Source organism: Acidithiobacillus caldus ATCC 51756, assembly GCF_000175575.2.
GTDB lineage: Bacteria > Pseudomonadota > Gammaproteobacteria > Acidithiobacillales > Acidithiobacillaceae > Acidithiobacillus_A > Acidithiobacillus_A caldus.
On sequence record NZ_CP005986.1, the window covers coordinates 956,394 to 1,012,324 of the forward strand.

Here is a 55,931-nt window from a genome sequence, read left to right on the forward strand (position 1 = left end):
GTGTGCGTTTGCTGCGATACAGGGCTAGCGTGTTGTGGTTGGCGCTGCTCTTGTTGGCCTTTTCGGCGCAGGCTCTGGGGGTAGACGAGGGGAATCTGCAGGTTGAGGTACAGCGGGTTGCCGATGGCTTCGCGGTATATGCGGTATTCCCGGTAGCGGTGACGCCAGCTCGAGCCTTTGCGGTGATGACGGATTACGGGCATATGGCGCAGTTCATCCCGCAGATGCACAAAAGCCAGGTGCTGTGGCGTGACGGAGCGCACGAGTCGGTACTCCAGGAAGGGTCCATCAAACTCCTGTGGTTACGTATCCCCACCTTTGTGGTGATGTCCGTGCATCGGCTGTCGGATCGAGCGGTGCGCTTTCACAGTACCGGAGGGAGCATGGCGATCCGCGGGCAGGCCGAGGTCCGCGCGTCGGCCGACGGCAGCGTGGTGGAGTATCGCGCCACACTGGAACCCCAGACCCTGGTGCCCATGGGTCTTGCCCAGAATCTCGTGGCTCGCTACATCCGCGGGCAGATGGAGGCCTTACGCGCGGAAATGCTGCGGTTTGGGTGACGGGCGCCTACATCCAAAAGTCTGCCGCTGTCGTAGTGTGGGTGGGCAGCATGCGATTGCCCACGTTTCCTTCCTTCCTGATCGTGGAGTGTGTTATGTCGAAAGAGAGTCGTTATCCTAACTTGAAGCCGTATCTCGCTTTTGCTGTTGCCTCGGTCTTTGCCCTGAATGTCGGCGTTGCCGCTGCGGCGGACAGCCACGCCACCCCCGAGTCCATCCAGAAAGCCGACATCAAACTGCCCATAAAGAACTACATCGCTGAATTCGGCGGCGTGGAAGGAGTCAAGGCCCTCATCGATACCTTCGTGAGCAAGGTGGCCGCCGATCCGCATATCAATGTCTACTTTGCCAAGACCAATATTCCGCACCTCAAGTACGAGCTGACCCAGCAGGTCTGTGAGATTGTGGGCGGCCCCTGCACCTACACGGGGCAGAGCATGGATCAGTCGCATCGCGGTTTGCAGGTTACCACGGCCGCCTTCAACTATCTCGCGCAGGATATGATCGACGCGATGGACGAGCGAGGTATCCCCATCGCCGCCCAGAACTACCTGCTGCGGCAGTTGGCTGCCATGGAGCCCCAGATCGTCACGGCCAAAGGGCCTTTGGGCTAAGACGTCGCGCCGTTACGGTAGCGGCGGGTGACAGGGAATCCGGCTGTCCCTATCCTAGGGGCGCCCCTGTCCCTGTCGCCATGCGAGGATTCCATGACCGATGTTCTGGCCTTACTGCAGTCTCACCGATCTATCCGCCGTTTCCGGCCCGACCCACTTCCCGATGGTCTGCTGGAGACCATCGTCCGTTGTGGTCAGCAGGCTGCGAGTTCCAGCAATATCCAGGCCTACCGCATCATCAACGTCACCGACGCCAGCCTGCGCGATACCCTGGCTGAGCTTGCGGGGCAACAGGAGTACGTGCGCCTTGCGCCGGTTTTTCTGGTGTTCTGTGCGGATCTGCGCCGGGCCCAGAAGGTCTGCGATCGCATCGGCCCGCCCTTCGTCCCCGGAATGACGGAGCACTTCATCATTGCTACCGTCGATACGGCGCTGTGCGGACAGAACTGCGTCGTTGCCGCAGAGTCCCAGGGACTCGGCTGTTGCTATATCGGCGCGGTTCGTAATCATCCGGCGGAAATCTCCGCACTGCTGGCGCTGCCGGAGCAGGTGTATCCCCTTTTTGGTTTGTGCATCGGTTATCCCGACCAGACCGTGGAGGTCAAGCCGAGATTGCCCCTGGGCGCGGTACTCCAGGAAAATCGCTACAGCGAGGAGCACGACGCGGAGCTCATCGCCGAGTACGATGCGACCATGCAGGCCTACTATGGATCGCGCTCGGACCACCGCAAGGACAGCAGCTGGAGTCGCGAGATTGCGGCACTCGCCGGTCGCGAGGCGCGCCCACACATGGCTGCCTTCTTGAAGGAGCGTGGATTCCTGCTGCGATGATACCACCTCATGGATGAATCGCCGGTCTTTCGGCGAAGACGGCGCTGGTGGCCGCCGCTGTTTTCTGTTTATGCGTTGCTCCTCGCGGCGTGCTCGCCCGTGGGTGCCCTCAACGCACTGACGCCGCAGCGGAGTTTCGTTCTCGATGCGGCGGTGGCCTATGGTTCGGGTGAGCGGGAGCGACTGGACATCTACCAGCCAAGTGGCCCCGCCATGGCCGGTGAGCCCGTGGTGGTTTTTCTGTATGGTGGCTCCTGGAACAGCGGCCGGCGCGAGGAGTACCGTTTCCTGGGCGAAGCCCTGGCGTCCGCAGGTGTGCTCACGGTAATCCCCGATTACCGCCTCTACCCCGAGGTGACCTATCCGAGCTTTCTCGAAGATAATGCGCGGGCCGTAGCCTGGGTGTTCCAGCACATCCACCGTTACGGGGGAAATCCGCAGAACGTCTTTCTCATGGGCCACAGTGCCGGTGCTTACAATGCCGCTATGCTGGCCTTGGACCCGCGCTGGCTCGGCGCGCGTGGACTATCTCCCGCCAGCTTGCGCGGCTGGATTGGTCTTGCCGGTCCTTACGATTTCTACCCCATCACCTATCGGAATGTCCGCCCGATTTTCCACCACCCGGACTATCCCGCCCGCAGTCAGCCCGTGGACTTTGTCGGCGACGACTCGCAGGTCCCCGTCTTCCTCGGCGCTGCCCGCCACGATCACCTGGTAGACCCAAAGCGCAATACCGAGGGTCTTGCCACCCTTTTGCGAGGGGCGGGGACTCCGGGGGTGGAGCGTATCTACACCGGGGTGGGGCACCAAACCCTCATCGGCGCTTTTGCCCGAACCCTGCGCTGGATGGCCCCGGTGCGTCAGGATGTGCTGCGGTTCATCGCCCAGGAGTCGCAGTCGTCTGGGGTCCGGACGGCGACAGCAGCTGCGCCAGTGGCATCCAGGTCCCGCGATTCCGGCTCAGGGCGTTGAAGCAGATACGGTAGATATCCATGTCGAACTCGCCCTCGCGCCTCTCCCAAAGGGTTGCCAGATCCGCGGGGTCGGCACGGTAACCGCAATGGATCCACTGCCAGAGTAGGTGGTAAAGGCGTTGTCCACCTCCCTCCTCCACCAGGACCATGGGGCCATCCCATGGCCAATGCTCGATGCGCAGATGGCGCAGGGCCGCAGACAGACGCAGGTCGTGGAGCAGGCGGCTCTCCGCGCCACAGCAGGCCCCCCGGCACTGCTTGAGCTGGTGGGCGAAGCAAGGCCCGCTCGTGGGTTTTTCCAGTCCCAGGGCCTTCAGGCATAGGCCGTGGCGCCGAGCCAGGCGGCGCAGACTCTGGCGCGCCCGGTAGGCGTTGGCAAAACTGCCGTAGAGTTCGCCACCATCGCAATCGCGGAGGGGGACGATCCGCGGCGAACCACGTTCGATACCCTCCCAGGCGATGGTGAAGAGGTTTTCCCGCCGACGCAGGCGGCGATTGAGGATGGGCTGCCGTTCCTTGATGAGGCGCGCCTCCAACAGCAGGGCCGAGAGTTCCGTCGGCGTCTCGATCCACTCCAGACGTCGGATCTGCTGCACGAGACGCATTTCCCGCTGCTGGCTAGTAGCCGCATAGAAGTGATCCCAGACCCGTTCACGCAGACGGATACTCTTGCCCACGTAGAGCAGGCTGTCGGCCTCGTCGTAGCAGAGGTAGACGCCAGGGCGGTCGGGCAGGGCATCCAGCGTTTGCGCATCGAGACTGCCGGGCAGGGCTGGGCGTTGCCACTGCTGGCGACAGGCCTCGAGGAGCCGCGCGGGTTGTTCCGAATAGAGCCGGGCCAGAAAAATCGCCACAGTGCGGGCATCGGTCAGGGCCCGGTGGCGCCCAGCGCTGTGCAGTTGCAGACGCTCGATGATGGCATCCAAACCGTGGCGCTTTTCGTCGGGAAAGAGGCTACGCGAAAGCCGAAGGGTGCAGAGGACATCCGCGGTGAAGACCTGTCCCAGACGACGCCATTCCTGACGCAGGAAAGCGAGATCGGTGCGGGCGTCGTGGGCGATAAGCAACCGACCCGCAAGCTTTTCCCGCAGAGGCTCGGCTACCTGCGCGAAGGTCGGCGCATGGGCGAGGTCGGCTGGGTCGATGCCCGTCAGCGTCGATATCGCGGGGCTGAGGCGTATTTCTGGGTTGATCAGAGTGGACCAGACCTCGGGTTCACCGGCCGGCGCCACGAGGATTATGCCCACCTCGATGATGCGGTCGCGCTCCAGGTGACCGCCGGTATTCTCGAGATCGATGAAGGCGAGGGTGGTGTCGAGTTCTTGCGCCAAATCCCTCAGTGCCGTCGCGGTCGCGCTTGAGAGCGGTGAGGGCAGGGTGCCCTCGGCAACGGAGTTACTGGCGTGCTGCCCAGGCATGGGCGAGCAGGTCGTCGCGATTCAGTACCTTCAGACAAACGGCATCCGTCGCCTCCAGCACGACGGGAGGGGCGCAGCCCGCCAGGAGGGCTTCCTTCCAGCGCAGGGCGCACAGACACCAGTGGTCGCCCGGTTGCAGGCCCGGGAAGTCCCACTGTGGCCGGGGTGTGATGAGGTCGTTGCCGCGGTCTCGAGAAAAGGTCAGGAATGCCTCGGTGACTACGGCACAGACGCCGTGCATACCGCCGTCCTCGCGCCCGGCGCGGCAAAAACCATCGCGGTAGAAGCCAGTCTTCGGCGCAAAACCGCAGGCGAGCAGGGCGGTGCCCAGAACATTCTCGCTCATGGTCGTGGCCGCCAAAGACTACGGAGGATGAGCACGGCGGCCCCCAAGGCGAGAATGGGGGCTCCACGGATCTCCCAGTCGGTCTTGTTGATCATGAAACTGCTGCGCGGATACGGAAACATCCCGGAACCCTGCAGAAAAAAGAGCAGACCGGCAAATATCAGAAAGAGACCGAGGAGCAACAGGAGGGCACGAAGGAATTTCTTCACGGGGTCAGGCACTCCCATCGGACGACGGAAAGCTCCAGCCTAACCCCAAGACGCATCGGGCTCAAGGGCTGGCGCGGGCCGCAGCAGCACCACCAGGCACGACGCCACAGCGCCCGTCAATGTCCGCGCACATCCTCCGGCCCGATCCACTCATAACGCATCGTAACCGAGTGGGCTTGCTGCGCCTGCGGCAGCAGTTTCAGCAGCTCCGCACCGCCGGCGCCAACGAGGGCAGCATTTTCCCGCAGATCGGCGGCGATGGCCTCGGCTTCTTCCACACTGAGTTCCAGCACGACGGAGGATTTTTTCTCTTCCAGAATTTTCATGCTCGTACTCCTCAATTGAACACATTCTTGGGTTGACGAAAATTATCGTCCATACGATAGTCCTGTTCCGCAAGAAGGTAGGCCATATCCAAGGTCGCCTTGCCAAATTGGTCGGCTTTCTTGACTATGGGTTCCACAATCTTCGCGAGATCCTTTTTGTCGAGTTCCAAGCGGATTACGTATTGATTGCTGAATACCTTGTTCATATCGGCCTCCCAAAGTTTCTCACTGAATTTTTTGACCATGAAAAATCCATTGGGTTCCACCGCTGGATATATCCCCCGCGCTGGCTGGGTTCAAGGCTTTTGTATCGATGTCTTTAATTGCGTCGGGATACCAGATAATAGGCGATACCCACGACCAGGACGGCGGCGATGATCATCCAGTAAAAACCGAGACCCTGCCAGGCTCCGCTGTGCCCGGTATCTCCTTCCACGGGGATGAGGATGAGTTGACGCAGGAGCGTGATGAGCGCCACTTCGACGAACACGGTCAGTGGAATGGTGCCATCGCGCAGGTAGGTCGTTTCTGCGCCGATGAGGGAGGATAGTACCCACAGAATGAAGAGCGTCCCCAGGGCATGAAGAAAGGCCAGGGTGAGGTTGTGCGCGTGCAGGCCGTGCCATACATCCTTGCCAAACTGAACGATGACCAGAATGCTTGCTCCTGCCAAAGCCAGGGCAATGAAAAGGTGGATGAGATCGTTCAGCTTTTGCAGCAGACGACTGAACCAGGGGCGATACACGTGCCGTGCCTGTGCTTATTCGGCGATGACTTCCAGTGCTCCGGCATCCAGGAATGCCGCTTCCGCCATGGCGGCCCGAGTCTCGTCCAGACCGCGAATGGTGCAGGCCACCACATCCTTTTCGGCATAGATGGCGTGCTCCAACGGGCATCCTTCGGCGAGGATCTGTTCCAGGACCTCATAATACTCGGCAGGCCCGGATCGCGGCGCTTCCAGAGCGCTGCGCAGGCGTGCCAAGGCGTCACGGGCAGCATCCCTGTCGGGAAAGAGCACTTTGAGAGCAAACATGAGTTGTCCTTGGGATATCAGAGGGGTTTGGATGGCGGTAGGGCGCGGCGGAGCATCAGCAGCACGATACCGTCGAATATGAGATTCACGCCGACGAAAATACCCACCAGAATCAAGGATCCCTGTGGCCAGGTGACGATGAAGAGGAAGGCGATGGCAATATCTACCACGCCACTGAAATAGAACCAGCCACGCCCAAGACCGTCGAGCGAGCGCGGACGGTTGAAATTTCGGTAGGCATCGATGAGAAAATACAGGATGAACAACAAACCGATACTGGCGATACCGGCGTGGGGCAGTGCCACCATGATGGCTCCGGTAGCCAGCAGCAGCAGAGGCCGCAGCCAGTCGCCCAAATTCTGGGAGCGCAGCTCGAAACTGTGCGCGAGCCAGGCAGCGCCGCCAAGAATCAGTACGGCGGCAATGAGTCCGTCCGTGAGGGCAGACAGGAAGAGGGGGCTGACGATACCCAAAAAGCCGAGCAGGATGAGAAAGATGGCTACGGGTGTCAAAAACTTACCAAGCATCTTTTGCTCCGTCTCGATGACGGTTTTGAAGTCCGGTGGCGTTTTCCAATCCATGACGGGATCCTTATGCAGTGGCCCTTGTGACAGTCTAGCACAGGCGCCCTGGACGTCCGCCAGATCACTGCGCCTCAAGTCGCTTTGACCGAATCCTTGCTCTGGCGAAGGATGCGTTGCTGACCTGCTTCCAGGGCCTCCCAATAGCGTTCCTCGGGTTGCATTTTCTGGATCTGCTCGCGCAGCACCGCAGCGCCCACGGGATGGGGTCGGCCCTGATCTCGCCGAATCAATTCCACCAGAGGTTCCGATGCAAAATACTGGATGGCCATGTCGCGCACCCCAAGACTGGCAAGCCAAGCGGATTCTTCTTCGAGTCTTTTGGGGTCGAGGTGCGTGTCGGCAAGAATCAGCACATCCTGGTCCAGAGCCTGGCGCAGGGCCTCTTCCCAGAGCCGCTGTACCTGTTCCTCTTTGGCAGGATCCCACTGGCTCCAGGAAAAATCCGCACGGTTATCCGCCGCGAAAACCTCCTGGCGCAGGCGATCCCTTTCAATGATGCGGATTTTGAGTTCAGGGTAACGTGTGCACTGGGTCTGTGCCCAGGACGACTTTCCGGAAGCACTGGTGCCTACGGTAAAAATAGCCAAGACATCCGCATTCATTGCCTGCATCTACCCGTTTCGCGGACTTGCCGCAACCTGAAGTCTGGGGAGGGCACCTCATCGTGGAGCACGTTTTCCGCAGTGCCGCCGTCCGGGGCCGTTACTGCGGGCCATGGACAAAAACTGCCGCATCCCGCAAGATACCGCCAGTTGAAGCGAGGGAAGAGACCCTGATGCTACCGCGAGAACTGTCCCACAAGGGAGTGTGGTACCGAGGACTGGATTCGAACCAGCACAGGCTTTCGCCCACTAGGACCTGAACCTAGCGCGTCTACCAATTCCGCCACCTCGGCGTGGACGGAATCATCTTTTATCGAGGAGCTTTTGTCAATGCCGGAGTCTGAAACCGACACGCCGCTCGCTGCACGCGATCCCATGTATGAGCGGGAAAAGGAAAAATACGAACGTCCCATCGTCAGTCGGGAATTCATTCTGAGCTACCTCGAGAATCTTGGGCAGCCAGCGCGCCTGGAAGACCTCATCGACGAATTGGAGATCGCCGAGGAGGATCAGGAGGCTTTCCGCCGCCGCCTGCGGGCCATGGAGCGGGATGGTCAGCTGGTGCGCAACCGCCGGGGTGCCTACGGCATAGTCGAGTCCATGGAGCTCATCCGTGGTACCGTCAGTGCCCATCCCGATGGATTCGGATTCCTGGTGCCCGATAACGGCGACAAGGACCTTTTCCTGTCGCCGCGGGAGATGCGCAAGGTCTTTCACGGCGACGTCGTCTTGGGGCGGATCGTGGGCGAAGATCGGCGGGGACGCCTGGAAGGCGCGGTGGTGCGCATCCTCGAACGCGCCCTGACCCAGGTGGTGGGCCGGTATTTTGCCGATACCTCGGTGCACTATGTGATTCCCGAAGATCGCCGCATTCCTCAGGAATTCGCCGTGGTGCCCAGTGAGGAATTGCAGCCCGTACATGGGCAGATCGTCATCCTCGAGATTACCAAATATCCCGACGGTCGGAACCTGCCCGAGGGGCGTGTGGTGGAGATCCTGGGCGAACACATGGCCCCCGGCATGGAAGTGGAAATTGCCGTGCGCAGCTACGGGCTGCCCTTCCAGTGGCCAGCGGCCGTGGAGGCGGAAAGTGCCGGGTTTCAGCCACAGGTACCGGAATCCATGAAGGAAGGACGACGCGACCTGCGCCATCTGCCGCTGGTGACCATCGATGGCGCCGATGCCAAGGATTTCGATGACGCCGTCTATGCCGAAACCCGCGAGGAAGGCGGTTTTCGCCTGTTTGTCGCCATCGCCGATGTGGCGACCTATGTCCGCCCCGGCAGTGCCCTAGACGAGGAGGCGCGCAAGCGCGGGAATTCGGTCTATTTTCCGCGGCGGGTGATTCCCATGTTGCCGGAGGTGCTCTCCAACGGCCTGTGTTCTCTGAACCCCCAGGTGGATCGCCTGTGCATGGTCTGCGAGATGGAGCTGGACGCCCAGGGTAATCTGGAGCAGTTCCGTTTCGCCCGGGCCGTGATGCGCTCCCAGCGCCGCTTCACCTACGACGAGGTCGCTGCCATCCTGGGTGGCGACTCGGACCTGCGGGAGCGGGAGGCAGAGCTCGTACCGCATCTGGAAACCCTGCAACGTCTCTACGAGGCGCTGGCCAGGGCGCGGGAGGCGCGGGGTACCATCGAGTTCGATACCCAGGAAACGCGCATCGTCTACAACGAGCAGGGCCGGATCGAAAACATCGTGCCGCTGCAGCGCAATGTCGCCCATCGCATGATCGAGGAGTGCATGCTGGCCGCCAACGTCTGTGCGGCGCAGTTCTTCCGCATCCACGAACTCCCCATGCTCTATCGGGTACACCCGGAGCCCAACGTCGACAAGATCGAGGATCTGCGGCGATTCCTGGGCGAACTGGGCGTGCCGGTGCGTATTCCGGCCCGACCACGCAGTGCCGATCTTGCCCGGGTCATCGAGGAGACCCGCGATCGGGCCGATGCCAGCCTCATCCAGACGGTGATCCTGCGCAGTCTTTCTCAGGCCTTCTACACCGTCGATACCAGCATGCACTTCGGTCTGGCCTTCCCGGCCTACACCCACTTCACCTCCCCCATCCGCCGCTATCCGGACCTCATCGTCCACCGTGGGATCCAGGAGCTTTTGGACAGCGCCGCAGAGGGGCGCGAACCCCGTTGGCTCAGCGTGGCCGAATTGAAGGAACTGGGGCAACACTGCTCGATGACGGAGCGCCGCGCCGATGAAGCCAGCCGGGAAGCGGTGCAGTGGCTCAAGTGCGAGTTCATGCTGGATAAGGTGGGGCAGACCTTCACGGGGATCATCACCGGGGTTACGGGCTTTGGGCTCTTCGTTGCCCTGCGGGAAGTGTATGTCGAGGGCCTGGTACACATCAGCACCCTGGGCGAGGACTACTATCACTTCGACGCCCAGCACTACCGCATCGTCGGCGACCGCAGTAAGGAGAGCTTTCAGCTGGGCGGGGAGATCCCCGTGCGCCTGGTGCAGGTCAACCTCGACGAGCGCAAGATCGAGTTCGAGCGTGTCCCCCCCGAGGGGGAGGGTGGGCGCAAGCGGCGCCGGCGGCATTGAGTCCTGTCAGGGGGCGATCATGTCATTCTTGAGGTAGGCCGGGTCGTAGTCAAAGACGACCTCACGATCTGGCGCAAGAAGATCGATATCCTTGTCCGCATACTCAAGACGACTCAAAAAATCCTTGATCAGTTGTATCCGGGCCGTTTTCTTTTCGTCGCTGTGGACGATAGTCCATGGGCACAGATGGGTGTGACTGCGGGCGAACATGACGTTGCGGGCCTCGCTGTAGTCCTTCCAGTGCTTTAGGGCCTGTTCATCGATGGGGCTGATTTTCCATTGCTTCAGGGGATCGTCACGACGCGCCGCCAGTCGAGCTTTTTGCTCTTTTTTGGTGATGTCCAGATAGTATTTGCGCAGAAGGATACCCGAGCGGGTGAGCATGGACTCGAAATCGTTCACTTCCGCAAAGAATTCCTCGTAATCGCGGTCGCTACAAAAACCCATGACCTTTTCTACACCGGCACGGTTGTACCAGCTGCGATTGAAGATCACGAATTCCGCCGCTGCCGGCAAATGCGCGACGTAACGCTGGAAATACCACTCCGTCTGCTCGCGGTCCGAGGGTTTGGGGAGGGCCACCACGCGCGTTTCCCGGGGGCTCAGGTGGGCGATGATGCGTTTGATGGTGCTGTCCTTGCCGGCCCCGTCGCGCCCCTCCAGGATCAACAGGATGCGCTCGCCACGCTTGATGATGTGCCGTTGCAGTTTGACCAGCTCGATCTGGAGGAGGTGTAGGGTTGCCTTGTACTGGTTCTGGGCCTTGTCGACAGAGTGGTTCATGGGCAGATCCTTTCAGAAGAGACTGCGGGCGGCCTTGCCGATACCCTCGGCACTCATGGGGTGCTGATCGGCAAAGCGCGCCAGGTCATAAGCGCTGAGCCCGCCCTGGATGGCCATGCCGATCTCCCCGATCAAGTGGCCGGCGTCTATGCCCACGACCCAGGCTCCCACCAGACGCAAACTGCCGGGCTCAAAGAACAGGCGGATCTCTCCGTCCATGCGCTCCAGGATCTGGGCGCGGGAGTCCTCGGCAAAGGCGTAGTGACCGGTCACGAGCTCGATATTGGCGGCCTTGGCCCGGGCCGGTGTGATGCCGATACTGGCCGCCGCCGGAAGGGTGAAGATGGTGGTGGGGACGTTGACGAAATCGGCATAGTCCATGGGGACGTCGCCGCCGAGTATGTTATGTGCCGCCACCAGCGACTGGCGCACCGCGGCATGAAAGAGCGGCACGCGACCGTTGACATCGCCGCAGGCGTAGATGTGAGGATGCTGCGTGCGCAGGTCAGGACCCACGGATATTCCGTGCCGGTCCACAACGATTCCGAGACCGTCCAGCCCCTCCGGCAGCACCGGGCGCCGGCCCACGGCCAGGACCACCACGTCGGCATGGATCTGGGCACTCATGCCATCACGCCGGTAGTGAACTATGCGCTTGCCAGCGGCCGTTGCCTCCAGGGATTCCACCTCGACTCCCATCATCAGATGGATACGCGGATGCAGGAGGGGAACCAATTGGTCCACCATCCCCGGGTCCATGCCCTGGAGCACCTGACCGCCTTTTTGCAGCAGGGTGACCTGGCTGCCCAGGGCGGCGAAAAAGCTGGCCGTCTCCAGGCCAATATAGCCACCGCCGATGATGACCAGGTGGGCGGGCAGATTTTTCAGTGTCGGGTCGGGCTTGTAGAGGTCGTGGCTGGTCAGGGCCAGTTCGGCGCCGGGCAGAGGCGGCACGAAGACCTCGGAGCCGCTGGCGATGATGATGTGGCGGCAGTGAAAGCGCTCATCTCCCCGTTCGCCGTGCACCTGCACGGTGTGCGCATCGATGAAGCGCGCCACACCCTGAATGAGGCGGAGATCGGGTACGGCAGCCAATTCGGCGGCATGCTGCGCGTAGCGGCGGTTCTGTACCGCGTCTTTGTGGGCAACGACGGCGGCGTAATCCGGGCAGATCCTCCCCGGCAGACCCAGGTGCTGGAACTTTTCCTGATCGAGGTAAAGTGCCGCCGTCTCCCGGACGGCCTTGGAGGGCACGCAGCCCTCATACAGACAGTTTCCACTCATGACGCCCTTGGGGTCGACCATCACCACCCGGGCGCCCGCCCTGGCCAGGCGAAAGGCCGCAGGATAGGCGCCGCCGCCGGCGCCAATGGTCAGGAGATCTACCTCGGTGTCTGCCATGCCAGTCCTCCTTTGTCGTGCCTCGACTGAGTATAGCAAGTTTGAGATCTGGCGCTCTTTTTATGATGGCTCGTGTGACCCCCCGAGCGCAGAACGGCGGTTTCCCGATGGCCGCTGTGCCGATGGTGGCGCAAAAACGTGCCAGGGGAATGAAATGTGTTAGCATCCCATGCAGATATCTGGCGCGGCGTACGGGGGGAGCCATGGAAAGAACGGTAGGAGCCATCCTGGGTGCCCTGATTGGCGATGCCCTGGCTACGGGTTGTCATTGGTACTACGACCTTCCCACCATGCGTCGGGTCTGCGGCGATTGGGTGAGGGATTATCGCCGCCCGGCCCCGGGTCACTACCACGACGGTCTCGAAGCCGGCGAGTGTTCCCAAAGCGGCTGGTTGCTGGTGCTGCTCATGGAATCCGTACTTGCGCAAAAGGGCTACGACGAGGCAGACTTCACTCGCCGTCTCGACGAGCTGCTTTTCCCCGAGTTGGATGGGAGCCCGCGGCAGGGGCCTGGCGGCTACACCAGCCAGTCCATTCGTGAGGCCTGGCGCAAACGCGTCGTCGAGGGGCGCCCCTGGGGCGAGTGTGCGGGCTTTGCCGACACCACTGAGGGCGTCGAGCGGGTCATCCCTCTGGTGGCGCTGCTGCACCGGGATCTTTCCGAAATGGCCAAGGCTGTGCTTGCACACATCGCCCTGACCCAGAAAGACGTTACGGTGCTTGCCATGAGTCTCGCCTACGCCAGTGTCCTCGCCTTGCTTCTGCGTGGCGAGCCCTTTGATGCGCGGATCTCCCAGCGACTCATGGCGGCGGTGCAGGCTGGCGAGCTGCCTTTCCATACGGTCACGGGCGGAGATCTGGCGGCCTTGCCGCAGGACGAGCGCCCGTTGCGGCCCGGTGAACTGCCCTCTCCCGACGCACTGCTGACCCCCGGCACCATTGCCCTTGCGGCCGCTGATCCCGCCATCGTCATCGAACCCGCCTGGAAGGCAAGCCTCGTCTACGGTATGCCCTGCGCCATCTACCACCAGCTGCCCGCGGTGTACTACCTGACGGCACGTTTCCCCGGTGACTTCGAGGGAGCGGTACTGCATGCCGTCAACGGCGGCGGCCAGAACCTTTCCCGCGCCATGCTTACCGGGGCGCTCATGGGGGCGCAGGTTGGTCTTGCCGGGATCCCTGAGCGCTTCGTGCGCGGATTGCGCGGGAGCGAACGCTACCTGGCGATGGCGCGCGAGCTGGCGGCGCTCGCCAGCTAGGGCCTGCGCGGGGCGAGAAGAATCTCCAGTTTCAAGCCACGCCCGCGCAGTGCCTCCAGCAGTGTGGGCCAGGCCGGTTCCAGGGCCGCGGCGGGTCCGCGGATGCCAAGTTCGATACGGCTGTGGCCATCGCGGAAGCTCGGCAGGCTGGAGAATTCGAGGTCGGGATGGGCGCGGCAGAAGTCCTCCATCCAGAGGACGAGATCGCTTTCGCGAACGGCGTCCAGCAGCACCCGTCCCTCCGCCTGCGTCGCCCGAGGTGGAAAGTAGCGTTCCAGAACCCACTGGCTCATGGGTTCGGCCATTTGCGGGAAGCCGGGGAAAAAGTATCCGCCGGCCACGGAAAACCCCGGGATCTCGTTGATGGGGTTGGGAATGAGGGCTGCTCCCTCGGGTAGGTCGGCCATGCGGATGCGGATGGGCTCCGCTTCGGCACCGAAGCGCCGGCGGATGATGGCATCGGCTTCAGGGTGGCGGCTCAGGCTGCGCCCCGTGGCTGCGGCGGCACAGGCGCGGGTCAGATCGTCGGGAGTGGCGCCCAGCCCGCCAAAGGAGAAAAAGGGGATCTCCGCAGCAAAGGCCCAGCACAACTGGCTCAGGAGCAGTTCCCAGCGATCTGGAACGATGAGGCAGTAGGCGACATCGTAACCGCGCTCCAACAGTTGCTCGCGGCTGCGTGGGAAGTGCCGGTCCTGGCGCTTGCCCAGCAGGATCTCACTGCCGATGATGAGCAGACCTATCTCGGCGCGCATGCGCTGTCCTCCGAGTGGGTTGCCAAAAGACATCGCTCACGCATGGGTGGGAACTCCCGCCAGCGCAGGCTTTCGCCATCCAGAACCAGCTGCCCTCGGCAGAGCCAGGCAAGAGCCTGGGGATACAGGCGATGTTCTGCCGCCAGCACCTTGCCGGCAAGCGTTGCCTCGTCGTCTTCGGGGGCTACGGGTACTGCCGCCTGGGCGATGATGGGCCCACCGTCCAGTTCGGCGGTGACGAAATGCACGGTAGCCCCGTGCCAGCACACGCCCGCCTGCAGGGCACGACGGTGGGTGTGCAGACCGGTGAAGGCGGGCAGCAGGGAAGGGTGGATATTGACGAGACGCCCACGATGCCGGTCGACGAAGCCTGGGGTGAAGGCACGCATGAAGCCGGCCAGCACGATCCAGTCGCTGGACCACTTGGCAATGGCCTCGCTCAATGCGATCTCGAAGTCTTCTCGGCTGGAGAACAGGCGGTGATCCACCACCTGGGTGGTGAGTCCAGCACGACGGGCAATTTCCAATCCTGCGGCTTCGGGTCGATTGCTGATGACCCCGACTATACGGCCCGGGATCTGGCCACGGGCGCAGGCGTCCTGAATTGCCTGAAGATTGCTGCCGCGCCCAGAAATCAGTACGACCAGGCGGTCAGTCAAGATAGACCACCCCGGCCGACTCCCCGCGCTCCTGCAGGCGTCCGATGACCCAAGCCTGTTCGCCTGCCGCCGCCAGACAGGCCAGGGCGCGCTCGCGTTCCGCCCAGGGGACGATGGCTACCATGCCGATGCCGAGATTGAAGACGCGCCGCATCTCGTGCAGTTCTACCTGCCCCTGCTCCTGCAACCAATGGAAGATCGCCGGCCACGGCCGGGCCCTCGGATCGATGACTGCCGCAAGGCCTGCTGGAAGCGATCGTGGCAGGTTTTCGTCCAGGCCGCCGCCGGTGATGTGGGCCAGGGCGTGTACCGGAACTTCCCGGCGTAGGGCTTGGACGCTGCGCACATAAATGCGGGTGGGCCGGAGCAGGAGATCCAGTAGGTTCTCTCCCTCGATCTGCAGGTGGCGGTGCGCCCCGGCCCGCACCAGGATCTCCCGGATAAGGGAGAAACCATTGCTGTGCGGGCCGGATGAAGCGATACCGATGACGGCATCGCCCAGGCCGCAACGGCTGCCGTCCAGAATCGCGCTGCGCTCGACGATTCCCACGGCAAAACCGGCGAGATCGTAATGTTCATTGGGATACATGCCCGGCATTTCCGCCGTCTCGCCCCCCAGGAGGGCACAGCCGGCCTGACGACAGCCCTCGGCGATGCCGGTGATGACCGTCGCTGCAACCTGCGGATCCAGCTTGCTGCAGGCGTAGTAATCCAGGAACCAGAGCGGCTCGGCGCCACTGACCAGGATGTCGTTGACGCACATGGCGACGAGATCGATACCGATGCCCTCGTGCCGCTGCGCCTCCAGTGCCAGGAGAAGTTTGGTGCCGACTCCATCGGTGCCGGAAACCAGTACCGGTTCGCGGTAGCCTTGGGGCAGCGCGAAGAGCCCACCAAAGCCGCCAATGCCGCCGATGACCTCAGGCCTGTGGGTGGCGACCGCCAGACCTTTGATCCGATCCACCAGGGCATTGGCGGCCTCGATATCGACTCCGGCGTCTTTATAGGAAAGGGGGGTTGGCTGGTCCACGGCTGCGTCCTCGATGATTAGCCGGGATGGTAAGCAGCGCCGCCGTGGCTGTCAAAAACCCAATGCGCAAAGAGACGGCCGAAGCGGCGGTTTCCAAAAAAAGAGGCGGCAGTCGCCGCCTCTTGCCGTGTCTTGGCCATTCCGGACCGGGTGCTGCCGGTCCGAGCCCTCAGAACCGCTTGAAGATCTGTCCGCTCTTGGCCGCCTGGTAGCGCGCCTCGACCACGGGCCAGTTGATGTTCTTGTGCAGGGACGCCAGATAATCGGGCCGACCCAGGGCCTTCCAGTCCACCATGTAGGCGTGTTCCCAGACGTCCACCACCACGAGGGGAACGAAGCCGCCGATGTTGCCATCCTCGTGCAGCTGGATGAAGTGGTTGTTGATCTGCCCGGTGGTGCCGTCGTAGTAACAGATAGCCCAGCCGATGGCGCGGCTTTTGGCTGCAGACATCAGGTCTTCGTGCCAGGCGTCAGCGCTGCCGAACTGCTCGGCCACCGCTGCCTTGAAGTGCGGTGCCTGGTCCATGGTGGTGCCTGGCTTGAGCTGGGCAAAGTAATACTCGTGCAGAACCATGCCGTTGTATTCGAAACCGAAGCGACGGCGACGGTCGGCATAGGCGAGCGTCCCGGTCTTGCCGGCGGCGCGCATCTCCTCGAGTTCCTTGTGCAGGGCGTTGCTCTGGGTTACGTAGCCTTTGTACAAACCCCAGTGATCGTTGATCTGATCGTCACTGATACCATCCAGACCACTTGGCTTGAGCTCTTCACGCACAGTGTATTCGGACATTGCCTTCATCTCCTGTCACGGTCATGGGAATGTTGCTGCTTTCGCTGCAAATTGTAGACGGGGGGCGCAGGCCCTGCAAACGATAACCACATCCGTTGCCAGACGGTTGCTGGGCTGCGCGGCCTACCATGCTTTGGTACACTGCCTTTGGTGCAGGCGGAATGGTAGCGACCTCATGCCCGACAGGAAGAACAGACCCAGTCCGAAGGACCCGGGCGTCGCGGAGACGCCGAGAGAATGACCAGCGCCGCAGCCGAACAATTGCTCTTGCCCCTGGGACAGCTAGGCGACATTCCGGTGTGGCCCTTCCTACCCCTGGATCGCCAGGAGGCTTTGGCGGTGTTGACGGAGCTTGGCGATGGCGAGGGAGCCTTTGTCCACGGTCCGGCTGCCGTGGGCAAAACTCACCTTTTGCAGTGGCTGGCACTGGCGCGGGGCAGCTGGAACCCCTATCTCGACTGTGCCGAGGCTTCGGCAGCGAGCCTCTGCGGAGCGGCTGAGGAATGCTGGTGCAGCGCCGCACTCCTGTGCCTGGACAACGTCGCGGCCTGGGCCGGTGATCGCCAGGCGGAAAGCTGGCTTTATCGCATCTACAACGGCCGCCGGGAGAGGAGGCGGCCGACGGTACTGGCAGCGCGGCAAGCGCCGGCGGAGATTGCCTGGGCTTTGCCGGACTGGGCGAGTCGTGCCTCGGCCCTCGTGCCTGTGGCCCTCGGCGTACCCGATGAAGCCGGGATTCGGGCCATCCTGCAGCAGGTAGGTGCGCGCCAGGGCATGGCCTGGCCGGATGCCCTCCTCGACCATCTTCTGCGGCATCATACGCGGGACCTGGGCGCCTTGCTCGTCCTCCTGGACGAGTTCGCCGCCTGGCTGTGGCAGCGGCACGGGCGCCCGAGCCCGGCACGCCTGCGCCAGTTTCTTGCCAGTCGAGGTATGCCGTGAACGATCCCGATGGGCGCGGCATGTTGCGACGCAAGGCGGTGACGCGGGCCTTGCGGAGCCGGCCTGGTCAGGCGGGGTGGCAGCGTCTGGCACTGCGATTCGCGCGTGCAGGCCACGGTTTCTGGTTGGACGACTGCATCGATCGGGCCTCGCTCCTCGCCTATACCACCCTCCTGGGTATCGTGCCCTTTGCCGTGGTCGTGTTCAGCCTCTGGAACCTGGTGGGTTTCGACGACAGCCTGCGCATCCAACTGAATGAGCTTGTGTTGCGCAGCTTCATGCCCAGCGTCGGAGAAACGGTGCTGCGCCAGATCGATCGGCTGGCAGCGCGGGGTACACAGCTTGGCTATTTTGGTGTGGCTGGTCTGGCGGTGACGGCCATTCTCTTGATACAGGCCATCGAGCGTCACCTCAACGCCATCTGGGGGGTCAGTCCCGGCAGTCGTTGGCGCCGGATCCTACGTTATCTCCTGATCCTGGTTTTCGGTCCCCTCGGGCTCGCCGCCAGTCTGGTCTTGCTGGGTCCCATTGGTGCCATGCTGCAGTGGTTCGGGCCCCTGCCCAAAGCCCTGACCGGGCTCACGGCGCTGGTGGCCTTCTCGGTGGAGGCGGGCCTGCTGTCCCTTGTCTATCTCAGTCTGCCGGCGGCTCGGGTCACGCTGCGCGACGCGTTTCTGGGCGGCTTCGCGGCGGCGCTCCTGCTGAGTTCGGGCAAGCTACTGCTGGGACTCTATCTGCGCTTTTCGACTTTCGAATCCCTCTACGGCGCCCTGGCCGCCTTTCCCATTTTCCTGCTGTGGCTCTTTCTCGCCTGGTGCGGAGTGCTCTTCGGAGCCGAGCTCGCCGCCGCGCGGGAGGGTAGAGCGCCGGCTGCCTAAATCGCTACACTTTACTTGCTTCGACGCTCTCGCTAATATGCCCGCCTCATGCCTGCGCCAGACTCCGCTAGTTTCATGATTTCGCGCGTATCTCCAGCGGGAGACCGCCTTCAGGGTGTGCCGTTAGTGCACGAGTGGCGGCGTCTGCGGGCGGTATGCGTGGGTGTGGATGCGGTCTGCGCGGATCTTTCGCTGTGCCGGCGCGGGCAGGGAGTGCTGGCCACAGGGACGATCCGGGTGGCGCTGCGACTGCGCTGCGAGCGCTGCCAGGGGGAGCTTCCTTGGCAGGCGGAGCTCCCGGTACGGACGGCCTTGGCCGCTTCGGAAGCGGCGGCGGCAACGGTGGACCCGGCGGCAGAGCCGGTCCTTGCCGCGGGCGGTGTGGTGGATGTGCAGGACTGGTTGGAGGAGGAGGTGCTCCTCTCCTTGCCGCTTCTGCCGCGCTGTGAGCAGTGGTCCAGCGGTCGCTGCCCCGTATCGGGCGTGACCGTAGAGCCCGTGGAATTCAAACACGAATATTTGTCTGGAGAATCTAGAGATGGCCGTTCCACAGAGTAAAACCTCCAAGTCCCGGCGCAACATGCGGCGCGCCCACGATTTTCTGGTGGCGACGAATCGCTCCACCTGTGCCAACTGCGGCGCTGCCAAGCTGCCGCACCACGTCTGTCCCGAGTGCGGTCATTACAAGGGTCGCGCAGTCGTGCGCAAGGCCGTCGAGGCCTGATCGTCCGGTGCGTCGAGGGAACCGATCTTGACGCGTATTGCGGTAGATGCCATGAGCGGGGACTCGGGTCCGCGCACGGTGGTGCGCGCTCTGGCGAGTCTCATAAAAAACCACCCGGACGTGGATTTTCAACTGGTGGGGGACGCGGAGATCCTGCGGCGGGAAATAGCGCACTCGCGACTGAAGGGATCGACGCGGATCGAGGTCTGTCCGGCTTCTCAGGTCATCGCCATGAACGAGTCCCCGGCCCAGGCTCTGCGCAGCAAGCGGGATTCCTCCATGCATGTAGCCATCAACCGCCTGCGCACGGGCGCCGCCGATGCTGTGGTGAGTGCGGGCAATACTGGTGCGCTCATGGCCATGGGGAAGGTGTTCCTGCGCACCCTGCCCGGCGTCGATCGACCTGCCATAGCCACGTTTCTGCCCTCCCAGAACGGCCGCGTGTTGATGCTGGATCTCGGTGCCAATGTCGACTGCCACGCCGAGCACCTGCTGCAGTTTGCGGTGATGGGCTCGGTACTGTTCCAGCAGGTAACGGGTACGGTGGCTCCGCGCGTGGGTTTACTCAATATCGGTTCCGAGGAAATAAAAGGGAACGAGTTGGTCAAGGCAGCCGGCTCGTTGCTGCGCGCGAGTCATCTGAATTTCATCGGCAATGTCGAGGGTTCCGATATCTACGGGGGTCAATGCGACGTGGTGGTCTGTGACGGTTTCGTGGGCAATGTGGCCCTGAAGACCTCCGAGGGCCTAGCAGCCATGATCCGTAACGAGTTGCGCCACATGTACTCGGGCAGCCTCTACGGGCGCCTGGCCTACCTCATCAATCGGCCCATCCTGCAGAAGCTGCGCCGGCGTCTGGATTCGCGGCAATACAACGGGGCCACGCTCATCGGTCTCAACGGTATCGTCATCAAGAGCCACGGCAACGCCGATCGCTACGCCTTTGCGCGCGCGGTGGAAGTAGCCATTGCCGAGGCTCGGCAAGGTCTCACGGCCGAGATTGCCAAGGTCATCCAGGAGGGATTGGCTCAGGCCATCCGCAGCAGCGCGTGACGTCCCCATACAGCCGCCTGCAGGGAACCGGCTCCTATCTTCCCGAGCGGGTCCTCAGCAATGACGAGATCAGCCAAAGGGTGGATACCAGCGACGAGTGGATCGTGGCGCGCACGGGTATCCACAGCCGTCACATCGCAGCGGCGGATGAGGGCGTGGTGGACATGGCCACGGTGGCGGCACGACGCGCCCTGGAAGCAGCCGGACTGGGGGCGGATGCACTGGACCTGATCGTCGTTGCAACGACGACGCCAGATCAGATCTTTCCCAGTACCGCCTGCCTCCTGCAGAGTCGTCTCGGCAACCGCGGCGCTGCCGCCTTTGATGTGCAGGCGGTCTGCACCGGATTCATCTACGCCCTGGCCACGGCGGATCGCTTCATCCGCAGCGGTGGCGCACGCCACGCCCTGGTGGTGGGTGTCGAGAAGATGTCGCGCATCGTGGACTGGGACGATCGCAGCACCTGTATACTGTTTGGCGATGGTGCCGGAGCCGTGGTGCTATCGGCCAGCGACGTGCCCGGTATCCTTTCCACCCACCTGCACGCCGACGGTCGCTATGCCGACCTGCTTCAGGTGCCCGTGGACGCCGATTACCTCACCATGCAAGGCAATGCGGTGTTCCGTATGGCCGTGCGTACTCTGGAGGAGATCGTCCAGGAGACCCTGGTTGCCAATGACCTGGAAGGTAGCGACATCGACTGGCTGGTGCCGCACCAGGCCAATATCCGCATCATCCAGGCTACGGCAGACAAACTCGGACTGCCCATGGAGCGGGTAGTGACGACGGTGGCGCACCACGGCAATGTGTCGGCGGCATCGGTGCCCTTGGCCCTGGACGATGCCGCCCGGCGTCACTGCTTTCGGCCCGGGCAGCGGCTCCTGCTGGAAGCCTTTGGCGGGGGGTTTACCTGGGGTTCGGCTTTGTTGCGCTGGCTGTAGTCAGCGGGCGCCAACGCTTCATCTAAGGAGGTTGTCTTGCTCGGTTCCGTTGCCTTCGTTTTTCCAGGTCAGGGCTCACAGTCCCAGGGAATGCTCGCTGACCTTGGATCGTCCCATCCTCTCGTGGCAGAGCTCTTTGCCGAGGCTTCCGATCTCCTCCACGAGGATCTCTGGAAGCTGGTACAGGAAGGCCCGGCAGAGCGCCTCCAGCAGACCCAGTGGACCCAGCCCATCATGCTGGCGGCGGGCTTCGCCGTGTATCGGGTGTGGGAGGAGGAGGGCGGTGCCAGCCCCGATTTTCTGGCTGGCCACTCCTTAGGTGAGTATACGGCGCTGGTGGCCGCCGACGCCCTGGATTTTTCCGCAGCCATCCCGCTGGTGGCCACGCGCGGGCGCCTGATGCAGGCGGCAGTGCCCGAGGGAGAGGGGGCCATGGCCGCCCTGATCGGCCTGGCCGATGAGGATGTGCGTGCCCTCTGCCAGGAACTGGCGCAAGGCGCGGTGCTGTCGGCGGCCAACTACAACGCACCGGGACAGGTGGTGGTGGCCGGTGAAAAAGCCGCCGTGGATCGTTTGGTGGAAGCGGCGCGGAGCGCCGGCGTCAAGCGGGTCGTGGTGCTGCCCGTCAGTGTGCCGAGTCACTGCGCGCTGATGGCGCCGGCGCAGGAAGCCTTCCGCGAAGCCCTGGAGGCCGTGGAGTTTCGCGCGCCCAAGGCGATGGTCGTGCACAATGCCGATGTGCAAAGCTACAGCAGCCCCGCTGCCATTCGCGACGCGCTCCTGCGGCAGTTGACGGCGCCAGTGCGCTGGACGGAGACCATACGCTTCCTCGCGCGCCAGGGAGCCACCACCTTTGTGGAGATGGGACCCGGACGCGTGCTGTCTGGGCTTGGAAAACGCATCGAGCCGAGCCTGACCATGGTACACGTAGAGGACCGCAAGAGCCTCAGATCCACCCTGGAACTGCTGGGATGAGCGCGGCCATGGAATTGCAGGGAAAGGTTGCATTGGTGACGGGGGCGAGCCGCGGTATCGGCGCCGCCATTGCCGAGCGGCTGGCGGCGGCGGGCGCGCGCGTCGTGGGTACGGCGACCAGTGCCGCTAGTGCCGAAGTCATTGGCGCGCGCCTGGGGGATCGGGGCGGACTGGGTATGGTCCTCGACGTCACCGACGATGCCGCCATGGATGCCGTTGTGCGTGAGATCGTCGCCCAGCTGGGGTCGGTGGACATCCTGGTCAATAATGCCGGCATCACCCGCGATCAACTGCTGCTGCGCATGAAGGACGACGACTGGGATCGTGTGCTCGACACCAATCTGCGCGCCGTCTACCGCCTGAGTCGCCTGTGCCTGCGCGGTATGCTCAAGGCGCAGTGTGGACGCATCATCAACGTTACCTCGGTGGTGGGCAGCATGGGCAATCCCGGGCAGAGCAACTATGCCGCGGCCAAGGCCGGCGTGGCCGGATTTACCCGGGCACTGGCGCGGGAAGTGGCGGCGCGGGGCATTACCGTCAACTGCGTGGCGCCGGGCTTCATCGAAACCGACATGACCGCTGCTTTACCCGCGGCGCAGCGCGAGGCGCTACTGGCCCAGATTCCCGCGGCACGTCTTGGGCAGGCGCAGGAAGTGGCCGCGGCGGTGGCCTGGCTGGCCGGGCCGCAGACCGCCTATATCACCGGCCAGAGCCTACACATCAATGGCGGTTTGTGGATGGAATGAATCCGTCAACGGACCTTTTTACCTTTACAGGACCGCAGTCGCTGTGGTCCAATCTGGCGGAAAATAACTTTCACCAACAGAGGAGCTTCTCCCATGGATGATGTGGCAGCACGTGTGAAGAAAGTGGTCGTGGAACAGCTGGGAGTCAACGAGGATGAGGTCACCAACGAGGCGTCCTTCGTGGACGATCTGGGTGCAGATTCCCTGGACACCGTGGAACTGGTGATGGCCCTGGAAGAAGAGTTCGACTGTGAGATTCCGGACGAAGAAGCTGAAAAGATTGCCACCGTGCAGCAGGCCATTGATTACATCAGCGCGCATTTGCCCAAGCAGGATGCCTGAGGCAAGCCGCGGCATCGATCCTTGGCGGGAGACTTTTTCTTGAAAAGACGGGTGGTTGTCACTGGGCTCGGAATCGTTTCGCCGGTGGGTGTTGGGGTGCCGCAGGCCTGGGACAACATCGTTGCCGGGCGCAGCGGTATCGCCCGCGTCACGCGCATCGATCCGACCCCCTATGCCTCCCAGATTGCCGGTGAGGTGAAGGGTTTTGACGTGGGGCAATATCTGCCCGTCAAAGAAGCCCGCAAGATGGAGCCTTTCATTCACTACGGTCTGGCAGCAGCCATGGAGGCCGTGGAAGATGCGGGCTTGCAGATCGACGAGGGAATTTCCGAACGGGTAGGGGTGTCCATCGGTTCGGGAATCGGCGGTTTGCCCGGCATCGAAGCCGAGCACCAGGTGGTGATGGAAAGCGGACCGCGGCGCATTTCGCCCTTTTTCATCCCGCGCTGCATCATCAATATGGTGTCTGGGCACGTTTCCATTCTCTACGGTGCCAAGGGCCCCAATATCGCCATGGCAACCGCCTGCTCCACCGCCACGCATTCCATTGGTGAGGCCGCGCGACTCATCGAGTACGGTGATGCGGACGTGATGATCGCCGGTGGCGCCGAAGCGGCCATCAGCCCCCTGGGTCTGGGCGGGTTCTCGGCAGCGCGGGCGCTGTCTACCCGCAACGACGATCCCGAGGCGGCCAGCCGTCCTTGGGACAAGGATCGCGACGGCTTCGTCCTGGCCGAAGGGGCGGGCGTGCTGATCCTGGAGGAGCGCGAGTTTGCCCTGCGTCGCGGCGCGCGGATCTACGCGGAACTGGCAGGCTACGGCATGAGTGCCGACGCCTATCACATGACCCAGCCCGTGGCCGGGGGTGAGGGTGCGGCGCGCTGCATGCGTCTGGCCTTGCGCAACGCCGGTGCCGAGCCCGAAGAGGTGGGGTACATCAATGCCCACGGTACCTCGACACCCCTCGGTGACCTTGCCGAGACTCAGGCGGTGCATGCCGTCTTTGGCGATCACGCCCGACGACTCGCCATGAGTTCGACGAAATCCATGACCGGGCATCTGCTGGGCGCCGCGGGTGGTATCGAGGCGGTGTTTACGGTGCTCGCGCTTCACCACGGTATACTTCCCCCCACCATCAACTTGCACGAACCGAGTGGCGGCTGCGATCTGGATTACGTGCCGCTGGTGGCACGCCATAGCCAGGTGGAAGTGGCCCTCAGCAACTCCTTCGGTTTTGGGGGTACCAACAGCACGCTGGTGCTGCGGCGTCACCGCGACTGAGGATCCGGTGACTCCTCTCCTCGCCCTGGAAAGGGGAGAGATCGTCACAGCGCAGGGCCCGTGTGCACCTAGCTCTGTCTCTCGAGCGGCGGCCTATGGTGACGGCATTTTCGAGACCATTGCCGTGGTGGATGGTCGGCCGTTGTTCTGGCGACACCATTTGCGGCGCATGGCCGGCGGGGCGGCGCTTCTGGGAATTGCGCCGCCGCCGCCGAAGTTCTGGGCGGCAAGCTGGCGACGTCTGCGTCAGGGCCTGGAACCTCGGGCTCTGCCGGTGCGCTGCGTGCTCAAACTGACCCTGGTGCGGGCCGAGGGGCGAGGCTACCGGACACCCGCGAGTTCCCCCGGCGAAGCCAGCCTGAGCCTGTGGGAGTGGCCCAGGCGGCCCGCCGGGCTCTGGCAGGAAGGTATCGTCGTCGGTCCATGCCCCCTACCCCTGCAGACAGGAGCGTCCTACCTTACCGTGAAAAGTCTCAATCGGCTCAACCAGATCATGGCTCGGCGAGTCTGTCCGGCAGAGTGGGATGAGGCTTGGTTGTGCGATGCCCACGGGGGACTCCGCGAGGGTATCCAGTCCAATCTCTTCTGGCGTCGTGGCGATACCATCCTCACCCCCGATCTTTGGGACGGCGGCATCCCTGGCATACAAAGGGATGTGATCCTGGACGCGCTGCGCCGACGCGGCTGGTCGGTGGAATACACCCGTGTCCGAGCCGAGGCCCTGGCGACCGCCGATGAGGTCTTTTTCTGCAATTCTCTCATCGGGGTCTGGGCGGTACGTGACTGCGCCGGTCAAAGGCTTCCGGGCGCCGAGGGGGCGCTGGCACGCAAGCTCTTGGCAAGACACCGTGAACTGGGCCTGGGGGCAACGTGGGGAGATTGATTCGCGCCTCTCTAAAGGCCTTTTTGCTGCTCTTCCTGCTGGTGGTGGGCGATTTCCTGTATGCCCTCTACTGGCCACGCACCATCGGGCCTACGGATGTGGTGATTTTTCGGGGTAGTGGCGCCGATGCGGTCTTTGCCCAGTTGGAAAAGGCCGAGGTCCTGGCCCAGCCGTGGATGTTCCGCCTGTCCTGGGTGCTGCGGGGACGCCCGCCGCTGCATGCGGGACTATATCGTTTTCAGGGACGCGTGCGGGGCCTGACCATTTTGGACGACCTCATCGCCGGCCGTTCGGTACCTCTGAACTTCACCATCGTCCCAGGCACTCGCTTGCAGCAGGTCTACGATCTGGCCCGCCAGGCCCCATACCTGGACGCACACAGCCTGCCGCCTCGGGAAGCACTCGCGGTCCTGCTGCGACAGGCGGGCTGGCGGCGGGTGCGCTCGGCAGAGGGCCTTCTACAGCCCGACAGCTACCGCTATGTGCCCGGCGATCCGGCCACGGCCGTGCTGCTGCGCGCCGCCCGCGGGATGCATCGTGAGCTGGAGCGCCTATGGGCCGGTCGCGCGCCGGATCTGCCACTGCAGACACCCTACCAGGCCCTGATTCTTGCGTCCATCGTCCAGAAGGAAGGCGCGCCAGCCGCCCAGCAAGAACGGATCGCTGCCGTTTTCCTCAATCGGCTGCGCCTGGGGATGCCGCTGCAATCGGATCCCACGGTAATTTACGCCCTGGGCGACCAGTACCGCGGCAAACTGAGTCCCGCGGACATGCGGGTGGCCAGTCCCTACAATACCTATCTGCACCCTGGTCTGCCGCCGACGCCCATCTCCATGCCCGGCCTCCAGGCTTTGGCGGCGGTACTGCACCCGGCCCAGACCAAGGATCTCTATTTCATAGCCAAGGATGGCCAGTATCACTACTCGCAGGATTATGCCGAGCATCTGCGCCAGATACGCCACTATCTGCAGGGAGGGAAGGCAGCCCATGGCTGAACTGGGTGAGTTCTACCGAACGGGCTTCTTCGTGACCCTTGAAGGAATCGAGGGTGCCGGTAAAAGTACCGCGTTGCCTTTCGTGCAGCGCTATTGCATGGACCGGGGATGGTCCGTGGAGATCACCCGAGAGCCGGGCGGTGGACCGCTGGGCGAGGCGCTGCGCGCCATTTTTCTCGATCCCGGCCTCGAGCTCAGTGTCGAGGAGGAGTTGCTACTGCTCTATGCCGGCCGTCACGAGCATCTGCGCCGCAAGATTCTGCCCGCCCTGCAGCGCGGTGCCTTGGTCCTCTGCGATCGGTTCGAGGACTCCACCTTTGCCTATCAAGGCGGCGGGCGCGCGTTTCCCATAGAGCGCATCCAGTCGCTGTCCCGCTGGACGAGGCTCCCCCGTAGCCCAGATCTGACCTTGTGGTTCGATGTGGATCCTGCCATTGGCGCCGAGCGGATTCGTGCCCGCAATCCCGATCGTCTGGAACGGGAGTCGCTGGAGTTTTTCGAACGGGCCCGGCGCGTCTACGCTGCGCGCATGGCTGCGGAGCCGCGACGCTACCGCAGGATCTGTGCCAATGGCACGCTGGCGGAGGTGGAGCAGCAGCTGGCGTCGGTGCTCGCAGAATGCCTGCCGAGCCCTGCCCATGCGTGAGGTGTCGGCGCTTCCCGAGCCGTATCGGCGTTACGCACAGCTCTTGCAACAGATGTTTGCAGGCAGACTGCCGCAATCGCTGCTGGCCCAGGGACATCCCGATAGCTTTCTTCCCCAGATCCTGGAGGACTTCGAGGCGGCGGCCCTGTGCCTCGAGCCGGGCGCCGATCACGCCGCCTGTGGCCAGTGCCGCTCCTGTCTTTTGCTGACGCACGCAGAGCACCCCGATTATCGGCGCCTGGCGCCGCTGGAGGATAGGGATATCGGAATCGATGCGGTACGCGATGCGCTGGAATTTCTGGCGTATCGCCCGCAGCTCGGTGCCCGCCGTTGGCTGCGCATCGATTCTGCGGAGCGTCTTTCCGTTGCCGCTGCCAACGCGCTACTCAAAGGCCTGGAAGAGCCTGCCCCTGGGGCGCATCTCCTACTGAGTTCGGCAGCGTCCGCCCGCCTTCTGCCCACCATCCGCTCCCGCTGCCTACGCCTGCCCGCCATGCCCAAGGACCCTGCGGCCGGCCGTGCCTGGTTGGTGGAACAGGGCGTGACAGCGGAGGAAGCAGCACAGCTCATTCAGTTCTGTAGCGATCGACTGTTACTGGCGATGCGCCTGCATACCCAAGGCTGGCTCGGACAACGGCACATTGCCCTGGAAAAACTTCTGGAGCTGCGCCATCGTCCCCAAGCCAATGCCCTTTTTCGTCTGGTGGACCACTGGAGCAAAAGCGAACAGTTGCCTTTCTTTCGCGAACTCATGCTCAGCGTCTACGGCGATATGCTGTCTCTCCACCTGGGTCTGGACAAGATCCGTAATGTCGACTACATCCAAGCATTGCGGGATGCAGCGGCGCACTGGGCGGTATCCCATATCTGGGCCGAATTGCAGGGCTGGTTGACGCTGGAGCGGGAACAGCGGCAGCATCTTCAGGTCCAGTATATTCTGGAAGAGCGTCTTTGGCGCTGGGTAAGCAACGGGTAAGGGGGTGGCCATGGATGGCGGCAGTGAGAGCACGGGGGCGCGGGCTTTGTCTGTGGTGCTGCGTGATGCAGCCTCGGTGCAGCGCTACTTCATGCCCCGCATTCGCGGTGGAGGAGTACTGGTCGAAACCCCAAACCTGTTGCCCATGGGCACCGAGGTGCTGCTCATGATCAGCCTTCCGGACAACCAGCCGCGCGCGCCCGTAACAGGTCGAGTGGTTTGGGTAACCCCCAGGGACAATCGCGACGGCTATCCGGCAGCCATTGGTATCCGCTTCATGAACGATCGCTCGGGCGTGCTCACCCGCATCCAGAACATCCTCTCTGGCCTCCCGGAGCACGCCGGCCCCGTACTGACCTTCTGAGAGCCGGGACGCCTCCCTGAGGCTTGCTCCGGTGGCGGTCCTGCATTACTGTAGGCACCTGTTGGAGAGGTACCGAAGTGGCCATAACGGCGCCGACTCGAAATCGGATGGGGGTTAATAGCCCCACGTGGGTTCGAATCCCACCCTCTCCGCCAATCACAAATCCCGCTACCAATCCGTTATTGAACTCGCATTCCACCACAAAATGCCTTGGTCGGACATGGTGGCTGAAGATTCGATCCCTTGTGCAGCATCGGCTCAGGTTACGGACCACAGACACTGGTGGTTCCTTTCCGGGCGTTGCCCGGTGTCCAAGCGTCTACGCGCAATAACGCGATGGGAGGTTCAACGGAACCCATCGCGTTTTTGCCAGAGGGATGGCCGGGGAGGAGAGGATTTTCCCTGCCCGTTGCCTATCAGATGGCTACCCAATCCTGCTCGCCGCGCCGCTCCCAGAGATCGCCCTGCGGCCCGATCTGGACGATGCTGAGCCAGCGGTGGTTTACCAGTCGTCCCAACGTCTCGTTACCAGCAATGATGCGATCCATGGCATCCTGCGGCGCTTCGACGAATGCCGTTAGGCGCAAGGGCTCGTGCTGCAGCCCGCTGTTGCTGTCGCGAAGGGATTGCTCGGACAGGCCGACACGCAGATCGCCACCGTTACCCTCGAGAACACCGATGGTCCCACCCACCACATTGTGCAGGACTTTGTTGCCGCAGCCCTGCCGCTGGTTGTCGACGATGGAGCCGTAGTACTGGAGATTGATCCAGTTGGCCACCACCAACGGTGCCGTAAGGATCAGGGTCAGCACCGCGTAGTCCGGGTCCTTGGACACGTCGTAATCGTGGAGGAAGGCGCGGCCGGCGAGATTCATCTCTCGGGTACGCCAGCGTGGTGCGGCGATGAATGCGGCATTTCCTGCCAGTGCCCACTCTGGCCGTACCTGCGACCAGTCGCGTCCGCGCTGCTCCAGATTGCGGGCCACCGCCTCTGGATCCCGCAGATCCGGCTCGAGGCGCAGCATTCGCTCGAGACGGGTAAGGTTGGCCGCTTGTTCCAGCGCCGCGCGTAACTCAGCCACCAAGGCTTTGTCCAGGCGGGGATCGTCCAAGCCCCCCAGAATATTCACCCGATCCGTGGTGGTGTCGTGGAGCGCCGCCAGGAAGCGGCAGCGGTCATCGATATCCCATCCCTTGTCCACCAGTGCCCGACGTACCTGTGGATCGTTCAGCAGATCAGCTGCGGCCCGCGCGTTGACTTCGCCGGTCTGCCCGGCGCAGGCGCCGCAGTCCAGTCCGGCTCGGTGCGGATTGTTGGTGGTGGAACTCCCGTGTCCGACAAGGAGCACGATGGGCGCGACGCCGCGATTCAATCCGAGGCCCGTCAGAATGAACTCCGCCATGGCGACGCGTTGTTCCAGCGTCAGGGACGTCGGCAGCACGCAGCGAATGCTGGAGCGCTCACGTTCCGTCAGCCCCGCCTCATCCGGCGGCAACGAGGGACGGTGCCAGGCCAGGGTGTCCGCCAGCAGTCGACCGACGTAGGAAAGGCCAGCCGTTTCCACGAAGGAAAAACAGGAAGCCGCGGAGAGCTTGAAGTGCTTCCACTCCGCTCCTCGGCGCAGTCGCCGGAAACGCCGCTGGACCGTTTCTGCAGGGGCCTCTTCCGTGACATGCACCTGGGGATTGAGTAGCACCGGGGACTGGGTTCTGGGGGCGTGATCTCCCTGTCGCTGATAATCCAGGAGCACCCCAAAGAAGCCCGCGAAGCCGATGGTATCCAGTGTCGGCATGACGCTCTCGAGGTGGCGCCGGAAGACCTCGGAGCGGACATCGATACAAAAGGCTGCCTGTACCCGGGGCGTGGACGGTTTCTGGACAGGCTGGCGGCGGATGCTGGTAGCCACCTGCCGCCGATAGGCGATCTCGGACGCGCGCAGGAGCACCTCTCCGCGCCGGGCTTCGGCCATGTCCTCACGTTTGTCGTCGATCCTCCAAGCCTGGATCTGGCGATACCAGCGCTCCACTACCCGGGCTTCTGCCGTCTGCCGCAAGAGCGCCTCCCAGACCATGCGAATGGTCAGCAGGTCCATGAGATCGTCCTGCGTCGATCCCTGCAACTCCGCTTGCCAGAGCAGGTAGCGGCACCAGCTGGCCCACCCGCCAATGGATTTCAGCAGGACAAACAGATAGGCCTCCTCAGCCGCTTTCGGAAGTTGGAGAATCTGCAGCGCCCATTCCCGAGCTTCGGCGCTGCGGGTTGGTGCCGCCAGAAGATCAGAGCGCATGCGCCGAAACCCCATGGCGCGGAGGGTGCGATCCACGAGGGTGTACTGTCGCCACGACCCAAAAAGGCCTTTTTCGCAATCCCTCGGGAATGGCCACAGCGACTGCCCGCGGTCGTAGTAGGCCGCAAGGAATCTACTGATCTGCTCGACAACGTACTGCGATACCGAAGGATGCCCCGGCCGATCCATGAGTTCGGGCAGGCGTGGCAGACGCATGGGCAATTCCGCCGGCTCGCGCAGATAGCTCCGCCACTGGAACTCATCCATATCCACGCCAAGATCCACGGAGGCCTGGAGGATGTCGGCCATGTTGAGTTTGCCCTTCTGGAGCAGGTCCGCATACCAGCGCCGGTCCATGATGACGCGCTCGCCGACGGTTTCCTGCAGATACGCCGCGGCATCGGCAACGGGTTGATCGGCAAAGCCCCAGTAGGGATTGACGGCGACGAAGCTATCCAGCGGCCACACCGGAGCGATTCTGCGAATCACCCGGTCATAGCGCTGCTCGGTTTTTTCCATGTTGTCGGTACTCATTGGGAACCTCCGGATTGACTGATGACATTCCGATTTCGCGCTACGGATTGCAAGGACTCCACCGCGAGATTCTTGCGCGGCAGGCTAACGCCCACACGCTCGGACCAGAACCGGTGCGAGAAGCGCTCTACCCACACATCCACGTACAGGCCGTTGTAGAGGTGGGTAAAGAGCACCAACTGGACCCTCTGGGAAAGCACGCCCCGCCCCGGGCCCTGGATCCAGCTCAGGCCGAGGAAGCCCAGCATCGTCAGCCCAAGGAGCCAGAAGTAGGGTGCATTGACCGGAACCGTGGCCTGGGTCAGGTCTGCGGTAAAGCCCCAGACAAAGAGTGTGTGCAGGACGAGGTAGGTCAGACCCGCACTCACCCCCAGCAACAGCGCCATCAGGCCGTCGGCAAGGTTGTCGAACTGCAGCCCTTTGACCAGGATCTGCGCTACCGCCACGCCGACGATAAGTACCAAGGCCATACCCTTGGGATCCCGGAACGGATCCTCACCGAACATCCAGGCTCCTCCTGCGGAAATGGCCATCCCCGCGAGTACCGCCAGCAACCACGAGGCCGTCGACGGGATCTTTTTTCCGCCGGGGGATACCTGGCGCAGCTGGTCCGTGACACTGCCCGAGGACAGGAAGGCGTGCGCCTTGTACAGGGAGTGTCCCACCAAGTGCAGCAAGGCCAGGGGAAAGAGTCCGAGCCCCAATTCCAGAGACATGAAACCCAACTGCGCTGTGGTCGACCACGCCAACATGGATTTGATGGCCGTCTGGGTGGTCATGACCAGCGAGGCAATCAGGACGGTGGCGAGGCCCATCAAACCCAGGAACCACAGGGCGTCCGGTACCCGAACCAAGAGTGCGGACGTGCGCAATGCGATGATGGCGCCGCTATAGACCACCCCAGCGTGCATCAGCGCCGATACCGGCGTGGGGGCTTCCATGACCTGGATCAGCCAGCCCTGAAATGGAAAGTGTGCACTCTTGAGAACGACCGTGCCGACGATCAACCACGCTGCGATCTGCAAGGGGAGCGGCACTCGGTCCGCGTGTTCGACGAATTGACGCAGGGCACGGAATTGCAAGCTGCCGATCTGGGAGCCGATCAAGCCCGTGGCACCCAGCAGAAACAGATCGGCCGTCCGGCTGAACAGAGACTTCTTGTGCGCCGCCATGATGGCCTTCGGCCGCTCGCCATAGAACTTGAGCAGTTTGTTCAGGCTGAAACCGGTGGCGATGATGGCGATGGTGAACAGGCCGATGTTGCCAGACACCACCACCAGCAAGAAGAAACCGCCGGTGAAGGCGAGCAGGCGAAAGAAGCGCGCCTGATGGGGGTCGCCATCCAGGTATTCCACACTGTATTGGGCAATCGTGAGCACCACGAACGATACCAAGGATGCCAGAATCAAGGTCAAGCCATCGACCGTCACGGAAATGGGTAGATCAAAGATAAGCCCGGGCAGGGGTAGATGGCCGATATCGAAATCTCCCCGGCTGCCCAGGAAATAGCTGAGGTCAGCCGCCAGTGCGGCCACGAGCGCCAGTGCAGCAGCCCAGCGGACCCGCTGGCGGGTCGCCAGGGCAGCGTTGCGGGTAGCGTGCACCGAAGGCAAGGCGGTGAGGACGAGCCCCGCCGGCATCAGCGCCAGTAGGGCTCCCGTAAGCCAGGGTATAGAGATTACGGTCTGCATTGCTGTCTCCTTGGGTAGAACTGCCGAGAGAGACAGTACCGGGGCTTGTTTATTTAATCCAATTTCATTATGTGATTATTACCATTTATATTGGTAAATGAAACGAATGCCGAGGAGCATCCGCCGATATCGCTCCCGCGCCGGTCGCGGACCTCGTCACAGGTGATCGGCCAGACCCGGCCACAATTTCACCAGCCGATCCGTGATGAACTGCTCTTGCGCGATGGTGAATTCCATGAACTTCTGCGCGGTCAGGGACAGCACCCTGTCGCGCGGATATACCAGGTACCATTTTCTCAGGATGGGGAATCCCTCCGCATCCAGCACTTCGACCGGGCCCTCGGTCCCCTCCAACGCCAGGGAGTGTATGGAGAGGATGGATATGCCCAATCCGCTGGCGATGGCGTGTTTGATGGCTTCGTTGCTACTCAACTCCATGGTGATGTTGGGGCGCAGATCCTTTTCTGCGAAAAGGCGCAGATAGGCGTGGCGCGTGCCGGATCCGGGTTCGCGGATGAGAAAGGGGGCTTCGGCGATGGCCGCCAATGGTACGGGCCTGCCCAGGCGGGTGAGGGGATGCCCACGGGGTACCATGACCGTGAGCGGATTCCAGGCGAAGGGCGTCGCCTCGACCGCCACCTCATCCGTTGGCACCTGTCCCATGACGTACAGATCGTCCTCGGAGTCCTGGATGCGCCGGATGATTTCGTCGCGGTTACTGACGGTCATGCTGAATTGGATACCCGGAAATTGCTGGCCAAAGGCTGCGAGCAGTTCGGGCGCAATATATTTGGCCGTGGTGACGACGCCCAAACGCAGTCTGCCGCGGCGTATCCCTTTCCGGTCGGCAATCTGTGTCTCCAGATTCTCGACGATGGCGAAGATCTCACGGCAGGCGGTGTAGAGATCCTGCCCTGCATCGGTCAGGCGGATCTCCTTGCCGATCTGTTCAAACAAAGGCAGCCCCACGATCTCCCCCAGCTTCTTCATCTGCAAGGAGACCGTCGGCTGCGCTAGGAACAGCGCATCGGCGGCCTTGGTGAAACTTCGGTGGTGGCTGACGGCCAGGAATACCTGCAACTGCCGAAAGGTGATCTGGCGCAGCAGAGTACTGAGAGACCGGGACTGCGCTCCTCGCGACGGTAGATTTTCCATGGGCGAAGCGTACTCCCCTAGGGTAGACGTTGGCGAGGTGGATGTGCAGTGGAGCGGAACGTCATCCCCCCGGGGATCAGGGGTAACTGGGCAAGAACGGCTCGCCGTCGATGGGAGCGAAGGCGCAGCGTCCGCGCCCTTGCGCCTTGGCCCAGTAGAGGGCCCGATCGGCGCGTGCCAGGGCCAGAGCCGTGGGCTGATCCTCTGCCAGTAGTGGGGTAGCACCCAGGCTGACGGAGAGACACACGTGTTCCCGACCGGACAGGGCTACCTCGGTACCACAGATCCGGCTCAGGATCCGGCCCAGTATATCGTAGCCCTCCTCGGGACAGCACTTGCGAAAGACGATGGCGAACTCGTCCCCGCCCAGACGACCGAAGAGGTCGGTACTGCGCAATACGTCCCGGATGATCTCGGCGGTGGTCCTGAGGACTTTATCTCCAGCCAGATGCCCGAATCGATCGTTGACGGCTTTGAAGTGATCGAGGTCGACGATCACCAGCAGGCTCTCCTCGGGATAGCGCCGCAGATGCCGGATGTACTTGCCCGTCTGCTCCAGAAAGGCCCGACGGTTCAGCGTATCCGTCAAATCGTCCCAGGTCGCCAGCCGAGTCAGCGCCGCCTTGGCCTCTACCTCCGCCGTCACATCGCGGAAGATTCCTTCCACACCGAGCAATTCGCCCCCGGCACCCTTCAGTGCCCTGCTGGTGATGGCGACATGCACCACCCGCCCGTCCTTGTGGCGCAAGCGCGCGGGATGGTCGCGGATTTCCCCATGCTTCTGGATGGCTTCTACCACCAGTGACCGTTCCTCCGGCACCAAGTAAAAGTCCGCCGCTGGGCGTCCCAGCACTTCTTCTACGGTGTAGCCAAGCATGCGCATCGACCCGGGACCCACCATGACCAACTCCTGGCGCTCATTGGTTCGGTAGAATACGTCGTGCATATTCTCAAAGAGGCGCTGAAAGTTTTCTTCCGAAGCCTTGAGTGCGGCGTCCATCTTCAGCAGTTCCGTCACTTCCGTACCCGAGGCCAGATCGATGCGCAGGCCATTTACCCGTGTCGTGGCACTCGACACGACAACTGCGCGGATGGCACCGGTGCGCGTGCGCAGACGAATCAGGGTAGGTGCGTTTTTTGGGTGGCTTTCCGTCAATGCGCTGAATCTATAAAGGACCAACTCTTGATCGAGGGGATGAACAAATTCGATAATGTCCTTATGTAGGAACTCCTCCGCTTCGCTGCCATCGAGCAGAGCCATGGCAGCAGTATTCAGGAAAATAATCCTGCGCTTATTGAGAATGACATGCGGGCTCGGGCAAATCCTCAAAACATCCAGTCCGCCAAGGTTCATCAGCGCGGAAATATAATCCGATCCTTCTGAAGGAGTCCCATCCGTGCGCACAAAACCTCCTGTTTAAACCCATTATTTTCGCGTAGGTGGCCAGAACCCGGACACGGTGAACGAGGGCCGAACTAGATCAGCGAATCCTATCATCGCTCGTGCCCGACGTCACCTTAGCCCAGTAGCAAGCGTGAGAACTTATCGAGCTATGGTCAAGATTGGTGTATGAGCATTTGCTAACACGATTCAGGCGGCGTCCTGTTGAGGATCCAGCCGGGTTTCGTTGGCAGGCATCCCATCGACAAATGTCACCCCGGCAAAGAGCTCGCGCAGTCTTTCCGGATGCTGAATCCCGCGCCAGTGTCTCTCTGCCTGCTGGATGAGCTTGTAGCTCAGGCCAAGGAAAGTGGCTCGAGAGACACAGTTTTTAGTGCGGCTGCTGCGTTGCCGTACGGTGGCGAAGGTCGATTCGATGGCGTTGCTGCTGCGGATATGCCGCCAGTGCTCTGCCGGGAAGTCGAAGAAGGTCAGCAGCACGTCCCGGTCCTTCTCGAGCTTTGCGACCGCTCTGGGATATTTGGCCTGGTAGTCCCGCACGAAGGCTTGCCAGGCTTTCTCCGCAGCTTCACGGGTGTCGGCCATCCAGATCGCCTGCAGGGCGGCCTTGGCTTTCCCCTGAAGGCGCTTCGGTAGCTCGTTGAGGATGTTGGCCGTCTTGTGCACCCAACAGCGCTGATGACGGGTTTGTGGGTAAATCTCGTCCAGGGCGGCCCAGAAACCCATCGCCCCATCTCCTATGGCCAGTAGTGGCGCCTCCTGCAGCCCGCGGTCGCGCAAGTCCCGCAGGATCTCTAGCCAGGAGGCTTTGGACTCCCGTAAACCGTCGGTGACCGCCACGACCTCCTTCTTGCCCTCGGCCGTCACGCCAATAATGACCAAGAGACACATCCGGGGATCGTCCTCCGCCCGCAGCTGGGTATAGACCCCGTCGGCCCACCAATAGGCGTAGCGTTTTCCCTGTAGAGACCGGCGCTGCCATTGGGCATGCTCTTGCGCCCATTCGACTTTCAAGCGTCCCAGCACGGCCGGAGAAAGCCCCTTGGCCTCCTCGCCCAGGAGAACAGACAGCGCCTCGTGCATCCGTCCCGACGATACCCCGTGCAGGTACAACCAGGGGAGCGCTGCGGCCACGGTCCGCGACTTGCGCACGTAGGGCGGTACCAGGGAAGAACGGAAGACCACGCCCGAACCGGAGCGGTCTCGCACCTTGGGGACCTGTACAGGCACGGGGCCGACCGCTGTCAGGATCTCCCGCTCCGGCAGATATCCATTCCGCACGACGGCCCGGCGACCATCGACCATGCGTACCGCGGCATACTCCTCCAGCAGCACCTGCACCTCGCCCTCGATGGCCTGTTGGATCAGCTGGCGCGCGGACCGCCGCAATAAGCCCTCGATGTTCAGGCCCAACTCTCCCATTCCTCCGTCGAAACCAGTACTCTCTTGCATGGCGCACTCCTCATTCGTTGCGAATCGGATCCAGAAACCCTTTTCTAGCAACAGTGCGCCACCCTCCTCAAGCTAGTTGTAGACCTCCCGTACACCAGATTCGAGCATAGCTCGAACTTATCTGCGTGGGAGCGCTTTTTCCCTGTATCTGGAAAGGGATCGCGATCACGGTGCAACGATATATCTGTTCTGTTATTTTTTCTTAATGCACAATGCACTCCATAGATTGGATGGTTACGTTGTCTCTTTCTTGTAACATAAAAAGAGAAGACCTTTTCCGCGGGCTGCTCCGGCGCTGGCGTCCAGTGGCTGGCGGTAGGGCCGGCACCGGCTGCATAGGCGATACACACCCATGATCCATAAGGCAAGCGCCCAGCGCTGTGGAGAACACAGGCGCTGGGTGCTTGCCGTGGACTGCATCGATGGTCGTAAAAGGACTTGTCTGACAGCGCTGGTGACTCGCCGCCGGACGAACAGCTATTGCTTCTCGCCCTCTACCTCGACCTTGATGGCGATGGCATTGGATAGCCCCTCGGGAAGATAGGCGTCCATACCAAAATCCGAGCGGTGGATGGTAGTTGTCGCCACAAAGCCCGAGAGATAGCCGCCCCAGGGTTTGGGCAAATAGGGCACATTGCCGGCACCCAGCTCGTGGACCTGGAACACCACAGGCTTGGTGACCCCGTGCAGAGTCAAATTACCGTAGAGTTCTCCCGTCTTTTTCCCGGTCGGGACATACTTGGTGCTGACGAAGGTAATGTCTGGATACTGCTTGACGTCGAAGAATTCCTTGCTGCGCAGATGTTGATCGCGCAGGGGGTAATCCGTATTGATGCTGGCGGCGGGTATGGTGATGTGCACCCGATCCTTGGCCGGGTCTTGCGCGTCGAAGGTATAGGTGCCGGAGATCTGGTCGAAGCGCCCCGTAAATTCGGTAATGCCGACGTGGCCGATGGTGAAGAGCACGTTGGTGTGCTGGGGATCGATGCGATAGGTACCGTCGGGATTGCCGTCGAGATAGGCATAGTGTTTGGCTGGCGCGGCGCAGGCCGTCCCGGCCATCAGTACGGTGGATACGGCCAGTGCGGTCGTCAGGCGTTTTGCGAACATGGCATTTCTCCTATTTTACCCAAACAGTTTCTTGCTGATTTCCGCCACATGCCGCCCCTGGAAGCGGGCAATGGCGAGTTCGTTGGCCGAAGGCATGCGGCTGCCGTCGCCCTTGGCCAGGGTGCTGGCGCCGTAGGGGGTGCCGCCGCTGATCTCGTCCATATTGAGGAGTTCTGCGCAACTGTAGGGTACGCCGACGACGATCATCCCCTGGTGAAGCAAAAAGCTGTGGAAGGACGTGATGGTGGTTTCCTGGCCGCCGTGCTGTGAAGCGGTACTGACAAAGACGCCGCCGACCTTGCCCACCAAAGCGCCCTGTTGCCAAAGATTACCCGTGCGGTCGAGAAAATTACGCATCTGTCCGCTCATATTGCCGAAGCGCGTAGGCGTCCCAAAGAGAATGGCATCGTAGTTCGCCAGGTCGTCGGGGTGCGCTTCGGCCGCTGCTTGGGTCGTTTTGGCGTGCAGACTGGCCAGGGTCTCCGCCGGCATAGTCTCGGGGACGCGTTTGACGTCCACCTGGGTTCCGGCCACGGAACGGGCACCTTCGGCTTCCGCCTGGGCCATAGCTTCCACATGACCCCACAGGCTGTGGTATAGCACCAGAATCTTAGTCACGATATCTCCTCCTTGCTGGACTCCACCTGGAGTCTGGGGTTCAATAGAGCACTCTCGATTCCCTTTGTAAAGTAGGTACTTCAAAGTAACTAATATGCGCCAATCCCGACAGGAACAGGCTTGCCCCATGGACCAACTGTTGCGGCTGCTGATGGGGCCGTGGACCACCTACATCCTCTGGGTGCTGGAAAACCAGGGCACACTGCGTTTTGGCGCCCTCAAGAAAGCCATCCCCGGAATCTCGTCGCGCATGCTCACCGAGCGCCTGCGCGTTCTGGAAAGCGCACAGATCGTCTTCCGAGATTACCGCCCCACCGTCCCGCCAGAGGTGCGCTACGGTTTGACGGAGCGCGGACGGGAGCTTGGGGCAGTGCTGGCTGAACTGAACACCCTCGCCCGACGCTGGTTTGGCGATGAAGAAGATCCCGCCGTAGAGGAGCGATCCGCGCCAGCCTCGGGCTCTTGATCCATCGCCTGCGTTGACAACCTCGCCTGTCCGTTTGCTCGGTGTCTTGCCCTGTGCCGTGAATTAGCCAGGGGTTTGTAGCGCTTTTCTTCCAAAAATCGGCGCTCACGTACGCGCTAGACGGCTACCTTATGCAACTCGCGCTGCAGTCAGGTACACTGGGGTCAATATCGGGAGAGAACGTGCTCAAACTCGAACAGATCCAGAAGAACGCCGCCATCACGGGCCTCGAGCCCGGGCAGGTGGTGCGCATCGTCACCACCGAGCCGGTGGGCGACAATGCTCTGACCGTCTACTATGTCGGTCAGCGCGAAAAAATGAACAGGATGCGTGCCAAATCAGCAATTCAACTGAACACCTTGCATGGTGGACGATCGACGGTCCTTTTTTTATGAATCATGCCAGTATGTCGACGATCGCCCCGCTGGCATGTGTTCACGCCGGGACGCTGACGATTGTTCTACCGATGACGCTGATTAACAGACGAGGACAAGATCCGCAAAGTCATCACCGAGGAAATCCCGGCGCGGGTGGCGCAGGACAAGGCCTACCAAAACGCGCAGGCGAACTCCGACAAGCAAATCGCCAAACTGGAGCACAACAAGGCCCTCAACCGGGTGGTGTTCGAGCTGCTGTCCGACCACACCGAACTGTTCAAGCAGTTCAGCGACAACCCCAACTTCAAGCGCTGGCTGACGGACACCGTTTTCGATGCGGCCTATCAGCAGGGGACGGTTCCGCCGAAGACGCGACCGCAGACTGGGGCGTCGGCGTGATGACCGGGACGAGAGAGGAGTAGGTATGGAATTAAATCTGGCCAAAACCGTCGTCAGCTACCTGAAGGCGCATCCGGATGAGAAATTCACCGCGCGCCAGATCGCCGAGTGGGTGTTTGCGACCTACCCCGAGCAGTGTCAGGCCAAAAAGCAGAGCAGCCAATACCTCGAAACGGATGCCGAACTGGTACAGCAGATCGTGCGCGAGATCAGTTCCCAGTTGCCGCGCCTGCAAAGGAAGCATCTGGAGCTGAAGACGACCGAGGGGCGGCCGCGCAAGCATTACTACTCGGACCGAACGGACAGCGCCGAGGTGGCGGCGGTCGAGTGCGAGGATGCAGCGTCAATGACGGACGCGAGCACCTTGAACATCGATGAGTGCGCGCTTTATTCGATGTTGTCGCAGTACTTGTGGGAGGAGTTCGGAGTATTCTCCAAGCGTATCGAAGAAAAGCGCTCGTCCAACAAGCGCGGGCCCAACGGCAACCGCTGGCTGTACCCGGATGTGGTCGGCATGGAGGATTTGAGCAAGGAATAGCACCGCGAAGTGCGCGATTGCGTTACGCAGTATGCCGATAAACGCACCAAGCTGTGGTCGTTCGAGGCCAAGCTGCTGATCAACCGTTCGAACGCGCGCGAGTGCTTCTTCCAGGCGGTATCGAATTCGTCTTGGGCCAACTTCGGCTATCTGGTCGCGGCGGAAATCGGCGGCACTGATACGCTGAAGGAACTACGGATGCTGTTCGCAGCGCATGGCATTGGCTTCATCAAACTGGACATGGAAAACCCTACAGATAGTCAAGTGCTCATTCCAGCCCGCGAGCGTGATGAGATTGATTGGGACATGGCCAATCGGCTGGCCACGGAGAACCGGGATTTCTTGGAGTACGTCAAGCTGGTGAAGCAGTTCTACCAGACCGGCGAAGCGCAGCTGGGAGACTGGGACTTTCCGGGACTAGACGATTGACCATCTATTCCAAGTAGCTGATGACGTCGAGAAGTTTTTCATTGTGGCCGGAGTGCGCACCATAGTAGCCGTCGCCTTCATGGCTTGAGCCAGCATGGTTTGTGGTTGGATATAGGTTGGATGGAAAAACAAAAGGCACCTAGGATAACTTACTAAGTGCCTGTTTTATTTGGTGGGTTGTGAGGGGATCGAACCCACGACCCGCTGATTAAGAGACAGTTGCCTGAGTATTTGTCGCTTACAAAGCATTTTAATGTTAACATATAACAGCCTGTTTTCAACAACAAAACGGTAGTTTCATTATATCCTTCAATGGGTTGTCTTGTCCCGTGTTTCTGGCAGAACTAGATCCAGACTAGTGCCAGAATTGCGCAATGAGCAGCTGAGTTGCTCAGTTGCTCAGTTGCTCTATCGCGTTATGCTCATCTATGTATCATCAGCTATAGAATTAACAACTTGATATTAAAAGGGTATAGGCTGCTTTTTTAACTCGTAGAAATTTTGCTAACTGTTCTTGCTTGGGCAGAACTAGAGCCAGACTAGAGCCAGAAAATGAGGCCTAAGCAACTGATTTCTCATCAACTGCTCTGAAGTGCCCTCCAAAAGTTGGACAGGGAGCCAAACTCTGGGCTTCTGTACAAGGAGTCGTAAGCGTGCAGCCAACCCATCTTTTTATTACCTGACTTTTCGCTGACGCTATCCCAGGGTTTTCACCGGAGGGGGGTATCGACCACGCCCAGCGCTCCTCCATCGCCTCGGCCAGTGATCCCCACTAAAATTCCTCCTCCAGCACATACCAGAGACCAAAGGTGGTTGACGCATAGATGGGCTGGTTTCGTGAAGCTGTCAGCGCGGCAAGCTTCAAGTGCATTTCCCCGGCTTGCTGCAAGGGGGCGCATCATTCGCTCAGCGTACTCCAATGGCCCGCCGTAAAATCCAGCGATAAGGTTCGCGCCACCACCGCGTGCGTCCCTGATGGCTGTGCTTCCAGCGGATGAGTTCCGCCAGGGCATCCTCCACGTTTATGGGGCCGCGCCGCCCAATGTAGGTGGGGTAGCGAATCAGGGTGCCGGCGACCAAGGCATCCAGACTCAAGCGGCGTTGCCGCCGTGGTATGGGGCAGTGGTCAGTGGTAAGGCCCCAGCCCGCATAGAAGGGCTGCCCGTAGCAATGCACCTTGCGCCCCCGCAGCAGTCCCTCAAAGCCTGCCAGCGAGGTCAGCGTGTGGACTTCGTCCACAACCGCCAAGACCGCCTCCATGGGCACGCCGCGTAGCACCTCGTCGCAAAAACCGTCCGCCTCGTCCTCGCGTTTTCCCGCGGCGCGTAGCCCGGCTTCCACGTCCGGGTGGGGTTTGTACACGATGTAGGCATCGGGATTCGCGGCGCGGACCCGGCGTAAGAGTTCCAGATTGCCCCGAAAGCAGGGTGTCGCACTGTGTATGGCGGCGTCGCTCTCTACCTGACCAGGCACGATGAGCACCCGCTCCACACCCGCAGGACGCTGCCAGACCCCTAGGCCGACATTGTATTTGCTCACTCCGGCAGCCACGATCTGGGCGCGCAGGTGTTCTGCGCGCTCCAATTCCTCGTTAGAAAATTCCGTCGTAGAGAGGATTCTCTCCAGTTCCGAAGGCGTTCGGGCATCGTAGTACATCCCCAGGCGATCTACGACCCAGGATAGGGGTCGGGTGAGCTCCGCGCCCAGCCCCACAGAACGGAGGAAACCGTCTTCCATGCGCAAGATGGTCGCTTCCGGTGGCATTCCCTCAGGTATGGGGGTCAGGCCCCATAAGATCAGCGTGGCCCTTGCGGGAATGGCGTCGACGGAGCGCACGAAGCGCAGCCGGTTGCCGGGAAAGCAACGCCGCAAATAGCGCCACTTCCACACGGGAAAAGACCAGACATAGAGGGTGTCCGGCAGGTCGGCAAAGCGCTCCCTAGCCATGCTGTACCGCAGATTTGCTGGGGCTTGCGCCCGGTTGCGCCTGGGACTCCAAAAAAGCATCCACCAGCGCAAAGTGATCGGACCAGGTCCACGGGCGAAATCCGGCCATGCGGGCCCGCTGTGCCTGGCGTCGTGGACCATCCTTCAGGTAGTCTTGGATTAACTGCCGCCATCCCAGTCCATCCAAAGGGCTCAGATAATCGGGGACGTCTCCCGCCGCCTCCCGAAACGCCGGCAGGTCGCTGGCGATGACCGGGGTGCCAAGGCTCAGGGCCTCCACCAGGGGCAGACCAAAACCCTCGGCAAAAGAAGGGAACAGAAGGGCCTGGGCGTGTTTGAGCCAGGTGGCAATCTCTTCGTCGGCGCAAGGTCCCAGCTCTACCACCTGCCCCCGCAGCCAATGAGAGCGTTCCAACAGATCCAGCACCTGTTCGCACTCCCAACCCCGCCGTCCCAGGAGCACGAGCTTGGGAACGATCTCCGCATTTCTTGCCGTCTCCAGCCAGTGGCGCCAGATCTGTAACAGCAGTAGATGGTTTTTGCGTGCCTCGATGGTACCAAGCACCACAAAGTACGGATCGGCCAATGGACGCTGCCCCGAGGCTTTGGGTAGGGAGCCGCAGCCCAGGGGCGCGACCAGCTCTGGCCCGGGTGCACGGATCCCATGCTGTGCCCAGTAGTGGTGCAAGCTTTGCCGGGTCGCCTCGGAGTTGAAGATCCGTGCCCCGGCGCTCTTGCGGATGGTCTCCAGCCTATGGGCGTGACGCACCTCTTCTCCCGGCCGACCGTATTCGGGATAGACAACGGGTATCAGATCGTGAATAAAAAACAGCGGGCGCAACCCGAGCCGTTTCAGTATGTCGCCATAGCGGGTATCCTCGAGACCGCTGTGGCTCAGGTTGAAAAACCAGCAATCCTCACACCTGCTGGCACGCATGAGGTGGGCTCGGGCAACGGCCGAGCGGATGCGCTTGCGCCCATTGTCGCCCGTCTCCAAAATTGCCGAGAGGATGTCGCTGGATCCCTTGGCCGACAGTCGCAGCCAGCGTCCCCCGTGGCGGACGACGGCGCGTACGCGTGGACGATAGTGACGCAAATAGGCAAGGGTCACCCGGTCTATCCCGGTGGGATGCAAGCCCTCCAGATGCCGGGCGCACAGACGAGTGACGTCCACCAGAATGGGTGTGTTCACCGGGCCATTTCTCCCTTGGTCCGATGGGGATACACCAGTTCGCCCACCGTGTTGGTTCGCAGCCGGTAGCAGGTTTCGGTCACCGCCTCCGTTACGCCAGGCTCCTGAAAAAACACTCCCCGCACCTGCACGGTGGCGGCCAACGCCGTGAAAAAATCTTCCCGCAGTTGCGGATCCGGGGGCGTGCCCTGCGTCCAGAAGTCGTCCAGATTCCCCTGAAAAGTCAAGCCCGGCACGTCGAATACCGCGCTGCCCAAGGCTTTGAGAGGACGATGCAGCTGCAGCGCGCGCAGGCCCGTGCTGCTGTTGACCAGAACCACGCCGCGTGAGCGCTGGATGAGCCCGTTGAGGTCGCCCCCTCGCAGATACACCAGGCGACCTTCCACCTGCAGCTCGCGGCGACGGCGATGCAGATAGCGCTCCCAGTCGGGCAAGGCGGGATCCCACGGGTGCTCCTTCACGACCAGAAGCGCGTCCTGCGGCGCGCAACGGAGGAAAGAATCCAAAACCAGTTCCAGGGCGGCTTCCATGCGCGTAAAGGGAGAGTAAGCCACCATCTGGAAGTCGAAATTGAGCTGAATGGGGAAAAGGTAATAAGACCGTCCGCTGTTCCAGAGCTCCTCGCATTGGGCCAGAGTGCGGGTCTTGCGCAGGCGATTACCCAGAAGCCGCCAACCACTGGCCAGGGTATACAAGATGGTGGGAGGGCGCATGTCACTGCGTTGGTAGCGGGGAAAGAAAGGCCAACCCAGTATGTTGGCGTAGTTTTGCGCAAGGTCTCCCACGGCCATTTGATAGGCGCTATCCACAAAACGTTGCTCCCAGTCCAATACCACCGCCTGCCGGGCAATGGCGTGAATGGACTGGGCATCTTTGGGAAAGTGGGAGTTCCCGCACATCCCATCGCGCTCCAAGGTGATCCAGTCGGGGCGGAGGTAGCCAAAGTCGGTGACGGTAACGCGAATGCCGAGCCCCTGAGCGATAGCCACCGCCTCCTTGTGGTAGCGGCGCTGCTCGCCCAGAAGGAAGAGGTCCGAGACCCCCTCGCGCTGGAAAAAGTCGTGTAAGAAAGCGGGCCAATCGGCGAGGCTACCGCGATAATTAATGGCGTGATCATCGTGCCAGAACAGCCAGTCGCCAGCCGACAGATTGATACGCGTGACCCGCCAGCCCGCCTCGACGAGGCAGACCCCTACACGGCGAAAGAACGGGGAGGGCATGCCCTGGAGAAAGACGATGTGTGCTCTGGAACCGCTGCTCATCGTCCGCGGAGAAAGGCGGTCACTGCGCCTTCTAGACTTTTTTCGTAGGTGACCCTCCCCAACGGCGCCCCCGCGCTGCGGATCTTATCGATGTCGTGACCACAGGTTCGACCGAAAATCTTCACTACGAGTGGGTGCAAGAGGGGTTCGGAGCGCAGTCCAAAAGCGGAGTAAGGTGCGGACATGGCATACCCGGCAGCCATGGCCACCCCGTAGGGCAGGCGCAGTACGATCCCTTTACCCTTCAGAGCCCGGCGTAGGTCGGCCACGAAACGTTGCCAGGAGAGGCTCATGGGGTCACGCAGATTGTAGGTTTCGCCCGCGGTACGAGGGTTTTCCACAAGCCACAGGGCGACGTCGACCAGGTTCTTCACATCTAGATAACCACAGTCGGCACGACCACCGTCCACGAGGAGCATGAGTCCGGATCGCAATTCCGTGCCGATGCGTTCCACAAAGGGACTTCCTTCGCCCATGACGTTGCAAGGACGCAGGATAGAGTAGGGGAGAGAGAGCGCGGCAGCCCGATCGCGCAGGAGGGCCTCGCCCGCCTGTTTGCTGTCGCCGTAGCCAAAACCCGTGGTGGCGGGCAGAGGATCCTGCTCACGGGCCGGAGCCTCGGGGAAGCCGTAAACATCGACACTGGAAAAATGCAGGAAGAAGTTCGGCATGGACCCCGAGTTCTGCAGAGCGTCCAGCAGGTTGCCCAGGCCATCCACGTTGGCCGCCCAGTAAGCCGCTCGCTGGTCCCAGGTATGGACGTTGGCGGCACAGTGGAATACCCCGGAGATGCCGCGCGTGGGCGCCAACAGGCTGTCCCGTAAGGTCAAGTCCCCAGGATAAATCTGCGCGCTTTGGCGTAGCCGAGGATCGAGCCGTTGGGGATCGCGGACCAGTAGGCGTACCGGCTTACCTTGATCCACCAAGCGCAGGGCCAGATGGCGTCCGATGAAACCCGTGGCCCCCGTCACCAGAATGGGTTTCATGGGGTTTCCTCGGCGGCCTGCTGCTTGAATACCGGCCGTTTACCCGGCTTGGGGACTGCGTTCAGTAAACGATAGCCCAGACCCACGAAAGGATTCATCCAGCCCCAACGGGCGCGCAGGGCCATGTGGATAGGCACCGCCTCTGCTCCCAGATCCATCTTGACGTCGTAGGTCGTGAGCCCCATCTCCAGACGCTCGGCCCCGAGTTCAATGGCCGTATCCACCACTTTGGTAGCGATGTATAGATATATACCGTCGTTTTGCGCCCGGTTACGACCCACATACAGCCAGCGGATCATGGGGCCGTCGCGCATCATCAAGGCGTGGGCCACGAGCTCTTCGCCCCGATGGAAAAGCAGCACCCAGGAGTCTGGCCCCAGAGCGCGGGAAAATTCCCGATAAAAGGCTGGAGTCAGGACCTCGCGCTGAAACTCCTTGGCATTCTCGTGCACTTCGCGCCATTGGGCACAGAGGATATCGGCAAGGTCGGCAAAATCCTCCTGCCGTTCTACCCGGATGCCACTAGATTCCACGCGCCGTCGGTATTTGTTGAGTTTGCTGCGGTAGTAGCTGCGCATGGCGTCTCGGTAGGCCTGTGGGTCTTTCCAGGGAATCTCGAGATAGGTGTTGGGCAAACCTTCGATCCAGTGGTAGCCATGGACCGCCAGATCCTCTCGAAAGTCTTCAGAGTTATGCTCAAAATCGCGAATCACGATGAGCAGACTGCGCCGTTTGCTTGCCTCCTCCCGGAGCGAGCGCGCCAGCGCCGCCACCAGGGATGCGCGGTGTACGTTGGATGACTGCGTGATGGGTGGGCTGACGATGGTGATGGGAGTTCCACATTCCAGCAGGTTCCACTTGAGAAAGCTGGGAAAACGTCGACGGATGAACTCCAGGACCTTGCGCAAAGGTTCCGGTGCAAAGATGGCAATGTCGGTGGTGACGGTATATACCCCCCAAAAAGCTCTTGGCTTGCCGCCATCGTCGCGCATGAGCGCATAGCGGTAACTGAAGCCCTCGAGCCCAGCCCTTTCCAGAACTCGCCAAAAGCACGGCGCCAGGGCCAGAGACCCCGGCGTGCCTAGTTCTTCCCAGACCTCAGGGGGAATATCGTCTATACGCTCCAAAATTTCTACCGAGTAGTGCGGCGCTAAGGACATGCGGGACTGGGTCTTGGGCTTATGGGCGCGTTGCGTTTGCCGCAGTCTAGCACGGATGGAAGGCTGCCCAAAGCAAAATGCCGCCGCCCCATACCCGGGGATGACGCCTGCGGATACAGCGGCTGGCAAAGCGTGCTAGTCTGCCCCCCAAATCGGGATCATCGGGGGCAGCGGTGCGGGTGCTCGTGGCGTGTAAAGGCGGATTCGGTGATGTATTGCCCCTGGTGGCCGTTGCCCAGGAGTTGCGCGCGCGGGGGCACGTGCCCATCCTTGCCGCCGAAAGGCACCATCGGGTGCTCGCACGGGATCTGGGGATGGCATTCCGCGTATTGCCGGGACCAAGCGGCAGCCCCTTTGCCGAGGTCCGGGCAGAGGAGGTGCGTGCGCTCCTGCCCTTGCTCGACTCCGTCGATCTCGTGCTCATCAATCCCCTTGCCCCTGCTGTGGTGCTTGCCGCTCGGTACATCAAAAAAACCTGGGTGTACGCCTCGGCCACACCCATGGTCTTTGCAAGCCCCGAGGATCCTCCCTGGTGGCCCGGTCTGGCGCGCGGTCAGCGGTTTCTGGCGTCCTGTTCCCATGCCCAGCGCGCGGCCTTTCGCCTGGCGCGCTTCGTGGCCGCCCGACAGAGCCGCGATATCGCCCACGTTGCCCAAGCTTTTGGCATTATCTTGCCCGGCCACCCGCGCTTTGAGGGTCTTTATTCACCTGCCGCAAACCTCCTGCTGGCAAGCACCCTGCTCAGTCCGGCATTGCCCCACGGCCCATCTGCCATCCACTGCTTGGGTTTTTGCCCCTACATTCCACCGAGCCTCGAAAATATCGATGCACAGAGGGCTCTGGAGGACTTCGTCGGCCGGGGCGAGCCGCCCGTGATCATTGCCCCCGGCGGTGCCGACCGGGCCAATCCCCGTCCCTTTGTGGAACTCGCGCGGGCGGCCTGTCGAGACCATGGCCTGCGTGCCGTGGTTTCGGCGCGGGCGGGCAGCCTGCGGCAGCTGGACCTGGGGCCAGACCTCCTGATTCTCCCCTACCTGCCGTATTCCATCCTGTTCCAAGGTGCCCGAGCCGTCATCCACTCCGGGGGCATCGGCAGCCTGAGCTGGGCCTTGCGCAGCGGCATCCCATCCATCGTCCTGCCCTCGGTCTGGGATCAGTTCGACAATGCCCGACGTGCCGTGGCACGCGGCTACGGGCTTTGGCCCAAGCGCAGCCGCCGCCATCTGTACTGGGCCTTGCAGGATCTCGTGCGCCTAGAGAGCGGGCGCATCCTGCGGGATGCCGTGGCACTGGGGCGCGAAGATGGGGCAAAAAGCGCGGCTGATTTTCTGGCTGCCCGGTTTTCCGTGTTAACGTAAGAAGCAATCTTGGCGCCATAGAACCACGACGACGCCCACATGCACCACTATCCCAGGATAACAGATACTACGGTGCCCCTTCGCCGCTAAGGACGTACCCGGCGCAGAAAGGCCTCCCACTCCGGCAGGATGCGCTCCGGCAGGTAGCGTTCACTGTGGCGTACCCCGCGCTCGCGCAGGGCTTCCCGGCGGGCTTCGGCTTCCGAACCGTAGAGCAGGGGGCGCAAGGCCTGGACGAGGCTGGCCGTGTCGTAAGGGTCAAAGTAGACCGTGGCATCGCCATAGACCTCGCGGTGGACGGGAATGTCGGAAGCTGCGGTCACCCCTGCACAGCGCATGGCCTCGATACCCGAAAAATCGAAACCCTCACCCACGCTGGGACAAACGGTGACCAAGGCTTGGCGGAACAATAGCCGTAAACTATCGCTGGGCACATTCTGAAGCAAAAAGAGGCTTCCTTCTTCCACCCAGGGGATCATGGCGTCAAGGGCCTGCTCGTAGTCCCAGCCGATATGCCCCACCAAAATCAGGCGCAGCTGCGGATCTTCGGCGTGGAGGGCCTCCCAGGCCGCCAAAAGGCGCGCGTGGTTCTTGCGGGGCTCGATGGTGGAAACCATCAGCAAAAATCGATTACCCGGTCCCAGGGTCCGCTGCAAGAATTCGGCGCGCTGCTCCTCGGAGGAAAAGCGCCGCTGCAATGCCCAGGTTTTCCAGGGGAGCTTTCCCGCTGCCGTCCCGCCCGTTTTGCTTTTGCCGCGGAATTCCACATGGCTGTAGCGGCGGACGATGCCCGGGATGCGCTCTGGCTCCGGCTCCGTGGGGTGGTAATGGGAAGGAATCATGTTGTACACGGTGGATGAGCGCGTTTCCGCCTCGGGAAAGAGGCGCAGCAGGTCCTGACGAGTGGTTTCCGATACGCAGGCAAACCAGGCCCCATCGCGCACGTTGGCGGCCAAGGCATGGTAGTGACTCGCCTGATGAAAGGCGCGGTCAGAAATGGTGTGGGGCATGAGCACCGGGATGGCATCGTGGTAATGGACCACCAGCGCCGTTTCGTGACGCACCCGGCCCGGAAAGGGCGTCTGGGCGATAAAGATATCCGCGCCGCGGGTATCGACGCGTGGATAACGGGAACGTCCCAAAACCTGGGCCCGCTCGATGCCCGCCAGGTGCATCCAACGCCACGGTTCGGCACAAATACGGTACTGGGCATGGCGCAAAACCCGCTCGCGCTCCGCCGCGGGTAGACTCCGGCCAAAGAGTTCTTGCCACAGATAATCGGCAAAAGGGCTGCCGTCAAAGCGACCGGTGGCCATCTGCCCCGTCAGCCAGGTCCGCCAGCGCAGCCGCAGGTCCGCCCACTGCTCCTGCAGCCACTCCACCACCGTCGTTTTCCAATCCAAGGCCGTCTGCCCCTTGAGGGAGACCACCACTTGGGAGGCACGCTGAATACTTTCTGCGGTGTCGTGAGCCTTTTGCCCGTACACACCACCACGCAGCCGCCGCTTGGACATCTGCAGGAACCCTGAGAGCTCCAAATGCTCCAGGCTGGCCAGGGCACTGAAGAGCAATCGGGTTTCTTGGGGAATGCCATAAAAGCCATCCAGGGCTGGGCGCAGCTCCAGCCACACGCGCAAAGCCGCTGGCGCACCTGCCGTACCCTCTCCCCCGACCGACTGGTACTCAAGCCCCTGTTCCATAGGATGCCCGAAGAGTGAAAATGGGCTAAACCATAGAGCACAGAAGCGGTGAGCTCAATAGCCACGACCCAGAAAGATCCGATCCGGACGCGGGGGTATCCGAATAGATCCCGCTGGGAGTAAACTGCGCCGAGCTTTGGGTGGGGCAGGCTGTGTACCATCGCTGAAGCTCCATTCCCTCCAGGGTGTATTCCCAAAATACACCTTAAAAGGTATGATGCGCAGATATACCGTATAGGGGATGTGCCATGTCGCCAAGCACCGTTCGCACGCCGCAGCAACTCGCACAGCTATTGCAGCAACAGCGGCGCAAGCTGGGTCTTACGCAAGACGATCTGAGTAAAAGCTTCGGCCTGCTGCCGAAGACTATCTCCCTACTCGAAAACCATGCGGAAAGAAGCAAAATCAGCACCTTATTTCGGCTCTGTGCGGCTTTGGGTGTGGAGATCGTGATACAAGGAAAGGTCGGAAAGCCTGGTCTTCCGGATGGTCCGACGGCCACACACGCCGAGACGGAGTGGTGAGTGCGTAGACGGTCCCGAACAACGCGCCTCGGCGTCTGGATGAACGGACTTCGGGTGGGCGATTGGTTGGTTGATGGCCACGGAACCCATATCTGGACCTACGATCCCGCGTGGCTCGCATCGCCGTACCGGCGTCCCATTTCGCTCTCCCTGCCGTTGTCCGGCGCTCCAAGTCGTGGCCAACGAGTGCGGCGCTATTTCGATAACCTCTTGCCCGACAGCCCAGAAATCCGCCGCCGAATCCAACGGCGTTTCAATGCGCCATCCATGACGCCCATGGATCTGCTCGCCGAGATTGGCCGCGATTGTGTCGGTGCCGTGCAACTCCTGCCCGACGACCAAAGCCCGCAAGATCCAGACGGCATAGCGGCAGAACCCCTGTCGGAAGCACAGGTGGCCGCGGTACTCGCGCAAATCACCACAGCAGCGTATGCAGACGCGGATGACTTTCGCATCTCACTGGCTGGTGCACAAGAGAAAACGGCTCTGCTCTTTTTGCGGGGTCAGTGGTACAAGCCCAAAGGACCCACGGCCACCACGCATATTCTCAAGCTTCCCATCGGACAAAAGCACGCCCACGCCGTGGATTTGCGCGAATCCGTAGAGAACGAGTGGCTTTGTATCCAGATTCTCCAAGCGTATGGACTGCCGACGGCACAGGCGACCATCGAAACCTTTATCGACCAAAAGGTGCTGGTGGTGGAACGTTTTGATCGAAGGCTCACCGCCGATGGACGCTTGTTGCGGTTGCCGCAAGAGGATTTGTGCCAAGCTCTGGGCGTGGGACCAGAGCAGAAATATGAAACCGAAGGTGGCCCAGATATTCCTTCCGTTCTGGATGTGCTCCTTGGTTCTGATGATCCCGCAGAAGATCGCCTCCGCTTCTTTCTGGCGCAAGTTGTCTTTCTGCTGCTGGCAGCCATCGACGGGCATGGAAAAAACTTCAGTATTTTTCTGGAAGTGGACGGGCGATATCGCTTGACGCCCTTGTACGACGTCCTTTCTGCCTATCCCATTTTGGGTAATGGACCAGGTCAAATCGCCCCGCAAAAACTGAAGATGGCGATGGCATGGCAGGGTGAGCGAAATCGGACTTATCACTGGCAGCAAATATCGCGACACCACATTCTCGCAACCGCAAAGAAGTGCGGTATCCCCAATGGAGAAGTACTGCTGGACGAGCTTCTCAGCAACACTCCCCATGTGATCGACACGGTCGGCGCAAAGCTGTATCCGGATTTTCCGCAATTGCTCGCCGAGACCATTTTGCAGGGCATGAAACAAAAGGCGCGTCAACTGACGACGTCCTGAAGCCTTTTCCTGCGCCCTGCGCGGTATGCCCATCAATACTCCTTATCGTTCAGCGTAAAACAGCGATATGCTCCGGCCAGCCGGGCGCCCCCCGTAGCTGCCAGACATCCTCCTGGGGTAGAAAGTGTTGCTCCAAAAACTGCCGTGCGGTGGCGTTGCGGCCGGTATCCACCCAATCCGCCCGCAACGTCTGTCCCTGGTCACCCAGGCGGCAAAGGTGCTGTAGCAGGGTGTCCTCGAGACCCAATCCAAAGACGCGGCAGGAAAGCACCAATTGCCGCAGACGATTACCCTGTAGCAGGGCTAACCCGACCAAGCCATGCTCGGTCATGCGGTCGCGGGCGCGCAGGGCATAGAGCTGCCCCCCCTCCGCCACAAAGGCACCTATCTCCGCCATCGTCCAGCGTTGGCCGGTGGTATTGAACTGGTTGGTCTTGTTGAGCAATTCCAGGGCGCGGGCAAACTGCGGGCTTTGCAGGTCTAGGGTCAGGATTTCCACCGCCAAGCCCAGCTCCCGCAAGTAGCCCTCTCGATCTCCACTGGCGAGGTGGCTATCGCGTTGCACTTTGGCCTGGATGGCCTCGGTACGTTGCTGGCTCTCAGCACTCAGCCGGGGCACCTGATAGGGAACGCCATACAAGAGCTCCGCGCGCCAGGTGTGAGGGTCGCCCGTTAGGGTCCGCATTTGCGGAAAGGCGCGGGTGACTTCGGCAATTTCGAGGGGGTTGTCGTCAATAAAGACGGTATGTTCGGGCAGCACATTGACGGCCTGCAGAATCTCCCGCACGTTTTGCGATTTGGGCTGCCAATTGACGCGGGTAACCGCAAAGTCCTCCCAGCGAATCCGCCCGTACCACACTTTATCGAAGTTGGCGCGGGTTAGTGCCTCCTCATTTTTGGAGCAGATGGCGAGCACAATGCCACGGCGTTTGCACTCGATGAGGGCTTCGGCATAGCCAATGGGCCAGCCTTCGGTATGGTCGCCGGGCACGATTTCTTCTTCTTCGGCAAGGACGCCTTTCCAGAGGGTATTGTCGAGGTCGGTGATGATGAGTTTGACGGGTTGCTCGGCATCCAAAACGGAGAGCATTTGGTCGAGGCGTTGCAGGATGCGCCCCGGCAAGGGGTGTTCGTCACGACCAGAAAGCAGGCCCGCATGGGCAAAGCAGAAGTCATAGCCGTCGTAGATGCCACGGTCGCCCTCGGCGCGGAGGAGGTCGTTGATTTCTAGATAGTAGCTGCTGGGATTTTGCGACAGACGCGCAGCGAGATGGTTATTGAGGGCGTGCACCAATTGGTAAATACCCCCGCGCTGCCGGGGCGTGAACAGCCCAGAGCTGGTGGCAGGGGGCTCAATAAAGGAGAGTAAGAAGACGGGTGTACCGCCTTGCATGGCATCGGTAAAGTGCTGCAATAATCCATCGAGCACATCTTGTGCGCGGCTGATGACGGCGTCGGGATCCAGGTCTTTTTGGTAAAGCAGGTCTGCATCGTGAAACTCAACCAATTCCTGCGCGGCTTGCCCGAGTATGGTTCGCAGTGATAGGACCACCAGAACCCCATCGAACTTTACAACCTTAGGGAGCGCGGGGAGCTCGTGCAGGCCCGATTGATAGAGCACGTGCTCCATTTGCCAGCCCAATGCCATGGCGCAGTTTGCGAGGTGTTCAGCTAGGCAACCGCCGAAAAGTAGAATGCGTCGTGAACAACATTCGTTTTGCTGGGTGGTGACAGATGGCCGCCGATAATCGCTGGCTACCAATTTTTCTCCGCGCAAGCGAACTTTAAGACGTAACCAGTGCAGCCAATTCATGATCAAGACAACCATCCAATTTCGCGCTTCCCGGTTTCGCTGCCCAAGCGTCTTATGAGGTGGTCCATATAGTTTGGACAGCCTGCCGGGTTGATTAAGCTCTGGGCAGTTTTCATAGCAGGTCAGATACCGTCTTGCGCGTAATCAGGCAACCTTAAATTCGGGATCGAAGGGTTTGCCAGATTTGAGCACACCAAAAGCGAGATGCAGTAGCTTGCGCATGGCGGCCACCACCAGTTGCATGGGACGTTTGCCGTTGAGGAGGAGTCGGTTGCAGAAGGCGGAGATCAAGGGATTGTACCGTTTGGCTACCACGGCCGGCAGGTACAATGCCTTACGCAGCAAGGCGTTCCCCGCCTTGGCAATGGGAGTCTTCCCCGCCCATTGTCCTGATTGGCGAACGGTAGGATTAAGACCGGCGTAAGCGACCACCTGCTTGACCGAAGGAAAGCGGTCCAGAGGACTGAGAAAGGCCAGCACGGTGGCGGCTGTACTGTCTCCAATGCCCGGAATCGTGGAAAGCAAATCCTGTTGCCTCTTCAGGTCAGGGTGGTTGTCGATATGAATCTCGATTTGAGCACGGACGATCTGAATTTGCTGACCCAGGAATTCCAAGTGCGCTTCCACCGATTGCCGAGCTAACCCTTCTGCGGATTCCAGGCGGTTGTTCTCCATGGTCTGCAACGTCAAAAGATCTTCCAGGCGTTATATCAGAGCCTGGAGCGCAACGATCTCCTCCGCCGGGGATACCCACGCTGCAGGACGATGCATCCGGCAGTAGCGGGCAATGAGTCGGGCATCGGCCTTGTCCGTTTTGGCTCGAGTCAACTCGGTCTTGCCAAAGGCGTGGATCTGGGCTGGGTTGACGACACTGACCAAGAGCTGCTGTTGCGAAAGGTAACGCGCCAGATTCCGCCCATAGGCGCCGGTGGCTTCCATGCACAAGTGGGCTTCCCGAGCCTCGTATCGGCCCAGCCAAGCCACAAATTGCCGATAACCCACAGGATGGTTGGGAAAGGCTTTGCTGTGATACTTGCCCTCAGTAGTCAGGAGGGCTACATCGAACTTGGCCTTGGCCACATCGATGCCGACAAAAAGGGTGGTTTCTGCCATACCGATCTCCTTTCAAAAGATTACAGCGATCTACGGACTATGCCGGTTCATCCTTATGGGTGCAGGCTCTTGCCCAGGGCAGGCCTTGGATACCGTCCGAACTAATGGCAAAGTTGAGGTGGACCATTCATCTGACTTTCAGGATCAAGTCCTTAGGCTACCTACAATCTTGCCCACCTCGCTCCGGGGATCAGCCGAAGGGTGCCAATCCAGAAGGACTGGTATGGTGGACCAAAACATAAGGCTGCCTGTCTCGCTAAACCTTCGGCGTAGATCGCCTCCGGGGTTTTCCCTCCGAGGGAGGAATGCGGCCTTTCGCCATTGTACCAGGCAAAGTAGCTCCTGAGACCCGCTTTGAGTTCTGTCGGTGTCCGCTGGCCGCAGATAGACGTGCTCATACTTGACGGTACGCCAGAGCCGCTCTACGAAAACGTTGTCCAGCGCTCGTCCTTTGCCATCCATGCTAATGCGCACGTCGTGCCGCCGCAGTACCCCGAGGAACGCCTCCGAAGTGAACTGCGCGCCCTGGTCGGTATTGAAGATCTCCGGCGCACCGTATCGACGTAGGGCCTCCTCCAAGGCTTCGACACAGAATCCCGCATCCAGGCTATTGGAGACCCGCCAAGACAGCAC

At 61.5% G+C, this 55,931-nt stretch carries 60 protein-coding genes, 2 tRNA genes and 2 pseudogenes (2 of these 64 cut by a window edge); 31 read left to right on the forward strand and 33 right to left on the reverse strand.

Features of this window, described 5'->3' with window-relative positions; all coding sequences use genetic code 11:
* The 4 genes from ACAty_RS04810 to ACAty_RS04825 form a co-directional block, all read left to right on the forward strand.
* Positions 1-560, forward strand: partial view of an SRPBCC family protein gene (locus ACAty_RS04810; RefSeq protein ID WP_014002560.1) — the 3' portion only. Its footprint begins 22 nt before the window's first position; the window shows 560 of its 582 coding nt (coding positions 23-582); the start codon falls outside the window, past its left edge; the stop codon is at positions 558-560.
* Between the two features lie 95 nt (positions 561-655).
* On the forward strand, positions 656-1,174 hold the full coding sequence (locus tag ACAty_RS04815; protein ID WP_004871402.1) for a group I truncated hemoglobin: 519 nt from the start codon (positions 656-658) through the stop codon (positions 1,172-1,174).
* A gap of 93 nt (positions 1,175-1,267) precedes the next feature.
* A complete protein-coding gene (gene nfsA / locus ACAty_RS04820; RefSeq protein ID WP_004871403.1) occupies positions 1,268-2,005 on the forward strand; it encodes an oxygen-insensitive NADPH nitroreductase in 738 nt (245 codons plus the stop codon).
* A gap of 9 nt (positions 2,006-2,014) precedes the next feature.
* Entirely contained in the window at positions 2,015-2,977 is a 963-nt protein-coding gene (locus tag ACAty_RS04825) for an alpha/beta hydrolase (RefSeq protein WP_082179238.1), read from the forward strand.
* Here the strand turns inward: ACAty_RS04825 and ACAty_RS04830 are convergent.
* The 10 genes from ACAty_RS04830 to ACAty_RS04875 form a co-directional block, all read right to left on the reverse strand.
* Positions 2,883-4,397: a 3'-5' exonuclease family protein gene (locus tag ACAty_RS04830; RefSeq protein WP_226824499.1), complete on the reverse strand. Its 1,515-nt coding sequence runs from the start codon at positions 4,395-4,397 to the stop codon at positions 2,883-2,885. The genes ACAty_RS04825 and ACAty_RS04830 overlap by 95 nt on opposite strands.
* Positions 4,375-4,743: a DUF2237 family protein gene (locus ACAty_RS04835; protein WP_004871407.1), complete on the reverse strand. Its 369-nt coding sequence runs from the start codon at positions 4,741-4,743 to the stop codon at positions 4,375-4,377. Before ACAty_RS04835 ends, ACAty_RS04830 begins: the two co-directional genes overlap by 23 nt.
* Entirely contained in the window at positions 4,740-4,952 is a 213-nt protein-coding gene (locus ACAty_RS04840; protein ID WP_004871409.1) for a hypothetical protein, read from the reverse strand. The genes ACAty_RS04835 and ACAty_RS04840 overlap by 4 nt, the downstream gene beginning before the upstream one ends.
* Positions 4,953-5,068: 116 nt before the next feature.
* Positions 5,069-5,278 (reverse strand): hypothetical protein, encoded by a 210-nt coding sequence (locus ACAty_RS04845; protein ID WP_004871410.1) that lies wholly within the window; start codon positions 5,276-5,278, stop codon positions 5,069-5,071.
* Positions 5,279-5,289: 11 nt separating this feature from the next.
* The gene (locus tag ACAty_RS04850) at positions 5,290-5,484 is read right to left on the reverse strand and encodes a hypothetical protein (RefSeq protein ID WP_049784733.1); all 195 of its coding nucleotides are present in this window, start codon (positions 5,482-5,484) and stop codon (positions 5,290-5,292) included.
* A gap of 113 nt (positions 5,485-5,597) precedes the next feature.
* A complete protein-coding gene (locus ACAty_RS04855) occupies positions 5,598-6,023 on the reverse strand; it encodes a phosphate-starvation-inducible PsiE family protein (protein ID WP_004871414.1) in 426 nt (141 codons plus the stop codon).
* Positions 6,024-6,038: 15 nt separating this feature from the next.
* Positions 6,039-6,311 carry a hypothetical protein gene (locus ACAty_RS04860; RefSeq protein ID WP_004871417.1) on the reverse strand — a complete coding sequence of 91 codons (273 nt, stop codon included), beginning with the start codon at positions 6,309-6,311 and terminating at the stop codon, positions 6,039-6,041.
* A gap of 17 nt (positions 6,312-6,328) precedes the next feature.
* Positions 6,329-6,892, reverse strand: coding sequence for an HdeD family acid-resistance protein (locus tag ACAty_RS04865; protein WP_004871418.1), 564 nt, complete (start codon positions 6,890-6,892; stop codon positions 6,329-6,331).
* 74 nt (positions 6,893-6,966) lie between these two features.
* Positions 6,967-7,497 carry an AAA family ATPase gene (locus ACAty_RS04870; protein ID WP_014002563.1) on the reverse strand — a complete coding sequence of 177 codons (531 nt, stop codon included), beginning with the start codon at positions 7,495-7,497 and terminating at the stop codon, positions 6,967-6,969.
* Positions 7,498-7,703: 206 nt separating this feature from the next.
* Positions 7,704-7,790 (reverse strand) — tRNA-Leu (locus tag ACAty_RS04875).
* Between the two features lie 37 nt (positions 7,791-7,827).
* Between ACAty_RS04875 and rnr the strand changes: the two genes are divergently transcribed.
* Positions 7,828-10,056, forward strand: coding sequence for a ribonuclease R (gene rnr, locus ACAty_RS04880; protein ID WP_004871422.1), 2,229 nt, complete (start codon positions 7,828-7,830; stop codon positions 10,054-10,056).
* A gap of 6 nt (positions 10,057-10,062) precedes the next feature.
* On the opposite strand, the gene ppk2 is transcribed toward rnr, so the two are convergent.
* Positions 10,063-10,839 carry a polyphosphate kinase 2 gene (ppk2, locus tag ACAty_RS04885; protein WP_004871423.1) on the reverse strand — a complete coding sequence of 259 codons (777 nt, stop codon included), beginning with the start codon at positions 10,837-10,839 and terminating at the stop codon, positions 10,063-10,065.
* Positions 10,840-10,851: 12 nt separating this feature from the next.
* Entirely contained in the window at positions 10,852-12,240 is a 1,389-nt protein-coding gene (locus ACAty_RS04890) for a dihydrolipoyl dehydrogenase (RefSeq protein ID WP_004871425.1), read from the reverse strand.
* Between the two features lie 203 nt (positions 12,241-12,443).
* On the opposite strand from ACAty_RS04890, the gene ACAty_RS04895 reads away from it, so the two are divergent.
* Positions 12,444-13,499, forward strand: coding sequence for an ADP-ribosylglycohydrolase family protein (locus tag ACAty_RS04895; RefSeq protein ID WP_038471696.1), 1,056 nt, complete (start codon positions 12,444-12,446; stop codon positions 13,497-13,499).
* Here the strand turns inward: ACAty_RS04895 and ACAty_RS04900 are convergent.
* The 4 genes from ACAty_RS04900 to ACAty_RS04915 all read right to left on the reverse strand — a co-directional run bounded on the left by ACAty_RS04900 (position 13,496) and on the right by ACAty_RS04915 (position 16,727).
* Entirely contained in the window at positions 13,496-14,251 is a 756-nt protein-coding gene (locus ACAty_RS04900; protein ID WP_004871429.1) for a competence/damage-inducible protein A, read from the reverse strand. The genes ACAty_RS04895 and ACAty_RS04900 overlap by 4 nt on opposite strands.
* Entirely contained in the window at positions 14,236-14,910 is a 675-nt protein-coding gene (purN, locus tag ACAty_RS04905; RefSeq protein ID WP_004871430.1) for a phosphoribosylglycinamide formyltransferase, read from the reverse strand. Before purN ends, ACAty_RS04900 begins: the two co-directional genes overlap by 16 nt.
* The gene (gene purM, locus ACAty_RS04910; RefSeq protein WP_004871432.1) at positions 14,903-15,940 is read right to left on the reverse strand and encodes a phosphoribosylformylglycinamidine cyclo-ligase; all 1,038 of its coding nucleotides are present in this window, start codon (positions 15,938-15,940) and stop codon (positions 14,903-14,905) included. The genes purN and purM overlap by 8 nt, the downstream gene beginning before the upstream one ends.
* A 169-nt stretch (positions 15,941-16,109) precedes the next feature.
* Positions 16,110-16,727 (reverse strand): superoxide dismutase, encoded by a 618-nt coding sequence (locus ACAty_RS04915; protein WP_004871436.1) that lies wholly within the window; start codon positions 16,725-16,727, stop codon positions 16,110-16,112.
* A gap of 237 nt (positions 16,728-16,964) precedes the next feature.
* Here ACAty_RS04915 and ACAty_RS04920 point away from each other — a divergent pair, with 237 nt between their 5' ends.
* The 16 genes from ACAty_RS04920 (at position 16,965) to ACAty_RS04995 (ending at position 28,628) form a co-directional block, all read left to right on the forward strand.
* Positions 16,965-17,669: a hypothetical protein gene (locus ACAty_RS04920; RefSeq protein WP_004871438.1), complete on the forward strand. Its 705-nt coding sequence runs from the start codon at positions 16,965-16,967 to the stop codon at positions 17,667-17,669.
* The gene (locus ACAty_RS04925; RefSeq protein ID WP_004871440.1) at positions 17,666-18,547 is read left to right on the forward strand and encodes a YihY/virulence factor BrkB family protein; all 882 of its coding nucleotides are present in this window, start codon (positions 17,666-17,668) and stop codon (positions 18,545-18,547) included. The genes ACAty_RS04920 and ACAty_RS04925 overlap by 4 nt, the downstream gene beginning before the upstream one ends.
* A gap of 117 nt (positions 18,548-18,664) precedes the next feature.
* Positions 18,665-19,105, forward strand: a complete 441-nt coding sequence (locus ACAty_RS04930; protein ID WP_169737310.1) for a YceD family protein — start codon at positions 18,665-18,667, stop codon at positions 19,103-19,105.
* Positions 19,086-19,271, forward strand: a complete 186-nt coding sequence (gene rpmF / locus ACAty_RS04935; RefSeq protein ID WP_004871445.1) for a 50S ribosomal protein L32 — start codon at positions 19,086-19,088, stop codon at positions 19,269-19,271. Before ACAty_RS04930 ends, rpmF begins: the two co-directional genes overlap by 20 nt.
* A gap of 27 nt (positions 19,272-19,298) precedes the next feature.
* The gene (gene plsX, locus ACAty_RS04940) at positions 19,299-20,324 is read left to right on the forward strand and encodes a phosphate acyltransferase PlsX (protein WP_004871447.1); all 1,026 of its coding nucleotides are present in this window, start codon (positions 19,299-19,301) and stop codon (positions 20,322-20,324) included.
* The gene (locus ACAty_RS04945) at positions 20,321-21,265 is read left to right on the forward strand and encodes a beta-ketoacyl-ACP synthase III (RefSeq protein WP_004871450.1); all 945 of its coding nucleotides are present in this window, start codon (positions 20,321-20,323) and stop codon (positions 21,263-21,265) included. The genes plsX and ACAty_RS04945 overlap by 4 nt, the downstream gene beginning before the upstream one ends.
* 36 nt (positions 21,266-21,301) lie before the next feature.
* Positions 21,302-22,240 carry an ACP S-malonyltransferase gene (gene fabD / locus ACAty_RS04950; protein WP_004871452.1) on the forward strand — a complete coding sequence of 313 codons (939 nt, stop codon included), beginning with the start codon at positions 21,302-21,304 and terminating at the stop codon, positions 22,238-22,240.
* Positions 22,237-22,986, forward strand: coding sequence for a 3-oxoacyl-ACP reductase FabG (fabG, locus tag ACAty_RS04955; protein ID WP_004871454.1), 750 nt, complete (start codon positions 22,237-22,239; stop codon positions 22,984-22,986). The genes fabD and fabG overlap by 4 nt, the downstream gene beginning before the upstream one ends.
* A gap of 93 nt (positions 22,987-23,079) precedes the next feature.
* On the forward strand, positions 23,080-23,328 hold the full coding sequence (gene acpP, locus ACAty_RS04960) for an acyl carrier protein (RefSeq protein WP_004871455.1): 249 nt from the start codon (positions 23,080-23,082) through the stop codon (positions 23,326-23,328).
* Positions 23,329-23,367: 39 nt separating this feature from the next.
* The gene (gene fabF / locus ACAty_RS04965) at positions 23,368-24,609 is read left to right on the forward strand and encodes a beta-ketoacyl-ACP synthase II (protein ID WP_004871456.1); all 1,242 of its coding nucleotides are present in this window, start codon (positions 23,368-23,370) and stop codon (positions 24,607-24,609) included.
* 7 nt (positions 24,610-24,616) lie between these two features.
* A complete protein-coding gene (locus tag ACAty_RS04970) occupies positions 24,617-25,492 on the forward strand; it encodes an aminotransferase class IV (RefSeq protein ID WP_158007121.1) in 876 nt (291 codons plus the stop codon).
* On the forward strand, positions 25,480-26,487 hold the full coding sequence (gene mltG, locus ACAty_RS04975; protein ID WP_004871466.1) for an endolytic transglycosylase MltG: 1,008 nt from the start codon (positions 25,480-25,482) through the stop codon (positions 26,485-26,487). The genes ACAty_RS04970 and mltG overlap by 13 nt, the downstream gene beginning before the upstream one ends.
* A complete protein-coding gene (gene tmk, locus ACAty_RS04980) occupies positions 26,480-27,133 on the forward strand; it encodes a dTMP kinase (RefSeq protein ID WP_004871467.1) in 654 nt (217 codons plus the stop codon). The genes mltG and tmk overlap by 8 nt, the downstream gene beginning before the upstream one ends.
* On the forward strand, positions 27,126-28,109 hold the full coding sequence (locus ACAty_RS04985) for a DNA polymerase III subunit delta' (protein WP_004871468.1): 984 nt from the start codon (positions 27,126-27,128) through the stop codon (positions 28,107-28,109). Before tmk ends, ACAty_RS04985 begins: the two co-directional genes overlap by 8 nt.
* 10 nt (positions 28,110-28,119) lie before the next feature.
* Positions 28,120-28,473, forward strand: coding sequence for a PilZ domain-containing protein (locus ACAty_RS04990; RefSeq protein ID WP_014002570.1), 354 nt, complete (start codon positions 28,120-28,122; stop codon positions 28,471-28,473).
* A gap of 63 nt (positions 28,474-28,536) precedes the next feature.
* A tRNA-Ser gene (locus ACAty_RS04995) sits at positions 28,537-28,628 on the forward strand.
* A gap of 261 nt (positions 28,629-28,889) precedes the next feature.
* On the opposite strand, the gene ACAty_RS05000 is transcribed toward ACAty_RS04995, so the two are convergent.
* From ACAty_RS05000 to wrbA, 7 genes are all read right to left on the reverse strand, one after another.
* Positions 28,890-31,295: a YbcC family protein gene (locus tag ACAty_RS05000; protein ID WP_004871471.1), complete on the reverse strand. Its 2,406-nt coding sequence runs from the start codon at positions 31,293-31,295 to the stop codon at positions 28,890-28,892.
* Positions 31,292-32,986 carry a proton-conducting transporter transmembrane domain-containing protein gene (locus tag ACAty_RS05005; RefSeq protein ID WP_004871473.1) on the reverse strand — a complete coding sequence of 565 codons (1,695 nt, stop codon included), beginning with the start codon at positions 32,984-32,986 and terminating at the stop codon, positions 31,292-31,294. The genes ACAty_RS05000 and ACAty_RS05005 overlap by 4 nt, the downstream gene beginning before the upstream one ends.
* A 156-nt stretch (positions 32,987-33,142) precedes the next feature.
* The gene (locus ACAty_RS05010) at positions 33,143-34,141 is read right to left on the reverse strand and encodes a LysR family transcriptional regulator (protein WP_004871475.1); all 999 of its coding nucleotides are present in this window, start codon (positions 34,139-34,141) and stop codon (positions 33,143-33,145) included.
* Between the two features lie 76 nt (positions 34,142-34,217).
* Positions 34,218-35,402 carry a sensor domain-containing diguanylate cyclase gene (locus ACAty_RS05015; RefSeq protein WP_004871477.1) on the reverse strand — a complete coding sequence of 395 codons (1,185 nt, stop codon included), beginning with the start codon at positions 35,400-35,402 and terminating at the stop codon, positions 34,218-34,220.
* A gap of 330 nt (positions 35,403-35,732) precedes the next feature.
* On the reverse strand, positions 35,733-36,995 hold the full coding sequence (locus ACAty_RS05020; RefSeq protein WP_004868469.1) for an IS256 family transposase: 1,263 nt from the start codon (positions 36,993-36,995) through the stop codon (positions 35,733-35,735).
* Between the two features lie 477 nt (positions 36,996-37,472).
* On the reverse strand, positions 37,473-38,105 hold the full coding sequence (locus tag ACAty_RS05025) for a YceI family protein (protein WP_004871482.1): 633 nt from the start codon (positions 38,103-38,105) through the stop codon (positions 37,473-37,475).
* Positions 38,106-38,120: 15 nt separating this feature from the next.
* Positions 38,121-38,723, reverse strand: coding sequence for an NAD(P)H:quinone oxidoreductase (gene wrbA / locus ACAty_RS05030; protein WP_004871484.1), 603 nt, complete (start codon positions 38,721-38,723; stop codon positions 38,121-38,123).
* A 127-nt stretch (positions 38,724-38,850) separates the two neighbouring features.
* Here wrbA and ACAty_RS05035 point away from each other — a divergent pair, with 127 nt between their 5' ends.
* From ACAty_RS05035 to ACAty_RS16275, 5 genes are all read left to right on the forward strand, one after another.
* Positions 38,851-39,189 carry a winged helix-turn-helix transcriptional regulator gene (locus tag ACAty_RS05035; RefSeq protein WP_004871487.1) on the forward strand — a complete coding sequence of 113 codons (339 nt, stop codon included), beginning with the start codon at positions 38,851-38,853 and terminating at the stop codon, positions 39,187-39,189.
* A gap of 182 nt (positions 39,190-39,371) precedes the next feature.
* Complete coding sequence (locus ACAty_RS05040) at positions 39,372-39,584, forward strand: hypothetical protein (RefSeq protein ID WP_004871489.1); 213 nt, start codon at positions 39,372-39,374, stop codon at positions 39,582-39,584.
* 135 nt (positions 39,585-39,719) lie between these two features.
* Complete coding sequence (locus ACAty_RS05045) at positions 39,720-39,965, forward strand: hypothetical protein (protein WP_004871490.1); 246 nt, start codon at positions 39,720-39,722, stop codon at positions 39,963-39,965.
* Between the two features lie 25 nt (positions 39,966-39,990).
* Positions 39,991-40,503: a hypothetical protein gene (locus tag ACAty_RS16270; protein ID WP_004871493.1), complete on the forward strand. Its 513-nt coding sequence runs from the start codon at positions 39,991-39,993 to the stop codon at positions 40,501-40,503.
* Positions 40,504-40,512: 9 nt separating this feature from the next.
* Positions 40,513-40,932 (forward strand): hypothetical protein, encoded by a 420-nt coding sequence (locus ACAty_RS16275; protein ID WP_014002628.1) that lies wholly within the window; start codon positions 40,513-40,515, stop codon positions 40,930-40,932.
* 906 nt (positions 40,933-41,838) lie between these two features.
* Here the strand turns inward: ACAty_RS16275 and ACAty_RS05055 are convergent.
* The 5 genes from ACAty_RS05055 to ACAty_RS05075 are packed head-to-tail and all read right to left on the reverse strand — an operon-like array spanning position 41,839 to position 47,479.
* Complete coding sequence (locus ACAty_RS05055; RefSeq protein WP_004871497.1) at positions 41,839-42,879, reverse strand: capsular polysaccharide export protein, LipB/KpsS family; 1,041 nt, start codon at positions 42,877-42,879, stop codon at positions 41,839-41,841.
* On the reverse strand, positions 42,872-44,071 hold the full coding sequence (locus ACAty_RS05060; RefSeq protein ID WP_004871499.1) for a glycosyltransferase family 4 protein: 1,200 nt from the start codon (positions 44,069-44,071) through the stop codon (positions 42,872-42,874). The genes ACAty_RS05055 and ACAty_RS05060 overlap by 8 nt, the downstream gene beginning before the upstream one ends.
* Entirely contained in the window at positions 44,068-45,333 is a 1,266-nt protein-coding gene (locus ACAty_RS05065) for a capsule biosynthesis protein (RefSeq protein WP_004871500.1), read from the reverse strand. The genes ACAty_RS05060 and ACAty_RS05065 overlap by 4 nt, the downstream gene beginning before the upstream one ends.
* Positions 45,330-46,319: an NAD-dependent epimerase/dehydratase family protein gene (locus tag ACAty_RS05070; RefSeq protein ID WP_004871502.1), complete on the reverse strand. Its 990-nt coding sequence runs from the start codon at positions 46,317-46,319 to the stop codon at positions 45,330-45,332. The genes ACAty_RS05065 and ACAty_RS05070 overlap by 4 nt, the downstream gene beginning before the upstream one ends.
* Complete coding sequence (locus ACAty_RS05075; RefSeq protein WP_082179239.1) at positions 46,316-47,479, reverse strand: GNAT family N-acetyltransferase; 1,164 nt, start codon at positions 47,477-47,479, stop codon at positions 46,316-46,318. Before ACAty_RS05075 ends, ACAty_RS05070 begins: the two co-directional genes overlap by 4 nt.
* Positions 47,480-47,664: 185 nt before the next feature.
* On the opposite strand from ACAty_RS05075, the gene ACAty_RS05080 reads away from it, so the two are divergent.
* The gene (locus ACAty_RS05080; RefSeq protein WP_153801803.1) at positions 47,665-48,837 is read left to right on the forward strand and encodes a glycosyltransferase; all 1,173 of its coding nucleotides are present in this window, start codon (positions 47,665-47,667) and stop codon (positions 48,835-48,837) included.
* 86 nt (positions 48,838-48,923) lie between these two features.
* Here ACAty_RS05080 and ACAty_RS05085 read toward each other — a convergent pair whose 3' ends face one another.
* Positions 48,924-50,537: a glycosyltransferase family 4 protein gene (locus tag ACAty_RS05085; protein WP_077272877.1), complete on the reverse strand. Its 1,614-nt coding sequence runs from the start codon at positions 50,535-50,537 to the stop codon at positions 48,924-48,926.
* Positions 50,538-50,785: 248 nt separating this feature from the next.
* On the opposite strand from ACAty_RS05085, the gene ACAty_RS05090 reads away from it, so the two are divergent.
* From ACAty_RS05090 to ACAty_RS05095, 3 genes and pseudogenes are all read left to right on the forward strand, one after another.
* Positions 50,786-51,061 carry a helix-turn-helix domain-containing protein gene (locus ACAty_RS05090; RefSeq protein WP_004871511.1) on the forward strand — a complete coding sequence of 92 codons (276 nt, stop codon included), beginning with the start codon at positions 50,786-50,788 and terminating at the stop codon, positions 51,059-51,061.
* 39 nt (positions 51,062-51,100) lie between these two features.
* A pseudogene (locus ACAty_RS16680) lies at positions 51,101-51,376 on the forward strand (HipA N-terminal domain-containing protein); the annotation flags it as partial.
* Positions 51,377-51,454: 78 nt separating this feature from the next.
* The gene (locus ACAty_RS05095; protein WP_238323816.1) at positions 51,455-52,372 is read left to right on the forward strand and encodes a HipA domain-containing protein; all 918 of its coding nucleotides are present in this window, start codon (positions 51,455-51,457) and stop codon (positions 52,370-52,372) included.
* A 49-nt stretch (positions 52,373-52,421) separates the two neighbouring features.
* Here the strand turns inward: ACAty_RS05095 and ACAty_RS14830 are convergent, their stop codons facing one another.
* The 4 genes and pseudogenes from ACAty_RS14830 to ACAty_RS05110 form a co-directional block, all read right to left on the reverse strand.
* Positions 52,422-53,924, reverse strand: a complete 1,503-nt coding sequence (locus ACAty_RS14830) for an HAD-IIIC family phosphatase (RefSeq protein WP_169737311.1) — start codon at positions 53,922-53,924, stop codon at positions 52,422-52,424.
* Positions 53,925-54,329: 405 nt separating this feature from the next.
* Positions 54,330-54,875 (reverse strand): IS110 family transposase, encoded by a 546-nt coding sequence (locus ACAty_RS16280; RefSeq protein WP_051620741.1) that lies wholly within the window; start codon positions 54,873-54,875, stop codon positions 54,330-54,332.
* A gap of 15 nt (positions 54,876-54,890) precedes the next feature.
* Positions 54,891-55,298, reverse strand: coding sequence for an IS110 family transposase (locus tag ACAty_RS16285; protein ID WP_004871518.1), 408 nt, complete (start codon positions 55,296-55,298; stop codon positions 54,891-54,893).
* A gap of 161 nt (positions 55,299-55,459) precedes the next feature.
* Positions 55,460-55,931: pseudogene (locus tag ACAty_RS05110) on the reverse strand (IS3 family transposase); it runs 731 nt beyond the window's last position.

Excerpts from the sequence above, each read along its gene's own strand:
- ACAty_RS04815 (WP_004871402.1), top strand. The coding sequence starts at position 656 with ATGTCGAAAGAGAGTCGTTATCCTAACTTGAAGCCGTATCTCGCTTTT.
- nfsA (WP_004871403.1), top strand. The coding sequence starts at position 1,268 with ATGACCGATGTTCTGGCCTTACTGCAGTCTCACCGATCTATCCGCCGT.
- ACAty_RS04825 (WP_082179238.1), top strand. The coding sequence starts at position 2,015 with ATGGATGAATCGCCGGTCTTTCGGCGAAGACGGCGCTGGTGGCCGCCG.
- ACAty_RS04830 (WP_226824499.1), bottom strand. The coding sequence starts at position 4,397 with ATGCCTGGGCAGCACGCCAGTAACTCCGTTGCCGAGGGCACCCTGCCC.
- ACAty_RS04835 (WP_004871407.1), bottom strand. The coding sequence starts at position 4,743 with ATGAGCGAGAATGTTCTGGGCACCGCCCTGCTCGCCTGCGGTTTTGCG.
- ACAty_RS04845 (WP_004871410.1), bottom strand. The coding sequence starts at position 5,278 with ATGAAAATTCTGGAAGAGAAAAAATCCTCCGTCGTGCTGGAACTCAGT.
- ACAty_RS04850 (WP_049784733.1), bottom strand. The coding sequence starts at position 5,484 with ATGAACAAGGTATTCAGCAATCAATACGTAATCCGCTTGGAACTCGAC.
- ACAty_RS04860 (WP_004871417.1), bottom strand. The coding sequence starts at position 6,311 with ATGTTTGCTCTCAAAGTGCTCTTTCCCGACAGGGATGCTGCCCGTGAC.
- ACAty_RS04865 (WP_004871418.1), bottom strand. The coding sequence starts at position 6,892 with ATGGATTGGAAAACGCCACCGGACTTCAAAACCGTCATCGAGACGGAG.
- ACAty_RS04870 (WP_014002563.1), bottom strand. The coding sequence starts at position 7,497 with ATGAATGCGGATGTCTTGGCTATTTTTACCGTAGGCACCAGTGCTTCC.
- rnr (WP_004871422.1), top strand. The coding sequence starts at position 7,828 with ATGCCGGAGTCTGAAACCGACACGCCGCTCGCTGCACGCGATCCCATG.
- ppk2 (WP_004871423.1), bottom strand. The coding sequence starts at position 10,839 with ATGAACCACTCTGTCGACAAGGCCCAGAACCAGTACAAGGCAACCCTA.
- ACAty_RS04890 (WP_004871425.1), bottom strand. The coding sequence starts at position 12,240 with ATGGCAGACACCGAGGTAGATCTCCTGACCATTGGCGCCGGCGGCGGC.
- ACAty_RS04895 (WP_038471696.1), top strand. The coding sequence starts at position 12,444 with ATGGAAAGAACGGTAGGAGCCATCCTGGGTGCCCTGATTGGCGATGCC.
- ACAty_RS04900 (WP_004871429.1), bottom strand. The coding sequence starts at position 14,251 with ATGCGCGCCGAGATAGGTCTGCTCATCATCGGCAGTGAGATCCTGCTG.
- ACAty_RS04915 (WP_004871436.1), bottom strand. The coding sequence starts at position 16,727 with ATGTCCGAATACACTGTGCGTGAAGAGCTCAAGCCAAGTGGTCTGGAT.
- ACAty_RS04920 (WP_004871438.1), top strand. The coding sequence starts at position 16,965 with ATGACCAGCGCCGCAGCCGAACAATTGCTCTTGCCCCTGGGACAGCTA.
- rpmF (WP_004871445.1), top strand. The coding sequence starts at position 19,086 with ATGGCCGTTCCACAGAGTAAAACCTCCAAGTCCCGGCGCAACATGCGG.
- fabG (WP_004871454.1), top strand. The coding sequence starts at position 22,237 with ATGAGCGCGGCCATGGAATTGCAGGGAAAGGTTGCATTGGTGACGGGG.
- acpP (WP_004871455.1), top strand. The coding sequence starts at position 23,080 with ATGGATGATGTGGCAGCACGTGTGAAGAAAGTGGTCGTGGAACAGCTG.
- tmk (WP_004871467.1), top strand. The coding sequence starts at position 26,480 with ATGGCTGAACTGGGTGAGTTCTACCGAACGGGCTTCTTCGTGACCCTT.
- ACAty_RS04985 (WP_004871468.1), top strand. The coding sequence starts at position 27,126 with ATGCGTGAGGTGTCGGCGCTTCCCGAGCCGTATCGGCGTTACGCACAG.
- ACAty_RS04990 (WP_014002570.1), top strand. The coding sequence starts at position 28,120 with ATGGATGGCGGCAGTGAGAGCACGGGGGCGCGGGCTTTGTCTGTGGTG.
- ACAty_RS05000 (WP_004871471.1), bottom strand. The coding sequence starts at position 31,295 with ATGAGTACCGACAACATGGAAAAAACCGAGCAGCGCTATGACCGGGTG.
- ACAty_RS05005 (WP_004871473.1), bottom strand. The coding sequence starts at position 32,986 with ATGCAGACCGTAATCTCTATACCCTGGCTTACGGGAGCCCTACTGGCG.
- ACAty_RS05010 (WP_004871475.1), bottom strand. The coding sequence starts at position 34,141 with ATGGAAAATCTACCGTCGCGAGGAGCGCAGTCCCGGTCTCTCAGTACT.
- ACAty_RS05015 (WP_004871477.1), bottom strand. The coding sequence starts at position 35,402 with ATGGCTCTGCTCGATGGCAGCGAAGCGGAGGAGTTCCTACATAAGGAC.
- ACAty_RS05020 (WP_004868469.1), bottom strand. The coding sequence starts at position 36,995 with ATGCAAGAGAGTACTGGTTTCGACGGAGGAATGGGAGAGTTGGGCCTG.
- ACAty_RS05025 (WP_004871482.1), bottom strand. The coding sequence starts at position 38,105 with ATGTTCGCAAAACGCCTGACGACCGCACTGGCCGTATCCACCGTACTG.
- ACAty_RS05035 (WP_004871487.1), top strand. The coding sequence starts at position 38,851 with ATGGACCAACTGTTGCGGCTGCTGATGGGGCCGTGGACCACCTACATC.
- ACAty_RS16270 (WP_004871493.1), top strand. The coding sequence starts at position 39,991 with ATGGAATTAAATCTGGCCAAAACCGTCGTCAGCTACCTGAAGGCGCAT.
- ACAty_RS05055 (WP_004871497.1), bottom strand. The coding sequence starts at position 42,879 with ATGGCTAGGGAGCGCTTTGCCGACCTGCCGGACACCCTCTATGTCTGG.
- ACAty_RS05065 (WP_004871500.1), bottom strand. The coding sequence starts at position 45,333 with ATGAGCAGCGGTTCCAGAGCACACATCGTCTTTCTCCAGGGCATGCCC.
- ACAty_RS05070 (WP_004871502.1), bottom strand. The coding sequence starts at position 46,319 with ATGAAACCCATTCTGGTGACGGGGGCCACGGGTTTCATCGGACGCCAT.
- ACAty_RS05075 (WP_082179239.1), bottom strand. The coding sequence starts at position 47,479 with ATGTCCTTAGCGCCGCACTACTCGGTAGAAATTTTGGAGCGTATAGAC.
- ACAty_RS05085 (WP_077272877.1), bottom strand. The coding sequence starts at position 50,537 with ATGGAACAGGGGCTTGAGTACCAGTCGGTCGGGGGAGAGGGTACGGCA.
- ACAty_RS05090 (WP_004871511.1), top strand. The coding sequence starts at position 50,786 with ATGTCGCCAAGCACCGTTCGCACGCCGCAGCAACTCGCACAGCTATTG.
- ACAty_RS16285 (WP_004871518.1), bottom strand. The coding sequence starts at position 55,298 with ATGGCAGAAACCACCCTTTTTGTCGGCATCGATGTGGCCAAGGCCAAG.